Origin of the sequence: Seonamhaeicola sp. S2-3 (assembly GCF_001971785.1) — a bacterium.
Lineage (GTDB): Bacteria > Bacteroidota > Bacteroidia > Flavobacteriales > Flavobacteriaceae > Seonamhaeicola.
The window spans coordinates 3,076,251-3,133,921 of sequence record NZ_CP019389.1 but is presented as its reverse complement, the minus strand read 5'-3'; the positions used below and the strand labels follow the sequence as shown (position 1 = coordinate 3,133,921).

General features: G+C 32.4%; 63 protein-coding genes (1 of these 63 only partly in view). 35 read left to right on the top strand and 28 right to left on the bottom strand.

Annotated elements, in window-relative coordinates:
* The 7 genes from BWZ22_RS13705 to BWZ22_RS13680 form a co-directional block, all read left to right on the top strand.
* Window positions 1-293, top strand: the 3' portion of a protein-coding gene (locus BWZ22_RS13705; RefSeq protein WP_157607980.1) for a hypothetical protein. The gene continues 1 nt to the left of window position 1, outside the view; the window shows 293 of its 294 coding nt (coding positions 2-294); only part of the start codon is in view: it crosses the left edge, with 2 bases visible at window positions 1-2; its stop codon occupies window positions 291-293.
* Window positions 294-325: 32 nt separating this feature from the next.
* The gene (locus BWZ22_RS13700) at window positions 326-2,056 is read left to right on the top strand and encodes an OmpA family protein (protein WP_198027622.1); all 1,731 of its coding nucleotides are present in this window, start codon (window positions 326-328) and stop codon (window positions 2,054-2,056) included.
* Between the two features lie 26 nt (window positions 2,057-2,082).
* Window positions 2,083-2,790, top strand: coding sequence for a hypothetical protein (locus tag BWZ22_RS13695; protein WP_076702527.1), 708 nt, complete (start codon window positions 2,083-2,085; stop codon window positions 2,788-2,790).
* Between the two features lie 44 nt (window positions 2,791-2,834).
* Complete coding sequence (locus tag BWZ22_RS13690; protein ID WP_076700892.1) at window positions 2,835-3,494, top strand: hypothetical protein; 660 nt, start codon at window positions 2,835-2,837, stop codon at window positions 3,492-3,494.
* A gap of 23 nt (window positions 3,495-3,517) precedes the next feature.
* Window positions 3,518-4,075 carry a hypothetical protein gene (locus BWZ22_RS13685; protein WP_157607979.1) on the top strand — a complete coding sequence of 186 codons (558 nt, stop codon included), beginning with the start codon at window positions 3,518-3,520 and terminating at the stop codon, window positions 4,073-4,075.
* A 642-nt stretch (window positions 4,076-4,717) separates the two neighbouring features.
* Window positions 4,718-4,858 carry a hypothetical protein gene (locus BWZ22_RS16690; protein ID WP_157607978.1) on the top strand — a complete coding sequence of 47 codons (141 nt, stop codon included), beginning with the start codon at window positions 4,718-4,720 and terminating at the stop codon, window positions 4,856-4,858.
* A gap of 472 nt (window positions 4,859-5,330) precedes the next feature.
* The gene (locus BWZ22_RS13680) at window positions 5,331-5,930 is read left to right on the top strand and encodes a hypothetical protein (protein WP_157607977.1); all 600 of its coding nucleotides are present in this window, start codon (window positions 5,331-5,333) and stop codon (window positions 5,928-5,930) included.
* A gap of 222 nt (window positions 5,931-6,152) precedes the next feature.
* Here the strand turns inward: BWZ22_RS13680 and glyA are convergent, their stop codons facing one another.
* Window positions 6,153-7,427 (bottom strand): serine hydroxymethyltransferase, encoded by a 1,275-nt coding sequence (gene glyA / locus BWZ22_RS13675; RefSeq protein WP_076700884.1) that lies wholly within the window; start codon window positions 7,425-7,427, stop codon window positions 6,153-6,155.
* 214 nt (window positions 7,428-7,641) lie between these two features.
* Here glyA and fahA point away from each other — a divergent pair, with 214 nt between their 5' ends.
* Window positions 7,642-8,922, top strand: a complete 1,281-nt coding sequence (gene fahA / locus BWZ22_RS13670; RefSeq protein WP_076700881.1) for a fumarylacetoacetase — start codon at window positions 7,642-7,644, stop codon at window positions 8,920-8,922.
* A gap of 98 nt (window positions 8,923-9,020) precedes the next feature.
* Entirely contained in the window at window positions 9,021-10,199 is a 1,179-nt protein-coding gene (locus tag BWZ22_RS13665; protein ID WP_076700878.1) for a hypothetical protein, read from the top strand.
* An 84-nt stretch (window positions 10,200-10,283) separates the two neighbouring features.
* Here BWZ22_RS13665 and BWZ22_RS13660 read toward each other — a convergent pair whose 3' ends face one another.
* The 4 genes from BWZ22_RS13660 to ytxJ form a co-directional block, all read right to left on the bottom strand.
* Window positions 10,284-10,907: a bifunctional 2-polyprenyl-6-hydroxyphenol methylase/3-demethylubiquinol 3-O-methyltransferase UbiG gene (locus tag BWZ22_RS13660; RefSeq protein ID WP_076700876.1), complete on the bottom strand. Its 624-nt coding sequence runs from the start codon at window positions 10,905-10,907 to the stop codon at window positions 10,284-10,286.
* Between the two features lie 143 nt (window positions 10,908-11,050).
* Entirely contained in the window at window positions 11,051-12,739 is a 1,689-nt protein-coding gene (locus BWZ22_RS13655) for an RluA family pseudouridine synthase (protein ID WP_076700873.1), read from the bottom strand.
* Complete coding sequence (locus BWZ22_RS13650; RefSeq protein WP_083692364.1) at window positions 12,726-13,076, bottom strand: gamma-glutamylcyclotransferase; 351 nt, start codon at window positions 13,074-13,076, stop codon at window positions 12,726-12,728. The genes BWZ22_RS13655 and BWZ22_RS13650 overlap by 14 nt, the downstream gene beginning before the upstream one ends.
* Window positions 13,077-13,134: 58 nt before the next feature.
* Complete coding sequence (gene ytxJ / locus BWZ22_RS13645) at window positions 13,135-13,524, bottom strand: bacillithiol system redox-active protein YtxJ (protein WP_076700868.1); 390 nt, start codon at window positions 13,522-13,524, stop codon at window positions 13,135-13,137.
* A gap of 157 nt (window positions 13,525-13,681) precedes the next feature.
* Between ytxJ and clpB the strand changes: the two genes are divergently transcribed.
* The 4 genes from clpB (at window position 13,682) to deoD (ending at window position 18,868) form a co-directional block, all read left to right on the top strand.
* The gene (gene clpB / locus BWZ22_RS13640) at window positions 13,682-16,288 is read left to right on the top strand and encodes an ATP-dependent chaperone ClpB (protein ID WP_076702524.1); all 2,607 of its coding nucleotides are present in this window, start codon (window positions 13,682-13,684) and stop codon (window positions 16,286-16,288) included.
* A 400-nt stretch (window positions 16,289-16,688) separates the two neighbouring features.
* Window positions 16,689-17,333, top strand: coding sequence for a deoxyribose-phosphate aldolase (gene deoC / locus BWZ22_RS13635; protein ID WP_076700865.1), 645 nt, complete (start codon window positions 16,689-16,691; stop codon window positions 17,331-17,333).
* Window positions 17,334-17,494: 161 nt separating this feature from the next.
* Entirely contained in the window at window positions 17,495-18,166 is a 672-nt protein-coding gene (gene deoC / locus BWZ22_RS13630) for a deoxyribose-phosphate aldolase (RefSeq protein ID WP_076700863.1), read from the top strand.
* A gap of 3 nt (window positions 18,167-18,169) precedes the next feature.
* The gene (gene deoD / locus BWZ22_RS13625; RefSeq protein WP_076700860.1) at window positions 18,170-18,868 is read left to right on the top strand and encodes a purine-nucleoside phosphorylase; all 699 of its coding nucleotides are present in this window, start codon (window positions 18,170-18,172) and stop codon (window positions 18,866-18,868) included.
* On the opposite strand, the gene BWZ22_RS13620 is transcribed toward deoD, so the two are convergent.
* The 5 genes from BWZ22_RS13620 to BWZ22_RS13600 form a co-directional block, all read right to left on the bottom strand.
* Entirely contained in the window at window positions 18,865-19,710 is an 846-nt protein-coding gene (locus tag BWZ22_RS13620) for a biotin-dependent carboxyltransferase family protein (RefSeq protein ID WP_076700858.1), read from the bottom strand. The two genes, deoD and BWZ22_RS13620, sit on opposite strands and share 4 nt — an antisense overlap.
* On the bottom strand, window positions 19,703-20,434 hold the full coding sequence (gene pxpB / locus BWZ22_RS13615; protein ID WP_076700855.1) for a 5-oxoprolinase subunit PxpB: 732 nt from the start codon (window positions 20,432-20,434) through the stop codon (window positions 19,703-19,705). The genes BWZ22_RS13620 and pxpB overlap by 8 nt, the downstream gene beginning before the upstream one ends.
* Before the next feature lie 5 nt (window positions 20,435-20,439).
* A complete protein-coding gene (gene pxpA / locus BWZ22_RS13610) occupies window positions 20,440-21,180 on the bottom strand; it encodes a 5-oxoprolinase subunit PxpA (RefSeq protein WP_076700853.1) in 741 nt (246 codons plus the stop codon).
* A 93-nt stretch (window positions 21,181-21,273) separates the two neighbouring features.
* Complete coding sequence (locus BWZ22_RS13605) at window positions 21,274-24,513, bottom strand: S41 family peptidase (protein ID WP_076700850.1); 3,240 nt, start codon at window positions 24,511-24,513, stop codon at window positions 21,274-21,276.
* Window positions 24,514-24,600: 87 nt separating this feature from the next.
* The gene (locus tag BWZ22_RS13600; protein ID WP_076700848.1) at window positions 24,601-25,713 is read right to left on the bottom strand and encodes a DUF2891 domain-containing protein; all 1,113 of its coding nucleotides are present in this window, start codon (window positions 25,711-25,713) and stop codon (window positions 24,601-24,603) included.
* A 118-nt stretch (window positions 25,714-25,831) separates the two neighbouring features.
* On the opposite strand from BWZ22_RS13600, the gene BWZ22_RS13595 reads away from it, so the two are divergent.
* On the top strand, window positions 25,832-26,353 hold the full coding sequence (locus tag BWZ22_RS13595) for a DUF5004 domain-containing protein (RefSeq protein ID WP_076700845.1): 522 nt from the start codon (window positions 25,832-25,834) through the stop codon (window positions 26,351-26,353).
* A 74-nt stretch (window positions 26,354-26,427) separates the two neighbouring features.
* On the opposite strand, the gene BWZ22_RS13590 is transcribed toward BWZ22_RS13595, so the two are convergent.
* Window positions 26,428-27,966, bottom strand: a complete 1,539-nt coding sequence (locus BWZ22_RS13590) for a YifB family Mg chelatase-like AAA ATPase (RefSeq protein ID WP_076700843.1) — start codon at window positions 27,964-27,966, stop codon at window positions 26,428-26,430.
* Between the two features lie 57 nt (window positions 27,967-28,023).
* On the opposite strand from BWZ22_RS13590, the gene BWZ22_RS13585 reads away from it, so the two are divergent.
* Window positions 28,024-28,188: a LytTR family DNA-binding domain-containing protein gene (locus BWZ22_RS13585; protein WP_083692362.1), complete on the top strand. Its 165-nt coding sequence runs from the start codon at window positions 28,024-28,026 to the stop codon at window positions 28,186-28,188.
* A 358-nt stretch (window positions 28,189-28,546) separates the two neighbouring features.
* Here BWZ22_RS13585 and BWZ22_RS13580 read toward each other — a convergent pair whose 3' ends face one another.
* The 9 genes from BWZ22_RS13580 to BWZ22_RS13540 form a co-directional block, all read right to left on the bottom strand.
* Window positions 28,547-30,481: an OmpA family protein gene (locus BWZ22_RS13580; protein ID WP_076700840.1), complete on the bottom strand. Its 1,935-nt coding sequence runs from the start codon at window positions 30,479-30,481 to the stop codon at window positions 28,547-28,549.
* 41 nt (window positions 30,482-30,522) lie between these two features.
* Window positions 30,523-31,452, bottom strand: coding sequence for a type IX secretion system membrane protein PorP/SprF (locus BWZ22_RS13575; protein ID WP_076700838.1), 930 nt, complete (start codon window positions 31,450-31,452; stop codon window positions 30,523-30,525).
* Between the two features lie 13 nt (window positions 31,453-31,465).
* Entirely contained in the window at window positions 31,466-32,704 is a 1,239-nt protein-coding gene (locus tag BWZ22_RS13570) for a gliding motility-associated C-terminal domain-containing protein (protein ID WP_076700835.1), read from the bottom strand.
* A gap of 2 nt (window positions 32,705-32,706) precedes the next feature.
* Window positions 32,707-33,117, bottom strand: a complete 411-nt coding sequence (locus BWZ22_RS13565; RefSeq protein ID WP_076700833.1) for a hypothetical protein — start codon at window positions 33,115-33,117, stop codon at window positions 32,707-32,709.
* 96 nt (window positions 33,118-33,213) lie between these two features.
* Entirely contained in the window at window positions 33,214-35,280 is a 2,067-nt protein-coding gene (locus tag BWZ22_RS13560) for a choice-of-anchor L domain-containing protein (protein WP_083692361.1), read from the bottom strand.
* A 7-nt stretch (window positions 35,281-35,287) separates the two neighbouring features.
* On the bottom strand, window positions 35,288-35,695 hold the full coding sequence (locus tag BWZ22_RS13555) for a hypothetical protein (RefSeq protein WP_076700828.1): 408 nt from the start codon (window positions 35,693-35,695) through the stop codon (window positions 35,288-35,290).
* 234 nt (window positions 35,696-35,929) lie between these two features.
* Complete coding sequence (locus BWZ22_RS13550) at window positions 35,930-40,852, bottom strand: hypothetical protein (protein WP_076700826.1); 4,923 nt, start codon at window positions 40,850-40,852, stop codon at window positions 35,930-35,932.
* Between the two features lie 1,170 nt (window positions 40,853-42,022).
* Window positions 42,023-43,498: a hypothetical protein gene (locus BWZ22_RS13545; RefSeq protein WP_076700824.1), complete on the bottom strand. Its 1,476-nt coding sequence runs from the start codon at window positions 43,496-43,498 to the stop codon at window positions 42,023-42,025.
* 383 nt (window positions 43,499-43,881) lie between these two features.
* Window positions 43,882-44,262, bottom strand: a complete 381-nt coding sequence (locus BWZ22_RS13540) for a hypothetical protein (protein WP_076700821.1) — start codon at window positions 44,260-44,262, stop codon at window positions 43,882-43,884.
* A 92-nt stretch (window positions 44,263-44,354) separates the two neighbouring features.
* Here BWZ22_RS13540 and xerA point away from each other — a divergent pair, with 92 nt between their 5' ends.
* The gene (xerA, locus tag BWZ22_RS13535; RefSeq protein ID WP_076702521.1) at window positions 44,355-45,485 is read left to right on the top strand and encodes a site-specific tyrosine recombinase/integron integrase; all 1,131 of its coding nucleotides are present in this window, start codon (window positions 44,355-44,357) and stop codon (window positions 45,483-45,485) included.
* 97 nt (window positions 45,486-45,582) lie between these two features.
* A complete protein-coding gene (locus BWZ22_RS13530; RefSeq protein WP_076700819.1) occupies window positions 45,583-45,945 on the top strand; it encodes a hypothetical protein in 363 nt (120 codons plus the stop codon).
* A 411-nt stretch (window positions 45,946-46,356) separates the two neighbouring features.
* Here BWZ22_RS13530 and BWZ22_RS16685 read toward each other — a convergent pair whose 3' ends face one another.
* Window positions 46,357-46,602, bottom strand: coding sequence for a hypothetical protein (locus tag BWZ22_RS16685; protein ID WP_157607976.1), 246 nt, complete (start codon window positions 46,600-46,602; stop codon window positions 46,357-46,359).
* Between the two features lie 41 nt (window positions 46,603-46,643).
* Here BWZ22_RS16685 and BWZ22_RS16680 point away from each other — a divergent pair, with 41 nt between their 5' ends.
* Both BWZ22_RS16680 and BWZ22_RS13520 read left to right on the top strand, forming a co-directional pair.
* Window positions 46,644-46,820, top strand: coding sequence for a hypothetical protein (locus BWZ22_RS16680; RefSeq protein ID WP_157607975.1), 177 nt, complete (start codon window positions 46,644-46,646; stop codon window positions 46,818-46,820).
* A gap of 316 nt (window positions 46,821-47,136) precedes the next feature.
* Window positions 47,137-47,412, top strand: coding sequence for a hypothetical protein (locus BWZ22_RS13520; RefSeq protein WP_076700809.1), 276 nt, complete (start codon window positions 47,137-47,139; stop codon window positions 47,410-47,412).
* Here BWZ22_RS13520 and BWZ22_RS13515 read toward each other — a convergent pair.
* Window positions 47,409-47,600, bottom strand: coding sequence for a hypothetical protein (locus BWZ22_RS13515; RefSeq protein ID WP_076700806.1), 192 nt, complete (start codon window positions 47,598-47,600; stop codon window positions 47,409-47,411). The two genes, BWZ22_RS13520 and BWZ22_RS13515, sit on opposite strands and share 4 nt — an antisense overlap.
* 35 nt (window positions 47,601-47,635) lie before the next feature.
* Between BWZ22_RS13515 and BWZ22_RS13510 the strand changes: the two genes are divergently transcribed.
* Both BWZ22_RS13510 and BWZ22_RS13505 read left to right on the top strand, forming a co-directional pair.
* Complete coding sequence (locus BWZ22_RS13510) at window positions 47,636-47,839, top strand: hypothetical protein (RefSeq protein ID WP_076700803.1); 204 nt, start codon at window positions 47,636-47,638, stop codon at window positions 47,837-47,839.
* 345 nt (window positions 47,840-48,184) lie between these two features.
* Window positions 48,185-48,490 carry a hypothetical protein gene (locus tag BWZ22_RS13505; protein ID WP_076700814.1) on the top strand — a complete coding sequence of 102 codons (306 nt, stop codon included), beginning with the start codon at window positions 48,185-48,187 and terminating at the stop codon, window positions 48,488-48,490.
* Here BWZ22_RS13505 and BWZ22_RS13500 read toward each other — a convergent pair.
* Complete coding sequence (locus tag BWZ22_RS13500; RefSeq protein ID WP_076700811.1) at window positions 48,487-48,678, bottom strand: hypothetical protein; 192 nt, start codon at window positions 48,676-48,678, stop codon at window positions 48,487-48,489. The two genes, BWZ22_RS13505 and BWZ22_RS13500, sit on opposite strands and share 4 nt — an antisense overlap.
* A gap of 41 nt (window positions 48,679-48,719) precedes the next feature.
* Here BWZ22_RS13500 and BWZ22_RS13495 point away from each other — a divergent pair, with 41 nt between their 5' ends.
* A complete protein-coding gene (locus BWZ22_RS13495) occupies window positions 48,720-48,950 on the top strand; it encodes a hypothetical protein (RefSeq protein WP_076700786.1) in 231 nt (76 codons plus the stop codon).
* On the opposite strand, the gene BWZ22_RS13490 is transcribed toward BWZ22_RS13495, so the two are convergent.
* A complete protein-coding gene (locus tag BWZ22_RS13490; protein WP_076700783.1) occupies window positions 48,934-49,122 on the bottom strand; it encodes a hypothetical protein in 189 nt (62 codons plus the stop codon). The genes BWZ22_RS13495 and BWZ22_RS13490 overlap by 17 nt on opposite strands.
* Before the next feature lie 170 nt (window positions 49,123-49,292).
* Here BWZ22_RS13490 and BWZ22_RS13485 point away from each other — a divergent pair, with 170 nt between their 5' ends.
* Window positions 49,293-49,568, top strand: a complete 276-nt coding sequence (locus tag BWZ22_RS13485) for a hypothetical protein (RefSeq protein WP_076700809.1) — start codon at window positions 49,293-49,295, stop codon at window positions 49,566-49,568.
* On the opposite strand, the gene BWZ22_RS13480 is transcribed toward BWZ22_RS13485, so the two are convergent.
* Complete coding sequence (locus tag BWZ22_RS13480; protein WP_076700806.1) at window positions 49,565-49,756, bottom strand: hypothetical protein; 192 nt, start codon at window positions 49,754-49,756, stop codon at window positions 49,565-49,567. The two genes, BWZ22_RS13485 and BWZ22_RS13480, sit on opposite strands and share 4 nt — an antisense overlap.
* A 35-nt stretch (window positions 49,757-49,791) precedes the next feature.
* Between BWZ22_RS13480 and BWZ22_RS13475 the strand changes: the two genes are divergently transcribed.
* Both BWZ22_RS13475 and BWZ22_RS13470 read left to right on the top strand, forming a co-directional pair.
* Window positions 49,792-49,995, top strand: coding sequence for a hypothetical protein (locus BWZ22_RS13475; RefSeq protein WP_076700803.1), 204 nt, complete (start codon window positions 49,792-49,794; stop codon window positions 49,993-49,995).
* 345 nt (window positions 49,996-50,340) lie between these two features.
* Window positions 50,341-50,616 carry a hypothetical protein gene (locus tag BWZ22_RS13470; RefSeq protein ID WP_076700809.1) on the top strand — a complete coding sequence of 92 codons (276 nt, stop codon included), beginning with the start codon at window positions 50,341-50,343 and terminating at the stop codon, window positions 50,614-50,616.
* Here BWZ22_RS13470 and BWZ22_RS13465 read toward each other — a convergent pair.
* On the bottom strand, window positions 50,613-50,804 hold the full coding sequence (locus tag BWZ22_RS13465) for a hypothetical protein (protein ID WP_076700806.1): 192 nt from the start codon (window positions 50,802-50,804) through the stop codon (window positions 50,613-50,615). The genes BWZ22_RS13470 and BWZ22_RS13465 overlap by 4 nt on opposite strands.
* A gap of 35 nt (window positions 50,805-50,839) precedes the next feature.
* Between BWZ22_RS13465 and BWZ22_RS13460 the strand changes: the two genes are divergently transcribed.
* From BWZ22_RS13460 to BWZ22_RS13430, 8 genes are all read left to right on the top strand, one after another.
* Complete coding sequence (locus BWZ22_RS13460; protein WP_076700803.1) at window positions 50,840-51,043, top strand: hypothetical protein; 204 nt, start codon at window positions 50,840-50,842, stop codon at window positions 51,041-51,043.
* Window positions 51,044-51,441: 398 nt separating this feature from the next.
* Entirely contained in the window at window positions 51,442-51,729 is a 288-nt protein-coding gene (locus tag BWZ22_RS13455) for a hypothetical protein (RefSeq protein ID WP_076700801.1), read from the top strand.
* 120 nt (window positions 51,730-51,849) lie between these two features.
* The gene (locus BWZ22_RS13450) at window positions 51,850-52,788 is read left to right on the top strand and encodes a TIGR02281 family clan AA aspartic protease (RefSeq protein WP_076700798.1); all 939 of its coding nucleotides are present in this window, start codon (window positions 51,850-51,852) and stop codon (window positions 52,786-52,788) included.
* 170 nt (window positions 52,789-52,958) lie between these two features.
* Window positions 52,959-53,378, top strand: coding sequence for a hypothetical protein (locus BWZ22_RS13445; protein WP_076700796.1), 420 nt, complete (start codon window positions 52,959-52,961; stop codon window positions 53,376-53,378).
* Between the two features lie 83 nt (window positions 53,379-53,461).
* Window positions 53,462-53,638 carry a hypothetical protein gene (locus BWZ22_RS16675; protein WP_157607975.1) on the top strand — a complete coding sequence of 59 codons (177 nt, stop codon included), beginning with the start codon at window positions 53,462-53,464 and terminating at the stop codon, window positions 53,636-53,638.
* A 295-nt stretch (window positions 53,639-53,933) separates the two neighbouring features.
* Complete coding sequence (locus BWZ22_RS13440; RefSeq protein ID WP_076700793.1) at window positions 53,934-55,073, top strand: erythromycin esterase family protein; 1,140 nt, start codon at window positions 53,934-53,936, stop codon at window positions 55,071-55,073.
* 244 nt (window positions 55,074-55,317) lie between these two features.
* Window positions 55,318-55,791 carry a hypothetical protein gene (locus tag BWZ22_RS13435; protein WP_076700780.1) on the top strand — a complete coding sequence of 158 codons (474 nt, stop codon included), beginning with the start codon at window positions 55,318-55,320 and terminating at the stop codon, window positions 55,789-55,791.
* 169 nt (window positions 55,792-55,960) lie between these two features.
* Window positions 55,961-56,239: a hypothetical protein gene (locus BWZ22_RS13430; RefSeq protein WP_076700791.1), complete on the top strand. Its 279-nt coding sequence runs from the start codon at window positions 55,961-55,963 to the stop codon at window positions 56,237-56,239.
* On the opposite strand, the gene BWZ22_RS13425 is transcribed toward BWZ22_RS13430, so the two are convergent.
* Window positions 56,236-56,424: a hypothetical protein gene (locus BWZ22_RS13425; protein ID WP_076700788.1), complete on the bottom strand. Its 189-nt coding sequence runs from the start codon at window positions 56,422-56,424 to the stop codon at window positions 56,236-56,238. The genes BWZ22_RS13430 and BWZ22_RS13425 overlap by 4 nt on opposite strands.
* Before the next feature lie 41 nt (window positions 56,425-56,465).
* Here BWZ22_RS13425 and BWZ22_RS13420 point away from each other — a divergent pair, with 41 nt between their 5' ends.
* Window positions 56,466-56,696 (top strand): hypothetical protein, encoded by a 231-nt coding sequence (locus BWZ22_RS13420; protein WP_076700786.1) that lies wholly within the window; start codon window positions 56,466-56,468, stop codon window positions 56,694-56,696.
* Here the strand turns inward: BWZ22_RS13420 and BWZ22_RS13415 are convergent.
* Window positions 56,680-56,868 carry a hypothetical protein gene (locus BWZ22_RS13415; protein ID WP_076700783.1) on the bottom strand — a complete coding sequence of 63 codons (189 nt, stop codon included), beginning with the start codon at window positions 56,866-56,868 and terminating at the stop codon, window positions 56,680-56,682. The genes BWZ22_RS13420 and BWZ22_RS13415 overlap by 17 nt on opposite strands.
* Window positions 56,869-57,051: 183 nt before the next feature.
* Between BWZ22_RS13415 and BWZ22_RS13410 the strand changes: the two genes are divergently transcribed.
* Window positions 57,052-57,525 carry a hypothetical protein gene (locus BWZ22_RS13410; protein ID WP_076700780.1) on the top strand — a complete coding sequence of 158 codons (474 nt, stop codon included), beginning with the start codon at window positions 57,052-57,054 and terminating at the stop codon, window positions 57,523-57,525.
* Window positions 57,526-57,671 lie beyond the last annotated feature (146 nt).

Sequence of the window (57,671 nt, the reverse complement as noted above, 5' to 3'; positions counted from 1 at the left end):
TGGGATCTTGGGAAGGTTGCGACGGACGCGTAATTACTTTCACCAAAGAAGACGATAAAGTAATAGGACGTTATACCAAACTGGGCGGGCTCGAAAAATACAAGTTCACCTTAAACGAAGTGGGCTATCGGCTTAAAGAGCAAAGTGTGGGCAATTACATTGGAACCGTTAAATGGCAAAACCTCTCAGGTAAAGAAACTTGGAAAAAAGTAATTGTCTCCATTGAAAACAACATTTATGCAGACAATCAATCTGATGCTTGCAGCAAAGAAATGAAACGGGTAGAATTATGAAAAAAACAACATATATAGCAATACTGTTTATCTTGATTTGCTTCTTTGCCTGTAAGTCGGATAAAGATAAAGCAGCTAATCAAACCATAGATGTAATAGCTTCTGATAACAATAAAAAAGAAGATATAAAAATATCGAACGATGGTGAACAGGTACAAAAGATGCTGGATCTATTGGGTGTTGACACAAATGATGCTAAAAATGTTGAAACCCTAAATGCATTGTTGGGCAACGGAGATGCTTCGGAGATAGCATACCAAATATTAGGCAAACATTCCGTTGAAAAAAACACCCTCACGCAGAGCAATCTCAATACCTTGGAAAAAATGCTGCAACAGTACCCTGAACTGGAAAGCAGTGGTGGCTTTGTAGTGAACGAAGCAACTGTTGATATAGATTTTTCAAAGCTTGCAGAACAGTTAAAAGAACTAGACAAAGAAGAACTTAGCCAATTATTGGCCGTATTACCAACAAGCGGCAGTAATGCTGGTAAAGAAAAAAACAAAAACCCATTTGAAGGTACCTTTATAGAAGAAAGCCTTGTTGGAACTTCCTTTACTTATTATGCCACTTCCAAAGGCCGGTCATTGTACGAGAAAATAAAACATGCTACGCCTGAAGAGGCTGAGCAGATGTTGGCTAAACATTATGGCGTAAAGCCCGAAGAAATAAAACTCTTAAAAAGGATTGAAAAGCAAACGAAAATCAAGCACGAAAAACAGGCAAAAAAACTCTTAAATCCTATTTATAAGAATGCCGTAGAAGAGGCTTTAAACAACCCCAGCACATCCAATCAGTTTAAATCGCTCATTAAAAAGCGAAAAACAAAACAGGAATTAAAAGCTAAACAGTTTATAAGGTATTCAGCTCGGGCAAGGGAAGCATTTTACAAACTTAATCCTGGATGGCATGCCGAAAAAAATGATGAAGTGGGCAACACCTATGTAGATTCCCGTAATCAATACATCTACCTGCCATTAGGTAAGCTGTCTTTTGCCGATGAGGTAGTTGAATTTGACCCCGGAAATGGAGGGCTGCACCCAAAAGGTTCACTTGGAGAGCCCAACATGCCAAACATAGACTTTACAGGTGGAGACCCCAAGGTATGTAACATAGGATTAGAAGGTGTCCTCACACTACAATTTACTAACAACGCCATAACCGATGTCAACGGTCCTGACTTATATGTGTTTGAAATGGGTAAAATTGAACCCACTATTCTCGAATTATCTAAAGACGGAAGCCAATGGATTAAAGTAGGTAAAATAGAAGGCGGTACAGCTATGGTAGATATAGCCGATTTTGTTAACAAAGGCGAAACCTTCACTTATGTCCGTTTAACCGACTTGAATACCAAAAGCGGTGTTCCCGGTGCCGATGTAGATGCCATAGCGGCCATTGGTGGTGCCATCCGGCTCAATCTTGATGCCGCGGTGCTCTTTGAATTTGGTAAATATGAACTCAAACCTGAGGCTGAGGCGGCACTTACCGAATTAATCCCAAAAATTGAAGAGATAGGCAAAGGCACCATTGTAGTAGAAGGTCATACCGACAATGTAGGCAATAATGCTGCAAACAAAACCCTATCTCAAAAACGTGCCGAAAGCGTTCAGCAATTATTAAAAACATTAATAAAAGACAAGGTTAACAATTTTAAATGGGAAAGTAAAGGTTATGGTGAAAGTCAGCCTGTAGTCCCCAATGATACAGACGAAAACCGGCAAAAAAACCGACGGGTAGAGATTTTGGTCTTACCTAGTTAATGTTAATTCACAAAACCACAATAATTATGAAAGCACATATTATAAACATTGTTCTCGTTTTTTTTGTCCTTATTGGATGCAAGGGCAATGCACAAAACAACAGTTCAAACTGCAGCAAGTATTATCCGTTTAATGAAGGTCACATTTCAGAATATGAAATGCGCAACAAGAAAGGAAAAACAGATGGTACCATGAAATATACTGTAAACAACGTGAGTAATTCTGGAGGTACAACAACTGCCACCATCCATTCAGAATTGTTCGATAAAAAAGGAAAACTGGTTTTAGATAGTGCGTTTGACATGAGCTGTAACGGCAGCACGGTAACCATGGACTTTAAATCACTCATGAACGCCGATATGATGAAACAATTTGACAACTTGGAAACCGAAATCACTGGCACCAATGTAGAACTTCCCAATACACTTACGGCAGGACAAATCCTGCCCGATGCCAACATTAATATCAAAATGAACATGGGGGGCATGAACATGAACATGACCACCCATATCACCAACCGCAAAGTAGTGGGCACTGAAACCATAACCACGCCTGCCGGTACTTTTGAATGTGTTGTTATAACCCAAACGAGCAGCGGTAAAATGATGGTGGCCAACTTTAACAGCAGCCAAAAAACCTGGTTAGCCGAAGGTGTGGGCATGGTAAAATACGAAGATTACAACAGCAATAGAAAACTGCAAAACACAACAGTGCTAACATCTTTTTCAAAATAAACATAAAACAGAAAATTTTCTGTCTCAACAAAAAATAAAACATCATGAAAACACTAAGCAAAATTCTCATACTGGCATTATGTTTGAGCCCTTTTTTAGGACAGGCGCAGTTTGTGCCCCAAAAAACTAAGATTGAAAAACCGACGAATATCTCGACCAAGGTCAACGTAAAAAGCAAAATACCAACGCTTAAGAAAGCTGATCTTAAAAAACTACAATCATCTAAATTAGACTTATCAAACGCTACACCTCTAAAAGTCAGCAAAGAACTTTTAACGCTTCCAAGCAGAAAAACATACCGCATCACACCAAAAAAACCATACGATAATGGTTTAAGCTTTGGTTTTTTCGGCAGTTATTCAATAGAAGCCTTTACGGTTAGCCCAAGACTTAGTGGCCAAACCAGTAATGCTTACTCACGAAATGAATATTATACTTACAGCGGATTTATAATGTTCAATGCCAGAGCAGGAAAAGAATACAGGGTTAAAATAGAACTTAAAGACGTTAGAGGCTCTGGTAAAATTACTATTGAGAATCAGACATCAAGTGTTAGCAGTTCTAACTCTACTATCAATTATATATTTAGAGCTGATTCTAATGGTCAATATGTTATTGCATTAAGTCCCTACGAACGCAACGGCGCTATCAACCCAGAGGATTTTAAGATAACATCCGTTCAAATTGATGAGATTGAAGGATAGAAACTTCATAAAAACCTTTAATAATGCGTATTTTCTTCTTGCTTCTTGCGTTAATGTTATTGCCTGTTATGGCGCAATCACAGATTTTGCCCAACCAGAAAACTCCTGTCAAGCGTCTAACCATAAAGGAGAAAACATTTACTTTAGCTGCGGTAAAAAATAACATCAGCAAAAAAAAGAATTGCTATGAAATGGCCGTTACGGTAAATTTTATAGAAAAGCCTCTAAACAGTAATTTTAAAAGTGGGCCCGAGTTGGGCTATGCCACAGCCCTGGTAAAGCAGGAAAGCAATTATCTTAGAAGCAATTTATTATTGTTGCGCTCTGGTCACGATTTTTCTGGAGCAAGAGGCAATAATTTTGAAATCATCCTACGCCCAAAATCTAATGGTGATTTTGACCCCAACCAAGTGAAAATTACCTGGCGTTTTCCCGATATTGGTCTCAAAGCTTTCATGCTTGAAAATGTGCATATTCAAACTGACAGCTATGGTGCCACGTTAACGGGTGATGCTGTGGTGGACGGTAAAAAACTGTTAGCTGTAAGCATTGCCATTGGCGAAATAAGGTGTATGTTATAATGAAAACCCTGTGCGGACTTACAACAAAAAATGGATGTTTAGTTAAGAGCCATGCACAACTACCTTTTCATTAAACATTTCTATTTCAAATTCTTTTATGGTTTTATACTCCAAATTGGAGTGTATTTTTTTAGAAAATAGGCTCCATATAAATTATAGGATATGGCTATTAAGCTGAAGCAATCTCTACATTATTAAGGCTACACATTCTTGAGACTGCGTCGTCGTGCCTCCTCGCAGTGACGCGTCTCGATACGATTATTCTGCTCTTTTTAGTTAAGCAGAATAATCTACTCGACATGACGAGCAAGAGCTAGTTAATAACATTCCTATACTCTATTAATAAATCCTGTACCCGCCAGTTCGAGTGAATAAAACCTATACCGTCAGTTCGCGTTTCGATACATTTTTGCTACTGCTACCGTGTAGCAAAAACACTCAACATGACGATTTGCGACGCAGGAGCAAATTGTATCGAGAACTCGACGTGACGGCTGGGTCATTGCTAACCTTTCGACAGGGCTCAAGACAAGCTGTAGTGAAGCAATCTCTTGCTGATAAATGAAGAGACTGCTTCGTCGCTGTGTTCCTCGCAGTGACGTATGGTAGGGAGATTACTTCGTCGCTGCGCTCCTCGTAATGATGATACCATTATGTTACACATTTTATAGCTTAAAAGCCCAAAACGTAAACATACCCGATACTAATTTTAAAAACTATTTAGTAGTAGAACCCACTATTAACCCCAACGCTGATGATGAAATTCAAGTCTGTGATGCATAGGTTTAAATTAATTATTTTTAACAATCTATAAACAGCACAACTAATTGATATAGAATATTTTATAAATTTAACGAAGTTAGTTTATTCTTATAACCAACTCTCTTCATAAGATCTTAGCAACAATACAAATTTGAAATATTTAGATTGCTACAATAACCAACTTACAGTTTTTAATGTTGTAAACAGAAACAATAATTGTGAAGTAGTAAAGCTTTGTTAATAATAATTTTTAAGATTGCTTTTCCTGAAGAAGATTAATTTTTCTACTAAAAATACTTAAACAAGAACTACATATAATTTATTTAGTTTAAAACTTGTTTATAAGTTAGGTACAAACACATATTTACTTTAGTAAGAAAATTCTATTTTAGTTTATCAACAGATATAAATCACTTGTACTGAACTTGTTTCAGTATTGAAACTGATTTATATCCTTAATGTTATGCTTAATAAAACCAAAATATGCATTGAAATGAATGAAATTCTTGAACTAATTAAAAGTACTGGAGTCATTATTGCTTCTGTTGTTGCTATTTGGGGAATAAACAGTTGGCGCAGAGAAACAAAATGGAAAAGGCAATATGAATTAGCTGAAGAAGTTTTGGCTAGCTTATACGAATCTCATCACGCTATAAAAGTTATTAGAAGTCCAATTGGATTTGGTAACGAAGGTTCTTCAAGACCTAAAAACGAAAATGAAACACCTCAAGAAACTGAGATTTACAATCAGGCATATGTCGCGAGAGAAAGATTTGAAAGAAATAAAAAACCTTTAGAAAAGTTACATACTTTAAAATATAGATTCATAGCTCTTCACGGTAAAGAATTTGAAGAACATTTCGACAAGTTTAGACAAACAATGAATAAAATATTTTTCGCATCAGACCAAATTGCGATGGTTAAACTCGGGCAATATGGAGAGGATAAAAAACTAATCAGGGATATATTAAAAGAAAGCAGATCAGATTTATATGCCCAAATACGAGGTGACGATAAAATTGAAAAAGAATTACAAAAAGCGATGGAAATTATTGAAGCTAAATGTCGATCTATTATTGGAAAAAATAACTAGGTACAACAATTTATAACCACAACTTCAAAACAAAACCTACCTTAAGAGTTTAAAAACAAGTTTGCAAATAAGTGCGTTAGGGATTGCAGCAAGTTACCGTGTAACGCGGAAAGCCCGACCCGATAGGGTAACGCCCAAAAACAAAAAAGCCTGAAAATAAATTTCAGGCTTGATGTTATATTGAAATGCTAAAAATAAATTCAGCATATCTTAAGTTTAAATTTATGCTACAAATAATGGTTTATCTGCCATCATAGCATTTACTTTGTCTTTTATAGTTTCTAAAACAGCTTCGTTTTGGTGGTTTGTAACAACCTCATCAATTAAATCTGCAATAGTAACCATATCTGCTTCCTTTAAACCACGCGTAGTAACGGCAGCTACTCCTAAACGGATACCAGAGGTTACAAATGGCGATTTATCATCAAACGGTACCATGTTTTTGTTTACGGTAATATCTGCTTTTACTAAAGCTTCTTCGGCTTCTTTACCAGATACGTCTTTATTACGTAAATCTATTAACATACAGTGGTTATCTGTTCCGCCAGAAATAATGTTATAATCTTTATTTACTAAAGCTTGTGCTAACGCAGCAGCATTCTTTTTAACTTGTAATTGGTAATGTAAAAACTCATCTGTTAAGGCTTCTCCAAATGCAATGGCTTTGGCTGCTATAATATGCTCTAATGGCCCTCCTTGGTTACCAGGAAAAACAGCAGAGTTTAATAAAGACGACATTTTACGTAGTTTTCCGTTTTTTAATTTTAAACCAAATGGATTATCAAAATCTTCACCCATCATAATCATACCGCCTCTTGGTCCGCGTAAAGTTTTATGAGTTGTTGTGGTTACAATATGACAGTGTGGAATAGGATCATTTAAAATACCTTTTGCAATTAATCCTGCAGGGTGTGATACATCTGCCATTAATATAGCGCCTACGCTATCGGCAATTTCTCTAAAACGTTTAAAATCAATATCACGAGAATAAGCTGAAGCTCCCGCAATAATTAATTTTGGTTGTTCTTTGGTTGCTATTTCTTGTATTTTATCATAATTTAAAACACCTGTTTCCTGCTCTACTCCGTAAAATACCGGACTGTATAATTTACCTGAAAAGTTAACTGGAGAACCGTGTGTTAAATGCCCACCGTGAGATAAATCGAATCCTAAAAATTTATCACCTGGTTTTAAACAAGCTGCAAAAACAGCTGTATTTGCCTGACTACCAGAGTGTGGTTGTACATTTACGTATGCCGCTCCAAACAATTCTTTAGCTCTATCTATAGCTATTTGCTCTACTTCATCTACAACTTCGCAACCACCGTAGTAACGTTTTCCTGGGTACCCTTCGGCATATTTGTTAGTTAAAACAGAACCTGCTGCTTCCATTACTTGGTTGCTCACAAAGTTTTCTGATGCTATTAGTTCTATACCGTGTAATTGACGCTCTTTTTCAGCTTCAATAAGTTCAAAAATTTGTTCGTCGCGTTGCATAAAATTAAATTATGGTTAATTATGCGGCAAAAATAGGAAATAGAATAGTTTTTAGCACCAAAAAATGTATAATTACAAATAAGTTTTAAACGGTTTTATTAACCATTTCAACAATTTTTAAATTTTATTGGTTTTAAGGTAATTTTTATATTAAAATCAAAAAAATTATGTAGGTTTGAAAAGAAATCAATAATCATAAAATAAGAAAAACGTTATGCCGTTATCAGCTAACAATCCAGATAGAAAATCGTGGTTACACGTAGATAAGCATTCAGATTTTCCCATTCAGAATATTCCTTTTGGTGTATTTTTAACCAGAGATGATATTATTACCATTGGTACACGTATTGGTGATACTGCCATAGATTTAGGTGCTTTACACCAATTAGGCTACTTTGATGGTATTCCTTTAACCGATGATATTTTTCTTCAAGACACGTTGAACGATTTTATTGCTGACGGAAGAAAAACATGGCGTGCCGTAAGAAACCGTATTGCCGAAATTTTTGATGCTGATAATGATACGCTTAAAAATAATTTAAAACACAAGGAAATTGTATTATTTCGTTTAGATGAAATAGAAATGCAATTACCTGTTGAAATTGGGGATTATACCGATTTTTATTCTAGTATGGAACATGCCACTAACGTAGGTACCATGTTTAGAGATCCAGATAACGCCTTATTACCTAATTGGCTACACATTCCTGTTGGGTATCATGGTAGAAGCTCATCTATAATCCCATCAGGTATTCCGGTACATAGACCACAAGGACAAACACTACCAAATGGTGCTAAAGAACCTGTTTTTGGCCCCAGTAAATTAGTAGATTTTGAACTTGAAATGGGTTTCATTACTACAGATGCTAATGATTTAGGGGAACCCATTCCTATAGATGAAGCTGAAGAATATATTTTTGGATTAGTATTACTAAACGATTGGAGTGCTCGCGATATTCAAAAGTGGGAATATGTACCATTAGGACCGTTTTTAGCTAAAAACTTTGCTACCTCTATTTCTCCATGGATTGTAACATTAGACGCTTTAGAACCTTACCGTGTTGAGGGGCCTAAACCTTTAAAAAAACAATTGCCTTATCTACAAAGCAAAGGCGCAAAAAGTTTCGATATTAATTTAGAAGTTTCTATTCAACCTAAGGGTGCTAAAGAAACCGTAGTTAGCAAGTCTAATTTTAAATATATGTATTGGAACATATCGCAACAATTAGCGCATCATACCATTAATGGCTGTCCTGTAAATTCTGGCGATTTAATGGGAAGTGGTACCATTTCTGGTCCTACCGAAGATAGCTACGGCTCTATGTTAGAGTTAACTTGGAAAGGTGAAAAACCTCTAAAAATGAAAGATGGCACTGAACGTAAGTTTATTAATGACCATGATACCGTAATAATGAGAGGTTATTGTGAAAATGATGGTACCCGAATTGGTTTTGGTGAAGTATCTACTAAATTACTACCAATTTACAAAAAATAAAACACTCATTATACATATACTTATAAACGTAATGCCAAATTTTTATAAATTTGGCATTACTATTGAAACACCCTCCCCATAACCTAAAATTTTAACCTATGAAAAAACTACTACTTTTTTCTACTATAATTACATTGGTATTTGCTTGTAGTGCTAAAAAGCAAGTAGAACAAGCCGTAAATACTGGTAATTATGACCAAGCCATTACTACTGCACTACAAAAGTTAAGCACTAACAAAAACAAAAAACGTAAAGCTGAATATGTAGTAATGCTTCAAGATGCATATCATAAATCTGTAGAACGCGATTTAAACACCATAAAGCATTTAAAAAAAGATAATAACCCAGAACTATTAAAAAATATTTTTGAGCTGTATTTAGATTTAAATGCTAGACAAGAAACTATAAAACCTATTTTACCACTGTATGTTAATGGTAAAAACGTTACATTTAATTTTAATGATTATAGTGATGATATAGCTAAAAGTAAAGCAAAACTATCTGATTATTTATATGAAAAAGGTATTAATTTATTAGAATCTGATGATAAATACACCATTAGAGAAGCTTATAATACTTTGCAGTATTTAGATGATATAAATCCTAATTTTGAAACCACTCGCCATTTATTAAACGAGGCTCATGCCAGAGGCACTCACTACGTTTTAGTATCAATAAACAACCAAACCCAGCAAGTAATTCCTCAGCGTTTAGAAGATGATTTATTGAATTTTAATACCTACGGATTAAATCAGTTTTGGACGGTATATCACGCCAACCCAAGTAAAGAGATTACTTATGATTTCTCAATGCAGTTGCAACTTAAACAAATAAACATTTCACCAGAACGTGTTAAGGAACGTGAATATATTAGAGAACGTGAAATTGTTGATGGGTTAAAATACAAAAAAGACGTCAATGGAAATGTTGTAAAAGATAGTTTGGGTAACGATATTAAAATTGACAACATTATTAAAGTAAAAGCCCGTATGTATGAAGTGATACAAACCAAAGAAACTCAAATTATTGCCGATGTTGTTTATACCGATTTAAAAACAAAACAACTTATTGACGAATTTAGTTTTGATAGTGGTTATGTATTTGAAAACGTTTATGCAAGATACCGTGGCGATAAACGTGCACTAGAAAAAGAAGACTTACTTTTACTTGATAACAGACGCATGCCCTTCCCTACCAACGAACAAATGGTATATGACACCGGCGGAGACCTAAAAGCTAAACTTAGAAATATTATTGCTAATCAACGGTTTAATTAAATATAAAAAACGCTCTTGGGCGTTTTTTTATTTGAATTACGTTAAAAAGTACTGATAATAGGCTATTACAATCACAATTAATTGTTATTTAATTTTAGTCTTTTTTCCAATAAATCGTATCACTTTACTTAACCCATTATGGTAATCACCTTCATTTAATTCTACTGCAACCTCTTCCAGTTTAATAATTTCAAATTCTGGAAAATCATTTTTAATAGATTCTATTGAAAAGAGCATTTCAATTTTATTAGGGCCTCCTAATCTCGGATTTTTATTTCGTAATGGTAAATGATTTTTACTAAATCCTTCAAGGATAATAATTCCCTCATCCACTATTAAGTCTGCAATTTTCCTATGATAACTTGTTGAAATTTCTGGTGGAAAATGAGCAAAAATCAAAGCAGCTACATCATATTTTTGATTAACAATATCTAAGTCAAATAAATTTCCAATGTCATATTTTATTTCTACATTTTGTTTTTTTGCAAGTTTTAAAGCCTTGTTCTTACCTTCAATACTTATATCAAACGCTGTAACATCAAGACCTTTTTTTGCAGCAAATACAGCATTTCTGCCTTCTCCTTCTGCAGGTAATAATATTTTGCCCTTAAACTGATATTTGTTTAATGTATCCTTAAAAAACGCATTAGGATTTATTCCATAAGCATAACTACTACTTGAATATCTTTTATCCCACATTTCAATCATTTTGTGCTTATTTTAATTTGATTACCAGCAAAATTGAGGTGTTTTTTTAAACAATACACAACATAATTGCATATTGATTAGTTGTGTAATTTAAACACCAAATTTAGCAAATACAAACCGATTATAGTAGTACTAAAATTTAACTAAAAAGGCGCTTTACAAACTATTTTAAGTTGTTTTTTAGTAACCGGATGTTCAAACTCCAGTTGTTCTGCATGTAAATATAAACGGTTGGCTTTAGTGCCGTATAAATCGTCACCTACAATAGGCATATTTAGTCCATTACTATGGGCAGCATGCACACGCAACTGATGCGTTCTACCTGTAATGGGATAAAAGTGAATTCTGGTTGTTCCGTTTTCTACAGCAACAACCTCAAACTTTGTTTTGGCGGGTTTTCCGTGTTCATAACACACCAACTGTTGTGGTCGGTTATCTAAATCTACTCGCAGAGGTAAATCTATAATGCCTTTTTTAGTTTTTAATTCGCCATCTAATACAGCTACGTAGCGTTTTTTAACCGTTCGGTTTATAAACTGTTTTTGCAGATTTTTATGCGTTTTTTCGTTTTTAGCCACCAATAAAATACCAGAAGTTGACATATCTAATCTATGTACCAAAACAGGCTTATTATTGGGTAAATACTGTTGCATTTTAGTTTGAACAGAATCTAATTGCGTTTTTCCAGGTACCGATAAAAATTCATGCGGTTTGTTTACCAACAACAAATAATTGTCTTCATATAAAATCTCTAAAGGTTTCTCGTGTTTTTTTACTTCTAAAATAGGGTTATTTTCTACATTTAGCCCCTGCATCATATGTCCTAAAATAGGCTCACACTTGCTACGGCAAGACGGATAAAACTGCTTATGTTTACGTACTTCAGATTTTGGTGAAGCCCCCCACCAAAACTCTGCCATTGCTATAGGTTTAAAGTTTTGTTGATAGGCATACTGAAACAACTTGGGCGCTGCACATTCACCGGCTCCTGCTGGCGGAATTCTAACAGTGGTGTTTTTAAAAATATCTAATAAATCTTTGCTTTCGCCTTTATAATTTAAAAATGAATACTGCTGATGTAATTGCTTTTGAAGTGCTGAAGATTGTACGCGGCGTTTTTCTTTTAAAGCATTTAAAGTAGACTCTATCTTATCAAAATGAGATTGGGCTTCTTCAATTTTAAGTTTCCAATCATTTTTTAAATCTTTTAATCTAAAATGATAGTAAATACTTTGTTTTTTAAGTTCTTCTAATAAATTTTGATAGGCTTCTACCGAAAGATTATTGACTTCAGATTCTCGTAATTTATTACGTGCTGTTTTCTTTTCTTTAATGGTTTGTTTTAACGCTTTTAATTCGGCATCATAAGTTTTTAAACAAGCTTCTAAATTGTTTTTTGCAGCATGATACGCTTCCGAATTTTCTAAAACTTCAATTGCTCTATTAATATCATTTAATTCCTGTTCACCAATTTTATAAAAACCTTCGGGATTTAACGTATCATAAACCGTAGGTACAAACCCTTTATGCTGATTACTTTCGGCTAGTTTTCCTGAAAAAGCAGCTAAATAACCCAAATTATCGGCTTCATCTTTAACCACCATCACACCAAACATTTTTCCTATTACTAAGCCTTCGGCATTGGGTTTTAATCCAAAATTATGATTAAAATTTGCTTCATTTTCAAGGTAATTTTGCAAATCTTTAGCTGCTAAAACACTTAACTCATGCGGTGTGTAATAAAACGGAAAGGTAAATTGTGCTGGTAAAGCTATCTCTTTTTTTAATTGAAGCGGATGAAAAAGGGTATCTGTAAATTTAGGATTGAGCATCTTTTAAAAAATCTCCGGAAACTATACGGTTTTGTTGGTTTACTTTTTGGTTGTAAAGATACACCCAAGCATTGTAAACATGATTATTATTTGCAAAAACTGTTACTTTTTTACGTATAAAGAGGCTTTCTTTGGGCTTATTAGCATTAAAACCTTCGTAATCATCTAATACATCAAATATAGTTTTAGTTGTATTAAGCTGTACCAAAGTACCGTAAACTTTATGAGTTTCATTGTTACTTAAAACGTCTCCTGGAAACCATGATATTTTATATAATTTGCCAATAAAGTAACCTTTTGAAATTACAGTTGCTTGGGCTCTTAAAAATGCAGACATGTTATTATTTACGTTTTGCAACAATGTGCCGTAAACAAAAAGATAATCTGTATTCAAATTAGATATAATTTTCTAATGATATTTCGTTAATAGCACCATGAGAAGCGTGTGCAACGGTTTGTCCGTTCTTTATAACCAATATTTGTGGTGACTCGTGCAATACCTGAAACTTATACCCAACCTCATTTGATACGTCTCTGTAGTTTAATAAATCTAGGTAATACAAATCTAAATCGGTTTCTGTTAAATTATAAGCATCAACAAACTGGTTCATTACCATACGGCTAATACCACAGCGTGTTGAATGTTTAAAAATAACTTGTGCTTTGGTTTTCGATTTTTCTTCAATATCATTTAACTGCTCTAAGTTCTTTAAAGCAATCCAAGGTAAAATTTTTTCTTCTTTTGGTTCACTTGAACCACCAAATATCTTGTTTAATAATCCCATTTTTTGTATTTTATAATGATAAGTCGAAACTAATAGCAAATCTTACAAACTGACTAAAAGTCAGTAAAACAAAGACTTTAAAAGACATTTTGTCTTACAAAAATCATTGGTAAGATTATTGACCTATAGAAGTTGTAAAGAAAATAAATTTAACGATATGAACTTTAATAATTATACAATAAAATCACAGGAAGCCATACAACAAGCGCAACAAATAGCGCAAGGTTATGGCCACCAACAAATAGAAAACGAACACATTTTTAAAGCCATTTTTGAGGTTGATGAAAACGTATTACCATTCATTTTAAAAAAACTGAATGTAAACATTTCTATATTACAACAAGCATTAAACAAACAACTAGAGAGTTTTTCTAAAGTTTCTGGTGGTGAAATAATGCTATCTAGAGAAGCTGGTAAATCGCTTAACGAAGCCTCTATAATTGCTAAAAAAATGAAAGACGACTTTGTGTCTATTGAGCATTTAATACTTGCTGTATTTAAATCTAACAGCAAAATAGCACAAATGTTAAAAGACCAAGGCGTAACCGAAAAAGGTTTAAAAGCAGCTATAGAAGAATTGAGAAAAGGCGAAAATGTAACATCTCAAAGTCAAGAAGACACCTACAACTCATTAAACAAATACGCTAAAAACTTAAATCAATTAGCTAAAGATGGTAAACTAGATCCTGTTATTGGACGCGATGAAGAAATACGAAGAATACTTCAAATTTTATCTCGTAGAACCAAAAACAACCCTATTTTAGTGGGCGAACCAGGAACTGGTAAAACCGCCATTGCCGAAGGTTTAGCACACCGAATTATTGATGGTGATATTCCCGAAAACTTAAAAGAAAAACAAATTTTCGCACTAGATATGGGCGCACTTATTGCTGGCGCTAAGTATAAAGGTGAGTTTGAAGAACGTTTAAAAGCCGTTATAAAAGAAGTTACTTCTAGTGATGGCGATATTGTATTGTTTATTGACGAGATTCATACTTTAGTTGGTGCAGGTGGCGGACAAGGTGCTATGGATGCCGCTAATATTTTAAAACCAGCATTAGCGCGTGGTGAATTAAGAGCTATTGGTGCTACAACCCTCGATGAATATCAAAAATATTTTGAAAAAGATAAAGCTCTAGAACGTCGTTTTCAAAAAGTTATGGTAGATGAACCAGATACCGAAAGTGCCATTTCTATACTTAGAGGTATTAAAGAAAAATACGAAACACACCATAAAGTACGCATTAAAGACGAAGCTATTATTGGAGCTGTTGAACTTTCAACACGCTACATTACAAACCGTTATTTGCCTGATAAAGCCATTGATTTAATGGATGAAGCTGCATCTAAATTGCGTATGGAAATAAATTCTAAACCAGAAGAACTTGATGTTTTAGATAGAAAAATAATGCAGTTAGAAATTGAAATTGAAGCCATTAAACGCGAAAAAGATGAAAGCAAATTAAAATCGTTACGTGCAGATTTAGCCAATTTAAAAGAAACTCGCAATGAAATTAATGCCAAATGGAAAAGCGAAAAAGAAGTAGTAGATAATATTCAAAACACCAAACAGAATATTGAAAACTTCAAATTAGAAGCTGAACGCGCCGAACGTGAAGGCGATTATGGTAAAGTAGCAGAGTTACGCTACGGAAAAATTAAAGAAGCTCAAGAACAGCTTGAAGCACTACAAAAACAGCTACAAGAACAAGCTGAGAATTCTTTGATAAAAGAAGAGGTAACTTATGATGATATTGCTGAAGTTGTAGCCAAATGGACAGGTATTCCTGTTACAAAAATGCTACAAAGCGAGCGCGAGAAATTACTAAAACTTGAAGATCAGTTACACAAACGTGTGGTAGGACAAGAAGAAGCTATTGAAGCAGTAAGTGATGCTGTTAGACGTAGTCGTGCTGGTTTACAAAATCCTAAAAAACCTATCGGAACCTTCTTATTCCTTGGTACTACAGGCGTTGGTAAAACCGAATTAGCAAAAGCTTTAGCAGAATATCTGTTTGATGATGAAAATGCCATGACCAGAATTGATATGAGCGAATACCAAGAACGTCATGCTGTAAGCCGTTTAGTTGGTGCACCTCCAGGATATGTTGGCTATGATGAAGGCGGACAGTTAACAGAAGCAGTGCGTAGAAAACCATATTCTGTAGTGCTTTTAGATGAAATTGAAAAAGCTCACCCAGATACCTTTAACATTTTACTACAAGTATTAGATGAAGGACATTTAACTGATAATAAAGGACGCGTTGCAGATTTTAAAAACACCATTATTATTATGACTTCTAATTTAGGAAGTAATGTAATACATGAGCGTTTTGAAGCCACAAAAGATATAGATTCTGCCATTGAAGCTGCAAAACTAGATGTGTTGGCGTTATTAAAACAAAGCGTTCGTCCAGAATTTTTAAACAGAATTGATGATACTATTATGTTTACTCCTTTAAGCAAAGAAAATATAATAGAAATTGTAGGGCTTCAACTTAAAAATGTAACAAAAATGCTAGCGCAACAAAACATTACATTTGATGCTACTCAAGAGGCTATTGATTATTTAGCTATAAAAGGTTACAATCCAGAATATGGTGCAAGACCCGTAAAAAGAGTTATTCAAAAAGAAGTACTTAACGCTTTAAGCAAAGAAATATTAGCAGGAAAAGTAACTACAGATAGTATCATTTTATTAGATGCCTTCAATGAAAAATTAGTATTTAGAAACCAAAATAATTTGGTTACTGAAAAACTATAAAAACAAAATAAACTGTTGTAACAATTAATAAGTACAACAGTCTATTAGTTGGTTGGTTAGTTAAAAAAGCAATCTGAATCAATTTTGACGATGATTGCTTTTTTTTTTGGTTAAAACCTATCAGATTAACCAGTAACATTAACCCCTCCTATAGATTAAAACATCTAAAATACCGTTTAAAATCATAAAAAATAGTTAAAATACAATATTTTGAAAATAAACTAGTTAAAAATTAAAGATTGTAATTCATCGAAAATGTTTCTATAATCCAATATTTCATAATAATAATTTATAACTTAGTGTAAAATATTTAGTCCCCAAACTCTATATTTTATTAATAATTAATAGCACCTATTTTATCTCTTATTTAGTAAAATAGACAAAAAACCTACTTATAAAAATGAATATTTTTGAACACATTGAATTAACTCAATTAAATCCTAGTACCACAGAACGTGATATTATAGACCTCTGCCTAGAAGCAAAAGAACGGCAAGTTTATTCTATTTGTATCAATAGTTCATATGTTGCCCTAAGTAAAGAACTTCTAAACAACAGTAAAGTAAAAATTTGCTCTGTTGTTGGTTTTCCTTTTGGAAACGTTGACACAAAATCTAAAATACACGAAGCCAAAACTGCTATAAAAAATGGTGCCGAAGAAATTGATATGGTTATCAACTTAGGTCTATTAAAAAGTAAAAACTACGTTTCTGTGCTAAAAGATATTACTGATGTTAAACTTGCAATTGGAGAGGTTCCTCTTAAAGTCATTCTAGAAGTATCAGAATTAAATAAAAATGAAATCTTAAAAGCCTGCCAAATATGTATGGATGCTAAAGTAGATTTTATAAAAACCTCTACTGGATTTTCTAAAGGTGGCGCTACTTTAACTGTGGTAAAAATTATTAAAAAAACCATTAAAGGTGCTATTAAAATTTGTGCATTTCATGGTATTGATAATGAAGAAACCGCCATTAAATACTTTGACACAGGCGTTCATAGAATAGGCGTTACACCAGATTTTAAAACCTCTGAAGTGGTTTAGATAAAAAGAAAAGAATTAAAAAAGGCTATATTGAAAAATATAGCCTTTTTTAATTCTCAAAACTGATTTTAATCATAGTTTATAACACATAAAAAGAAGCAAATTTGTATCTTTAAAGCTAATACTTATTTCTATAAAATAACTTTAAATTTATTACTGTTTTGAAACTTCTAAACACCTACATAGACCACACACTACTTAAACCCACCGCTACTAAAAACGACATTATTAAACTTTGCGATGAAGCTAAACAATATCGATTTTTTTCGGTATGTGTAAACAGTTGCTACGTAGCGTTAGCTAAAAAACAATTAAAAGGTACCGATGTAAAAGTATGCAGTGTAATTGGGTTTCCGTTAGGAGCCATGTCTACCGAAGCTAAAGTAGCAGAAACTAAAGCAGCCTTAAATGATGGCGCCGATGAAATTGATATGGTTATTAATGTTGGTCTTTTAAAAAGTAAAGATTTTGATGCCGTTTGGAAAGACATTGAGTCTGTAAAATCTAGTATGCCCAATAACGTTTTAAAAGTTATATTAGAAACCTGTTACCTAGAAGAATTAGAAATTATAAAAGCCAGCGAATTAGCCATACAAAGTGGTGCCGATTTTATAAAAACATCTACTGGATTTGGAACTGGTGGAGCCACAATTGATGATGTAAAACTTATGAAAAGTGTTTGTAAAACATGTGTTAAAATTAAAGCCTCTGGCGGTATTAGAGACACAAAAACAGCTTTAGAATACATTAACTTAGGTGTTGATAGAATAGGAACCTCTTCTGGAATTGCTATTGTTGAAGGCTCTTCAAATTCATCAAATTCAAATTATTAAATTATGAGCGTACACATTGAAGCTAAAAAAGGGGATATAGCAGAAACCATTTTATTACCTGGAGATCCGTTACGTGCTAAATGGATTGCTGAAACTTTTTTTGATAATCCAGTTTGCTTTAATAAAGTTAGAGGTATGTTGGGTTATACAGGCACCTATAATGGTAAAAAAATATCAGTAATGGGTACTGGCATGGGGGTACCTTCTATCTCAATTTATGCTCATGAATTAATAACCGAATACAACGTTAAAAACCTTATTAGAGTTGGTAGTGCAGGGTCTTATCAAAAACATATTAAAGTAAGAGATGTTGTTTTAGCTATGGCAGCCTCTTCTAATTCTGGTGTAAACGAATTACGCTTTGGAGGTGCAGACTATGCGCCTACTGCTAATTTTGAATTATTTCAAAAAGCTGTTGAAGCAGCAAAAAGCAAAAACATTCCTATTAAAGCTGGTAATGTTTTTACATCAGATGAGTTTTATGCTGATGATTTTGAATCTTATAAAAAATGGTCAAAATTCGGAGTATTATGTGTAGAAATGGAAACAGCAGGATTATATACTGTGGCTGCTAAACACAATGTAAATGCACTGACCATTTTAACAATTTCTGACTCTTTAGTTACTGGCGACAGATTATCTAGCAAAGACAGAGAAACTACTTTTAAAGATATGATAGAAATTGCCTTAGAATTAGCTTAAACCAATTGAAATAAAACAGCTTGATTAGTATATTTTTGTGCTAATAAATTAATAGCACTTTCTTTTAATTGCAACACTCTAGGATACCCGCCTGTAGTTTGGCAATCTCTCATTAAAACAATAAGATTACCCGATGGAGTTAATTGCACCGTTCCCGGCAATACAGGCGAAGTTATAATAGGCTTTAAATTATTTTCTAGGAGCTCATTGAATTGATATGCCATTCTATTATTATTTTTTGAAATGGTAAACTCTGTATTTAATAATTGATTTTTTTGCTTTTTAGAAAGCATATCAAACTCAGGACCTTTAAAAACTTCCAATGTTTTTAAATTGAAATAATCAAAGTTAATTTTAATAGAAGCATTGTAGTTTCTTAATAAATTATTTGCAGTTGAAATTTTTAAAACATCGCCTTTTTCTAGTTTCTTTTTTTTAGTAATTCCAGAATACATACTATAACTGTGCATCACTTGTTCTGTTTGGAATCCGTCTTTAACTGCTACATATGCCCTAATTCCTTGTTTTAAACTTCCAAAAGAAAGAATATCGCCAGATTTTACCATCATGGGTTTATTATTAGAAAAAAGACTATTGTTTAATTTAGCCGATAAATTAGCTCCAGTAACACAAATGGTAGTAGTACATTGAAACTGCAATTTGGGTCCTTGCATTGTAATTTCTAAAACTGGTAAATCTGGAGAATTTCCTAAAATAGCATTAGCCAAAGTTGCTGCTTTCCTATCCATAACTCCTGAATATGGCACTCCATACTCTTGAAAACCAATTCTACCAAAATCTTGTATTGTAGAATAAATTCCCGGTGCTAAAACGTTAATCATTAACCACCTCACTTTCTAATTGATAAACACCAGCATCAACCAATATTTTAATATCTTGATGTTCTTTTAAAGAAATAGGATAAAATTGAATTACATCTCCTGCACTAGCAAAACAGGGAATTTTATTTTTTATATTAAAAAAGTTAATGGGAGAATTACCAATAATATTCCACCCTCCCGGGCTTTCATTAGGGTAAACTCCTGTTTGATTTCCGCCTATAGCAACAGCTCCTTTTTCAACCTTTAATCTTGGTGTATCTTTTCTTGGAGTATATAAAACCTCGTTTAAACCACCTAAATATAAAAACCCAGGTAAAAACCCTATAAAATATACTGTATATAAAGCTTGTGAATGCAGTTTAATCACCTCATTAACCGACAAGCCTTTAGCTTCTGCAAGCGTTTTTAAATCTATACCAAAACTAAAATCATAACACACGGGTATTTTCCATAATTTATAGTGGGTCTTAGTTTCTTTAGAATCTTTATTATAAATACTTTTTAAAGCTTCAACTTCTTTATCAAAATCAATTACAGACTCCTTAAAACTAACTAACATAGAACAATAAGCATGCGTTATTTCTAGTACACTATCATGTTTAATTTCAAGTATTTTATGTTTGAAATTTAAAACATCATAAAGAATGTCTTTGCTAATTTTTTGTGGCCATTCAATTAAAATAGCAAACGCTCCATATAGCCTATAAGTAAGTTGATAAGACATAAATACTACTGAATTTTTATATGGTTTTTAACCAAAAACTTATGTAGTTTTTCAACCAATTTTATGGCATTTTCATTATCTCCATGTACACAAATGGTATTTACTAAAATAGATTGCTCTTTACCTGTTACAGTGGTAACCTTTTTATTTGTAACCATTTTTAGAACATGTTCTTTCATTACTTCATCATCAGTTATTAAAGCATTGGGGGTTTTTCTAGAAACTAAACTTAAATCGTCATTATAATTTCTATCAGCAAAAGCTTCATAGGTAATAGAAATATCATTTTCTAGAGCCAGTGCCGCAATTACCGATTTATAAGGCACATACAATTGCACCGGATACTGCATACTCTTAATTAGCTCAATAACTACACCGGCTACTTTTTTACTAACAGCAGCCAAGTTATACAATGCTCCGTGAGGTTTTATATGGTGTAAAGTAGCATTTTCAGAATGCAACACCTCTAACAAATTTGATAATTGATGTTTTAAAGAAGTATATAACGCGGCACATGATATGTCCATTTTCACACGACCAAAGTTTTCTTTATCAGGAAACGATGGATGTGCGCCAATTTTAACCTTATGAGCCTTAGCTAACTTTACTACCTTACGCATAGTATCTTCATTACCTGCATGACCTCCGCAAGCAATATTGCAAGAAGATAGATAAGGCAGTAATTTAGACTCGTTACCTATACCCTCACCTACATCGGCATTTATATCTACTGAATAAAGATACATAACAGCGAATTTAATTAATGCTTTAACGCTAATAAAAGTACATTAATTATAAAAATTACAGCCCAAAAACATTATTTAAATTGCTGTTTTCAACTATTTTAATTGACTTAACAATTCATCAACCGCTTTTTTAAGTTGCATATCTTTATTTTTAGCTTTATCATCTGGACTGTTATATACCACAATATCTGGTACAGCAGGTCCTAATTCCATATTAGATTTTGTTGCTTTAACATACCAACCTCTAAAAGGCATTCTTACAAAAGAACCATCTATTAAACGGGTAGCACCTGTTGAAATAACCGCTCCAAAAGTAGGCACTCCAACTAAAGTACCAATTCCCAAAGTTTTATAAGCATGCGAAAAAATTTCGGCATTAGAGTAGCTATTCTGGTTACATAACGCTATAGAAGGCTTTGTCCATGCTGCTAATGGTAATCGTTCACTATAAGGATAATGATTAATGAATTTTGTTTGTTCTTTTTCTAAATTTTTGGCTGCACCTCTAGGTACGGTGTAAGCGTGTTGTTTTACGTTTAATACTGCCATTAAATAATCTGTTGTCCATCCGCCACCGTTAAATCTCACATCTATAACAATACCTTCTTTTCCTAATCCTGCAGCTGTAAGTTCACGCTCAAATCGTTCAAAACTAGTCCAATTCATACCTTGAATATGAATATACCCCAACCTACCATTAGAATATTTTTCGGTTAAGCGTTTACGTTCCTTAACCCAAGCATTATAATTTTGGGTACGGTTACTACTAGTTGGTCTAATTACAATTTCTTTTGTTGTACCACCTCTATTGACTTCTAAATAAATTTTTTCATTAGTAGTTCCTTCTAAAAGGCTATAAACATTTACGTTTTTATCTAAACTATACCCATTTACAGAAGTAATAACATCTCCTAACAACAACTTGCTAAAACTTCTGTCACTAGGCATTGCAGGAACAATTGCAACTACTTTTAAATGCCCGTTGGTTGTTGGTTCAAACTCTACGCCTAATAAACCTGTACGCTCATAATCTAAATCTTCTCTGGTTTCTACACGGTAAAGCCCCATATGGCTAGCATTAATTTGCCCTAGCATTTTATTGAAGATAGATTGAAAATCATGACGTGTAGAGGCATTTAAAGCTAAAGGCTCGTAAGTTTTTCTTAATTGTTCCCAATTTTGACCATGAAAATTAGGGTCATAAAATCCATCATTAATAGCTTTCCAAGCTTCATTAAATATTTGCTGTGATTCTATGTTGTAATCTATATCTAATTTTGCAGTAAATGATAAGGTTTCACTTTTAGAACTCCCCATATTGATACTAGATAAACTACCACCTCTTTTAGTTAAGTAAATTTTAGAAAGTTTTTTATCTGTAGTAATATTTGATGGTCTGGTATTGTTAGAAGTGATTCCTTTTTTGTCTTTTCCATTCCATTTTATTTTAAATAAATCAGATTCAACCTCGGCATTTCCCCTACCACCATTACCAGTGGTATAGTAAATGGTTTTAGAATCTTTTGAAAATAACCTACCAAACTCTCCACCTACAAAAGAAGTTACTTGTACTTGACGCTCATGTATATCATCAAAATCAATAATTACATCGGCTACTTTAGAAGATTCACTTTTTTTGTTTTTACTATCCTTTTTAGCTTCATTTTTAGTTTTAGCTTTTTGGTTTTCATCAACTTCTTCTTCCCAATCTTGTGTTGTTTTCTCCCAATCGGCTTTTGTTAACCAGGTAAACCATACATCATAATCGTTATTATTTCTATTTGAAGAAAACATCAATTTCTTTCCGTCAGGACTCCACACTGGGCCTCTATCTTGCTTGGGGTGCATAGAAACATTTACCGGTTTCATACTATTATCGGCTTTATGAATATAGATTTCAGAATTAAAATCTAAATCGCTTAAACTATACGCCAACCATTTTGAATCTGGAGACCAAGCCACTCCACTTGCTGAAGCCCACCCATCTAAAAGAGTTGTTTTTTTAGAAAGTTTTCCAGTGCTATCAATATTTGCGACAACCAATTTACCTCGCCCTAAGGTATAGGCTAAAAGTTTACCGTTAGGAGATAAAGTTAACCCACTTTCGTCATCATCAGTTTTAGTTATGCGTTCAATTTTGTGTTTTAGTGTTTTAAATAAATCTGATTCGTTTTCGTTATTAGATGTCACCTTATAAATATCTTTCTGTCCATCTCTATCAGACACAAAAAGCAACGTACTATCATTCAACCAAGTGGCATTGGTATCTCTATAAGATGATTTGGTAAGGTTTACAGTTCGTTTTTTATCTTTATTTGTTTCTCTAATAAAAATTTCACCGCGTATATTAATGGCTGCATATTTACCATTAGGAGAAATAGCAATATCATCAACATTATTAAAATAAGTTTTGTGTACAACAGGATTAAACCTATAATCTGAGGCTATGTTGATATTCACTTGTTTTTTAGCCTTTGTTTTGGCATTAACAATATAAACTTCATTGCCTTTTACAACAACCAATTCCTTTCCATTTCGGCTTATTTGAAATGAAAAAATGCCCATATCTTTAAAATTGGTGACTTGTGAAATAGCTCCTGCTTTGTTGCCATTATCATCAATACTTATTTGATGCACATTATATTTTCCGCTTTGTGAAGATTGAAAATAAATGGTGTGATTATCTCCCCATTGCGGGTAAAAATCGTTACCATCATAATTGGTTAGTTTGGTATAACTGTCGGTTTTAATATTGTATAACCAAACGTCTCTGTTAGCGGGTCCTTGATAAGCCTCTCTTTCAATTCTACAGCTTCCTTTTACAAATACAATAAATTTTCCGTTAGGTGATAGTGCTGCATCAAAACCTGTAGCATTTAAATAGCGCTTAGGTGTTCCACCTTTATCACTAACTATGTGCGTTTCGTATTCACTCTCTACTTGAGCAAAGTTTCTGCGTGTTGAAAATATTATAGAACCGTTTAAAGTATAATCTGTTATTATATCTGAAGCTGAATGATACGTAATACGTTTGGGAGTTCCTCCCTGTGCAGGCATTACAAACACGTCATTATTACCAAAACGCTCACTTATAAAGGCTATAGATTTACCATCTGCACTCCAAATGGGTTTGGTATCGTAAGCTTCATGTACTGTAAGTCTCTTAGGGTTTGAACCATCTACATTTGATGTCCAAATATCACCTTGATAATTAAAAGCTAAGGTTTGCCCATCTGGACTTATAGCTGGAAAATTAATTAATGGATTTTGGGCAATGCTAATGCTTGTAATAACATAAGCTACTAAAGAAAAAAGCTTTAATGGTAATTTCATTTTGAAAGGTTATTTTAGTTTTGCTCTAAAAATAAAGCTACTAAACCACAAAAGTGTAAAAATTAAAATATGTTTAACACTATTTATTTACAATTTGGAAGTGTTTAAAGCATAAATAGCAAAACTACCTAACCAGTGTCCGCCCATATAATCATCACCAAAAATACTAGGTAAAGAATGGTTTATATGCTGGTTTGCAATGTTTTTTAAGTGATTATATTCTGGCATTCCCTTAGAAATCTCGTATAAATTCCATGCGCGAGAAAAATTTAAACCATCTAAATGTACTAAATGACCATCGGTTCTATCTGAAACTATTCCAGGTTCTAAACTGTAATTTTTATCTTTTAATTGTGGCAAAAAAGTTTCTAACCAAGATTTATAATTTTCTGCTGGCAGCAAACGTTTCATTAATGCAGCTTCTTCTAAACAAGGCGATAAAAAATCACTTCCACTCGGCTCCCAACTCATTGGGCAGTTTTCATCATTTAAAAAGAAAAATAAGGCTTTGTCTTTAATTGCCGCTTTTAGCGCTTCATGATTGGTAGTTTTAGCATAATCATAAGCAAACGATAAACCAAAAGCTGTATTGCTATGTGTTCCTACTCTAAGGGCATAGTTAAGTTTTGGTAAATACTCTATGTATTTTTCACAAATGAGATCTGCTAAAGGTTGTAAGTTACGTTCTAAAACTCTGGCAGTTTCATCATCCCAAGTATGCAATTCTTCGGCTAACTTTAATAACCATGTCCATCCATAAGTACGCTCATAATTTTTATTATGTTTCCCTTTAAAATAGGCAACTTCGGCTTCTATATTTTCTTTTGAAATACTTTTAAGTAAACGTTCTTTAATTTCATCTGCCTTATCAAGCTTAGGAAATTGTTTTAATAAACTCACCAAACTCCAGTGCCCATGAACCGATGAATGCCAATCAAAACACCCATAAAACGCAGGATGCAGCACTGTTGGGGCTTTTAAATCTTCATCACTACCTAAGGTTTGAGACAAACGGTTGGGGTATTCTACATTTATACAATTTAGGGGCAATTCTGCCAACTTATTAGCTTGCTCTAAATTTAATATTGGTGCTTTAACAACAGTTATTGGTTCTTCTAATGCTATATCTACTTTCTCATCCTTAGTATTATTGCAATTAAAAATTGTAAAAACTGTACATAGTAGTATTAATTTTTTCATAAAAAATCTCTTTTGTTTGTAAATGAAGAAGTAAAATTACAGAAAATAAAATCACTTTCTTAACGCAACTATTTTATTAGATTCTCATCTAATTATTGAATTAAAAAAATATTGAATTATGAAAAAACCTATTTTATTTATTAAAAGTTTAATTTTTGCTAGTGTTTTATTTGTTGGTTGTGACAGTTCTGACGACATTGAATGCCCTGAAGCATTAACTGGTGAATTATCTGAAAAAGAAACCAGTTTTACAGGAACTTGGTCGCTTATAAGTGTTGTTACAGAAGATGAAATTGATTTAACCGATGATGACACCGATAACCCAACTACAGATTTATACAGTCAATTATCCGATTGTGAAAATGACATGGTTTACACTTTTGAAAACGATAGAACTTACACGCAATATTTAGGGAAAAATGCAGAAGATTGTGACTACCAACAAGAAATTACAGGTACATGGCAACTTACAGAGAACAATAATTTAGTATTTGTTACTAATTGTACTAGCGGAGGATATTCAATTGAATTTAATGAAGAAGAAACCGAATTTTCTTTTGAAAGTACTTATGACTTTACCGATGTTGATGGATATACTATTACCTCCAAAACAACATTTACTTACGGTAAGTCTATTTAAGTTTTCCTCTACATATAATAAAGAAAACGAAGCTTATGGCTTCGTTTTTTTGTTTAAAACATTTAGCATTTCATTTACCCCAACCAACCATCTCTATCTAAACTTCTGTATTGAATAGCTTCGCTAATATGAGCACCATTTATATGTTCAGAACCTTCTAAATCGGCAATAGTACGGGCTACTTTTAAAATTCTATCATAAGCTCTGGCTGATAAATTTAAACGCTCCATAGCCGTTTTTAAAAGTTGTTTAGAATCATCATTTAACACACAGTATTTTCTAATTTGCTTAGTATTCATCTGTGCATTGTAATGCACGCTTTCATTTTTTGCAAATCGTTTACTTTGAATATCTCTGGCAGCCGTAACGCGCTTTCTTATATCTACTGAAGATTCTCCTTTTCTGTCGTCACTCAACTTATCAAAAGGTACAGGTGTTACTTCAATATGAATATCAATTCTATCTAACAACGGACCAGAAATTTTACTTAAATACCGCTGCATTTCTGCGGGACTTGAAGTAACTGGAGCATCGGGGTCATTAAAATAGCCACTAGGACTAGGGTTCATACTAGCTACTAACATAAAAGACGACGGATAGGTTACGGTAAATTTTGCTCTAGAAATAGTAACTTCTCTATCTTCTAGTGGTTGACGCATTACCTCTAAAACACTGCGTTTAAACTCGGGTAATTCATCTAAAAATAAAACCCCGTTATGAGACAACGAAATTTCTCCAGGTTGCGGATATGCCCCTCCGCCTACGAGTGCAACATCACTTATAGTGTGATGAGGGCTACGAAACGGACGTTGCGCCATAAGCCCAGTGTTTTCCTTTACTCTACCAACTACAGAATGTATTTTGGTGGTTTCTAAAGCTTCTTGTAAAGTCATAGGTGGTAAAATACTTGGTAAGCGTTTTGCTAACATGGTTTTACCTGCTCCTGGAGGTCCTATTAAAATTATGTTATGTCCGCCAGCTGCTGCAATTTCCATGCACCGTTTTATACCTTCTTGTCCTTTTACATCGGCAAAATCGTGCTCTGGAAATTCTAGGTTTTTATAAAATTCTTTACGGGTATCAATAATGGTTTGTTCTAAGGCTTCGCCTTTATCAAAATAATTAATTACTTGTTTTATATTATCTACTCCGTAAACCTCTAAATCATTTACAATAGCGGCTTCTTTTGCGTTTTGCCTAGGAAGAATAAAGCCTTTAAAGCCCTCTTCTCTAGCTTTAATAGCAATGGGTAATGCACCTTTAATGGGTTGCAAACTTCCGTCTAAAGACAGTTCACCCATGATTAAATATTTATCTAAATTTTCTGCCTTAATTTGGTTAGAAGCTGCTAATATTCCAACAGCAAGGGTTAAATCGTATGCGCTTCCCTCCTTTCTTAAATCGGCTGGAGCCATGTTAATGGTTATCTTTTTACCTGGAATTTTATAACCATTGTTTTGAAGTGCTGCGGCAATACGGTAATTACTTTCTTTTATGGCATTATCGGGCAACCCTACTAAATGATAGCCCACACCTTTATTTACATTAACTTCAACGGTAATGGTTGTAGCTTCTACACCAAAAACGGCGCTACCAAATACTTTTTTAAGCATACCTAATTATATTTCCTGCTTAAATGTAAGAAAAGTATTTTTTATTAAAAACAATTAATGAATTCAAGATTTTTTAGAGTTCACAATTCCTATTTGGTTAACCTAAATCACATAAAAAAATATACAAAAGGAAAAGGAGGCTATATTACATTAACAAACAATGAAAACATTGATGTTTCTCATAGAAGAAAAGATATGTTTTTAAAAATCATAAATCAATAAAACCTACAAAAAAAAGTTGAATACCCACCCCAATAAAAATACATAGGAATAAAATTTAAAATTAATCAAAAAAATAACTTTACACACTTGGTGAGCTATTGCTACCTCTGGAGTAGATTTAATAAAAACAATAAATCCCCACTATTGCTAGTGAGGATTTTGGTGATTGTAATAAATCCTAACCAATTATGAAAGTCTAACTAACTCTATGAACTTTATCTACAATCACTAAAATTATAAGAAATTATGTTTATTATTAAACGTCCTTCAAATATGTAAAAGATTAATCATACATTTTCTATTTATTAATTATTAAAAGGTATAACATGTTACTTTTATTATAATTTCAACATAAGCTTTACTCAACTACTATAAACTCACTACGTCTGTTAGCTTGATGCTCTGCTTTTGTACATGGTACACCATTGCTACAACCGTTTACCAATTCTGTCTCTCCTAAACCTTCTGATTGTAATCTATTTCTACTAATACCTTTAGACACTAAATAGTTTAGAGTTGAGGCTGCACGTTTTTCAGATAATATTGCATTGTAAGAATCGCTTCCTCTACTATCTGTATGAGATCTAATATTAATTCGTAACTCTGGATATTCGTTTAAAACAGCTAACACTTTCTCTAATTCTACTGCAGCATCTGGACGGATATCAGACTTATCAAAATCAAAGTAAATGATTGGTATATTTAAAACCTTTGCCAAATCGGTTCCTTCTACAAGTTCTACTCTGTTCTTCTGTAATTGGAAATCTATTCTTTGAGATTCATAACCTGCTTCTGATATTTTCTCATCGGTATCATACATATCGTGAGTTGCGCGAATGGTATAAGTTTGGTATTTATTGGTATTTACTGAAAAATATCCTGATTTGTCTGTACTAAGCTCCTTATAGATATTTCCTTCAGAATCTCTAAACGTTATAGTAGCTTCTGATATTGGCTCGCCAGTTTGTTTATCAGTAACATAGCCTTCTATCAAGGCTTTGTACACATCTTTTATAGGTGCAGTCTCTACAAATGTATATATATTATCACGTACAAAATGACCTTCGGTATCGGTACGGTTAGAACTAATAAAGCCTCGTTTTGTGTCACTATCTATCCCAAAAGCAAAATCGTCTGCATAGGTATTTATAGGACGCCCTACATTCAAAAGATTACCATAACCCCCATCTTCTATCTTTACATAAAACACATCCAATCCGCCTAAACCAAAGTGACCATCTGAAGAAAAATACAGCTCATTGGATTTTGAAACAAATGGAAAAGTTTCTTTTCCTGATGTATTAATCTTTGCCCCTAAGTTTTTGGGCGCTCCTATTGTACCATCTGGAGCTATACTTGCTACGTAAAGATCTGACTCTCCATACCCTCCTGGGCGATTTGAGGAAAAATATAACTTGGTCTCATCTGGACTTAAAGCTGGGTGCGCACAAGAATAGTGATCGCTATTAAAATGTAATTCTTTGGGTTCTTGCCACTTACCATCCTTCTTAACTGAACGATAAATCTTTAAATTTTGATCGTTATTCTTATCTTCATAAGTTAGATTACTGCGGGTAAGATACATTGTTGTTCTGTCCTTAGTATAAACTGCCGATGACTCATGGTACTTACTGTTAAGCACACCTCTTATTTTTCGTGGTTTGCTTGTTGTATTTCCTACTGAATCTATCTCTACCTCGTACAACGAAAGAAAGCTTAATCCATCCCAACCACTTTTTTTGTTTAATACCGTATTTATATCTTCTGTTGAAGAATATACCAACGTATCGCCTACCTGAGTATGACCAAAAGTGATGTGATTTTCATTATAAATTGCCTCTATAGTACGCAACTGATATCTACCTGAGTTTTCTTCTATTAAAGATAAATAATCTATAGCTTGCCTTAACTGTGGGTCATTGCCCCTCTTTTCTACATAAGCGTTATAGTATTTTTTGGAACTTGACGATTTACCAATTGCCCTAAGCGATTGAGAGTAACGTAACAAAATATTTGCTTCCTGATCTGGGTTTAATTTAAACAAACGACCGTACCATTTTGCTGCTTCATCATACTTAGCATTAAAATAATAGGTGTTTCCTAGCTTGGTAAAAAGCTCTTCTGACTCATAACCTTTTTCTGCTACTGATAAGTATATCTTTTGAGCTTCCACATAGTCCATTTGAGAATATTTCTCTGTGGCTTTGTTTAGTTTTTTATCTTGGGCGGGTAGTAACCAAAACGTCCCAAAGAGTATAATTGAAAAGATGGTAATGCTGATATTGTTTTTCATCTGTAGTAATTTTGGTTTTTCATGACTTGCTTACATGAACATTAGAAAAATCTTGGGTTAACCTTAGCCTTAAATCTAGTTCCTAATTCAAATCGCAAGAAAATCTCGTGAGAACCATTGTTATAATTCCCTAATTCTGTTGTATCATAATCATAGGCATAACCAATCATTATGTTGTCATTTATTTGAAAACCAGCCAATGCACTTACAGCAGCATCAAACCTATAGGCTAATCCTAAAGTTAATTGGTCATAAAATAACATATTTGCAGATACATCAATTGCTAATGGAGCACCTGTTACAGCCTTTACCATTAATGCTGGCTTAAATTTTATAATAGGGCTCATTGTAAATATGTAGCCCCCTGTAAAGTATAGATGGCTCTTCTCTGATGCTGTAGAAACTTGTATATCATCATAATACTCTGTCTCTAATAAATTAGGAGAAGATACTCCTAAGTACCAATCTTCTGAATGAAGAAAAAATCCAAGACCTATAATAGGCGAACTAGAACTATTAAACTCTAAATTGTAATCGTTTGGATTGTATATTAAAAGCTTATTTGGATTTATATCCATAAGCGAAATTCCTCCCTTAATCCCAAAAGACAGCTGTATCTTTTCTGAGAAATTAATAGTATATGAAAAATCTGCTGAAACAATACTCTCTGATGAAGGCCCTATCTTATCACTTGTAAAGCCAATTCCTAAACCTACACCACGAACACCTATTGGCGAATGTGCTGTGAAATTCATTGTTTCTGGAGCACCATCTAAACCTACCCACTGGTTTCTATAAAGCCCTAAAAGACTTAAAGACCCCCTATTTCCTGCATAGGCTGGGTTAATGCTTACCGTATTATACATATATTGAGTAAACTGAGATTCCTGTTGAGCTTGTAATGTTGTTGTTAACATTACAAAGCTTAACAACAGGAGCATAAACATATTATATGTTTTGTTTTTCTTCATTGTTATTATAATATTAATTTCCACTTAAGTATAGGAATCCTGCTTGTTTATGACTATTATTTTCTGAAGGCTCTCCATATTTGTAATCTAATATGTAATAATAAGTACCTGTTGGCAATTGGTTACTATCATTTATGGTCATTCGGCCGTTTGAATATCCATCAAAAACATCTCCATCAACTCCGTAGTTATGAGACTCAAATACTTTAACTCCCCAACGATTAAAGATTTGAACGTGCAAATTGCTAGCACACTCATTGTTTGATGTATCTATTAAAAAGTAATCGTTAATGCCATCTTTGTTTGGGGTAACTGCAGTATAAACAACTATATTACAAGGAAGTACTTTTGAACTGTTAACAATACCGAAAGTAAAAACACCATACCCGTTTACCGCTGTTGTTACGGTTTGTGAATCTAAATCTATGGCGCCTCCTTCATCTACCCACATATTAGTTGACTCGTCCCATCTAACTATGGTTAGGTTTCCTTGTTGAGCTGCAGATATTATAGAAGCTGGTGTTGTTTCTTCTCGCCAAGATAAAGTCAACAATACATCTTCTTCTAGTGTAGAGGCCTTTTCTATTGTCCAATATTCTTGATTATCTATCAATTCAATCACTCCTGCACGTAAATTGTGGGAATACAATGGGTCACTATTTTCAAAATAATATTTCCCTTCAAACGTAACAGAAGGGTTTTCTGACACTGAGATACCTGCAAATCGATAATATCCGCCATCGCCTATTGGAAATATGAAATCGTTATCCCCTATTCTTTGTACCGAACCATCAACATGACTAAAATCTGATGTGTTGATGTGATTAGCTTCGGCATCAAATGTAATGGTACCACCAAAATTATCATTATCTAAGATACCGTTGTAAAAATTAGACTCTCCTCCTACATTTATTATTCCTGACAACTCAAAAGGCACGGCACTACTTATATTATCAAAATACAGATTATAAAAATAGCTTTCTTTTGAACCGCTAATACTTTGTGTTGACTCGCCTATAAACTGTGTGAGACCACCTTGATAATAATCTACAATACCATTGTTATTGAAATGACTGTAAATATAGGCGTTACCGTCGTTAAAAAATTCACCTGTTTCTAAGTTATCAAACTGTTCTACAGTTGAGAACTCAGTACCTTCACTTACGTATAACAAACCTTCATTAGTAGTTTGAGCAAGAATTGTGATATTAATGAATATTAATGTGCTTATATTTAGAATGTAACTTTTCATTTCTAATTATTTTTTACTCTCTGATAAATATTAGGATTTGTAATTAATAGAGTACGGCTTTTAAGTAATGTAAAGGTGTAATCTGATTTAGCCGCATCATAATTAGGATCACTAGGATTTAACGGACTGGGATCTACTGAATATTCCGTTTCAAAAGTATCTCCCGTTGATGATTCCCCTGTGACAAAAGCTTGATTATACACGCCTCCATTATTTATATCAGACTGTGTAATGGTATAAGACACTACATATTCCCATACTTCATCAATATTTAAGACCCCATCATTGCGGTAATTTCCATAAAAATAGAATTCTCCATCGTTGAGTACCTGCCCCGTGCTTTGATTTTCAAAATCAAAATAGGAAGATACCTCTGTGTTATCTCGAACTGATAACTGGCCTTCGTTACTCATATAAGGCTGCATCTGAACTTGCAATGGCCAGCTAAGTACGCCTACGGCTAGTATGGAATAATATCCTTTCATATTCTTCAATTTTCAATTTTATTATTAATTTCTTGCCCTACCTCTCGAGCGAAGCATTGGATTGGTAATAATTATTGAAGGTTTTGGACATTCTATCACCAATGGTGTTGCTGGCATCGGACAAAGAGATCCTAACCTTGTTAGTGTGAGGTTATCAATATAATAATTGTTTCCAGTGTTTGAATTTAAATCGTTACGAAATTCCATCACCAAATCACCAATACCACACGGAGCTTCAGCCACGGTAGGAACACTAAAATATAACTCTACATTAATCCATTTACCTTGGGTATTCCCCGAATTAGGGAAAGTATCTGAGGAAAACGTCCCCATCAATTTACCTGTATCTTTTTCTTTAATATCTATTGCTATTCTTGCTGGTCCTTCAACCAAATACATCCAAAAACCAGCACGATATGTTTCGCCTTGTAATACATTAATATCTCTTTCATAAAAGACATCAAGTGAAGTATCGGCATTTATTGCCATTACAGCACCTTCTTGTGTACCCGAGATATCTGTTATAGCACCCGCCTCAGGGCCATTTTCTCCATAAAAAGCTGGTGTCCAGAAATAACTGGTTAGATTTGCTGGATTCCACCCATTTTTAATATAACCAGGAGAGACAACAGCATAGTGGTTGTTATCTATTGATGTTTGTACATCACTTGTAGAGGTTGGATGAGCATTCGCAAAAGCAAAACTGTTTGCAGGCATATAGGCAGACGTTGTTCTTCCACCATTAATGCTGCTATTGCTCTGCCCAAAATCATCATAAAAAACCAATTCTTCATAGCAAATTGGGTTGGGTGTCACTATTGCTGTGTTGTTGCTATAATCTGGGTCTGGTTCATCTGACAATATAGTAGCTACATTGGTATAATTACCTGTATTGTTGACTGTGGCTCTAATTTTGAGTTCAACTTCTTCAAAAATTGCTTGGATATCACCGATAGACCATTCACCTGTTGTAGGGTTATATGTACCTTTGTCGGCAGTATGGCTCACATAAGTATACCCGTTGGGCAATACATCTTGCACCACTGTTCCTACTGCATCATAAGGACCAAGGTTTGAAGCAGTTAGTGTAAACTCTATTTCGTCTCCGTAGGCTGGATCTATCATATCGATTACTTTCTCAATTTTTACATCAGCACCTGTTGTACCTTGTACTCTTTTAAGCATAACTCCTGAATCATACTGAGTATCACCTGCATCAGCGATGGCTATTTTGAATTCATAAGTCCCCCCTGGTGTAAGGTCTTTGAGGTCGTAAGTAATCAACTTAGTCAATCCATTATATTCAATAAAGACAGGAAAAGGACCCGGGTTAGTATTAGAGTTTAGTCTTCCGTTTGAATTTACTGTTGTTGTATGTCCATTGACCATGTAATGTTCTGATTGAGTTAAATCTAATCCTGAATAGGTAGCTGATCCTGCGCTACCCGCATAACCATAATTTACTGTATTGATAGAAATAGGATTATTACTATTTGGTAAACGCGCCATATTGATGACTGATGCACCACCTGGCAAGGTTGCCCCAGCACTAATTGGGCGAACAAAAAAGCCAAAGGCATCATTAAAGTATGAACCAACATAATTAGGGTATTCTTCTGAACCAAACTGAAAAACAGCACGAATAGCCGTGGTATTACTATCTAAAGTAACTTTGAACTTATAAATAACTACGTCGTTTATTGCTTGACTAAAAATACCTGTTAAGTCACTGTCTGTATAAGTAGTGCTCTGTGCTTGGAATGATTTTGCTACATTATTATTTCTGCTAGCTAAATCATCTGAAGCCCTACCTGTGGTAAAAAGAATACCTTCATCCATACCGAAACCTGCATTTAACCCATTGCTAAACGTAGCTATTTGCTCACTACGCGTCCCGCTAACAAGCCCATCACCTGTATCTAAATACAAGGTCATGCCAGTACCGTTGAAAGCCGATAAAATTTGAGCGTCAGTTAGATTGGTATTTTCTATAGTTGCTTGCACAGGTGTTTGAGCACACGTACTAATCGTGGTAAAGACCAACAGAAATACCAACAAACATCTACTAATATTATTTATTATTGGATTCATAACTAAACTATTCTTCGGTTATCATTAAATTTAGCTCTTGGAGCAAAGCTGAGTTATTCAAAATTTTTTCATTGAATATCTCTGCACTTGTTACTTCAGTTATTTCATCAATATTCTCTTCTCCTGGATGACGATTGATAGGCTGACCATATCTGATGATATCTTCTAAATCACCAAGAACAATTTTTCTTTTATGGTTGATTCTTATTCCATCTTCAAAGTCAGCATTTTTCTGCAACAAAATGTCTCTCAGGTACTCTTTTTGTATTGGTGAAATTGAAATTTGATTTTCAATCAATGCCAACTCATTGTTTACAACTGTTATTTGAGCTTTAGTCCAAGAAGCGTTTTGAGCATATGTATTCCCAAAGCAAATAATGCTTAACAGAAAAACTATATTGAATATTTTTTTCATAATCAATTGATTTTATTTTTAACAAAACGTTATGTAAACAAGCAACTTATTTACATTTTTTATAATGAAGAAGCAAAATTTAATGTAAAACACCTATTTCTACTTACATCTGTATTACTAAATCTTAAAAAAAGCCTCATTCGTTCTTTCTTTAATGACAAAGAACGAATGAATGAGACCATAGCTATATTGTAATTTTTATGTTAATTATCGAAAATATTAAAGAACTGGTACTTATTTTACTTCAAAAACTATGTTCATAAATGATCCTATAGTAATATCTGCTCCACTTGCGATGGTATAGGTCATGATTCCACTTGCATTAATCGTTACATTTTCGAACACAGTATCATCATACCATACAATATGGTAGTGCAACTCATTGGCTGGCAATGTAGGTATACTTGCGTTAGTTTCGCTAGAAGCCATCGGAGTACTAAACTGATTAGTGTAATTGGTGTGTAAGTTGATAGTATATACACCTCCGCTTTCACTTGCACCTACCATACCTGGTACCTGATCTGGTGCCGTTGGCATAATCACTGACGGCATATAAAAGAACTTAGGCATTGCTGCTTTTATCTGTCTTAAAGTTCCGTCATTTTGAGCTACTACCAATTGGTCATTTATACTTCCAGTTTGTAACCCTGCAACAGCCAAAGTATTTGTAACATCAGTAGTAATTGTTGTAGGTTCTATTAAAGTTCCTCCTAATTTGATATCTAAACCGTCTTTATTTAATCCGTTTTTAGCTTCTAAAATTTCTCCAACTTCAGATTGGTCTACCCAAGAAACGTCCCCTTGATCGTTAGTTACCATAACTTGATTATTACTTCCAGGAGCTATTTTAGTTGTTGTTATTCCTTTGTCTGCAATTTGTATTCCTGTATCTGATAAAAGTTTATCAACTCCATCTGCTCCTCCTGTAAACTCTAATCCTCCATTTACAGTTAAATCTCCTTTATTGTTATCTATTGATGTAGCCAACTCATCAATCGCATCTTGTACATTATCTGAGGTTAAACTACTTGTGCCATTGTTATATGTTACATTGTTTGAAGAGATATTTTGGTAAACTACTGTCCCATCCGATTGTACTACCCCTACTTTCCCTACATCTACTGGGGCTGCACCTAAATCTTCTGCTTTTACTTCTCCATCTGCTATCTTATCTGTAGTTACTGCATTATCTTCTATTTTGGCTGTAGTAATTCCGCCTTCTGCAACTTTAATGTTTGAATCTACTAAAGTAGCTCCTGAACCATCAGTTACTACTATTGAGCCATCGGCTGCTGTAAGGTCTTTTCCTGATACCACTAAACTAACTAAACTTATTGACTGTGTCTGACCTTGAGAATTCACATAAACTAACTCTTGGGTAGCAGAATTATAACTAAGACTTGTATTATTTAATTGAATCTCATTAGTATTCCCTAATTCATCCTTGTAACTAAGTTTGTTATCTGTTTCATTGTAAGTGAGAGAGGTTAAGGTTTCTAAATCTTTTACGAAATCTTCTTGATTCACCCAAGTTACATCGCCATTAGTATTTGTAACAAGAACCTCTCCTGCATTACCACTAACTATCTTATCTGTAGTTACTGCATCATCTGCTATCTTATCTGTAGTTACTGCATTATCTGCTATTTTGGCTGTAGTAATTCCGCCATCAGCTATTTGTATTCTGGCATCTGATAAAAGTTTATCAACTCCATCTGTCCCTCCTGTAAATTCTAATCCTCCATTTACAGTTAAATCTCCTTTTTGGTTAGCTAATTCATCCAATGCCCCTTGTACATTTGTAGCCAACAATCCTGAAGCTGTATTATCATAAGCTACGTTATCAGCATTCATATCAATGCTACCTATTACATTTCCTTCTGAATCTTTAAACTCATATTCATTAGTAGTTGTATTTAAAGAAACATCTACTGTATTTACATCAAATGATATATCTGTTCCATCTCCATTGGTAAAAGTGTATGCTCCATTTCCTGAATCTGTTAAATCTGATTTGGTAACAGTACTTATTACTGTGCCATTACTTGCTACCAAGCTAAAGCTGCCATCTGTATTATCAACTAAATTTACACCCGCTCCTACACTTATAGTACCTAATAATTCTTCTATGGCATCTTGTACATTAGTAGATGTTAAACTGCTGGTTGAATTATCAAAACCTAGGGCATCGGCATTGGTATCTATTGTAGTGATTACATGGCCTTTACCATCGGTAAAAGTGTAAACGCCATTTTCAACATTAACACTTGTCGTGTTTGCATCGAAAGTTACTTCTGTGCCATTAACTGCGGTGTGTGTAAATGTTCCGTCTCCATGATCTACTAAGGCATCAGTTGTATTGGCTAAGTCGTTTGCTAATTCATCTAATGCCCCTTGTACATTTGTAGCCAACAATCCTGAAGCTGTATTATCATAAGCTACGTTATCAGCATTCATATCAATGCTACCTATTACATTTCCTTCTGAATCTTTAAACTCATATTCATTAGTAGTTGTATTTAAAGAAACATCTACTGTATTTACATCAAATGATATATCTGTTCCATCTCCATTGGTAAAAGTGTATGCTCCATTTCCTGAATCTGTTAAATCTGATTTGGTAACAGTACTTATTACTGTGCCATTACTTGCTACCAAGCTAAAGCTGCCATCTGTATTATCAACTAAATTTACACCCGCTCCTACACTTATAGTACCTAATAATTCTTCTATGGCATCTTGTACATTAGTTGATGTTAAACTGCTGGTTGAATTATCAAAACCTAGGGCATCGGCATTGGTATCTATTGTAGTGATTACATGGCCTTTACCATCGGTAAAAGTGTAAACGCCATTTTCAACATCAACACTTGTCGTATTCGCATCGAAAGTTACTTCTGTGCCATTAACTGCGGTGTGTGTAAATGTTCCGTCTCCATGATCTACTAAGGCATCAGTTGTATTGGCTAAGTCGTTTGCTAATTCATCTAATGCATCTTGTACGTTTGTAGAAGCTAAACCACTATTCGTATTATCATACGAACTCGTGTTGGCATTGGTATCCACTACGATACTATTACCATTGGCGTTAGTTAAAGTGTAAGTACCATTGCCATTGTCTGTCATTGAGGTGGTATTCGCATCGAAAGTTACTTCTGTGCCATCTACTGCGGTGTGTGTGAAGGTGCCATCGCCATTATCTACTAAGGCATCGGTTGTATTGGCTAAGTTGCCTGCTAATTCATCTAATGCGTCTTGTACGTTTGTAGAAGCTAAACCACTATTCGTATTATCATAGGTACTCGTGTTGGCATTGGTATCGACTACGATACTATTACCATTGGCGTTAGTCAAGGTGTAAGTACCATTGCCATTGTCTACCATTGAAGTTGTGTTTGCATCGAAAGTTACTTCTGTGCCATTAACTGCGGTGTGTGTGAAGGTGCCATCACCATTATCTACTAAGGCATCGGTTGTATTGGCTAAGTCGTTGGCTAATTCATCTAATGCGTCTTGTACGTTTGTAGAAGCTAAACCACTATTCGTATTATCATAGGTACTTGTGTTGGCATTAGTATCGACTACGATACTATTACCATTGGCGTTGGTTAAGGTGTAAGTACCATTGCCATTGTCTGTCATTGATGTGGTGTTCGCATCGAAAGTTACTTCTGTACCATCTACTGCGGTGTGTGTAAATGTTCCATTACCATTATCTACTAAGGCATCAGTTGTATTGGCTAAGTCGTTGGCTAATTCATCTAATGCATCTTGTACGTTTGTAGAGGCTAAACCACTATTCGTATTATCATACGAACTCGTGTTGGCATTGGTATCCACTACGATACTGTCGCCATTGGCGTTAGTTAAGGTGTAAGTGCCATCACCATTATCTGCCATTGATGTGGTGTTCGCATCGAAGGTTACTACTGTGCCATCTACTGCGGTGTGTGTAAATGTTCCATTACCATTATCTACTAAGGCATCAGTTGTATTGGCTAAGTCGTTGGCTAATTCATCTAATGCATCTTGTACGTTTGTAGAAGCTAAACCACTATTCGTATTATCATAGGTACTTGTGTTGGCATTGGTATTGACTACGATACTGTCGCCATTGGCGTTAGTTAAGGTGTAAGTCCCATCGCCATTGTCTGCCATTGAAGTAGTGTTCGCATCGAAAGTTACTACTGTACCATCTACTGCGGTGTGAGTGAAGGTTCCATCGCCATTATCTACTAAGGCATCAGTTGTATTGGCTAAGTCGTTGGCTAATTCATCTAATGCATCTTGTACGTTTGTAGAGGCTAAACCACTATTCGTATTATCATACGAACTCGTGTTGGCATTGGTATCCACTACGATACTGTCGCCATTGGCGTTAGTTAAGGTGTAAGTGCCATCACCATTATCTACCATTGATGTCGTGTTGGCATCGAAAGTTACTACGGTTCCATCTACTGCAGTGTGAGTGAAGGTTCCATCGCCATTATCTACTAAGGCATCAGTTGTATTGGCTAAGTCGTTTGCTAATTCATCTAATGCCCCTTGTACATTTGTAGAGGTTAAACCACTGTTGCTATTGTCATAGGCACTTGTGTTGGCATTAGTATCCACTACGATACTGTCACCATTGGCGTTAGTTAAGGTGTAAGTCCCATCGCCATTGTCTGCCATTGAAGTAGTGTTCGCATCGAAAGTTACATCATTACCATCTTCATCTGTATAAGTGAAAGTGCCATCGCCATTGTCTGTTAAAACAGTTAAAGTCTCTAAATCTGAGATATTAATAATTTGAGTATTACCATACTCATCTACATATGTAAATTGATTATTTACAACATCCCAGTATACTATATTGTCTGGTAAATCAGATTCATTAGTTAATCTATGCCAGCTTCCTTGATACCAATAATAATAACCAGGTGAAAGCGTTGCATTGGTACTAGTATTATAGACTAATAAACTTTCTACGTTACCCGCACTTATAGTTGTTTGGTCTGTAGCACTTGTTAGTGGTACTTGAGGCATCAAAACTCCTCTGTTTGAAGATTTTACCTCTAATTGCGTTGAAGGATTAGGCATATCTGTGCCAATTCCTACTTGAGCGTAGATAAAATTCCCTGCGATTAACGTTATTAACAGTAATAGTTTTTTCATAATGAAACGTGTAGTGTTTATTAAATGAGTTGTTTTAATTATATTTATAATTCTATTTATTAATAAATTGCTAGTCGATAAAAATTCACATATCAACTTATACAGAAATGAAAACCGTTTGCCAACTAAATTGTACAAACCTCTCTTTTTCTTAATGACTTTTTAAAATTGATTTTAAATTTGTGATTTCCCTCTGATTTCCCTCTTAGCTAGATGCTTTTTAGGCACCATTATTTATTCATAATTTTGGGCAACAAAAATGTAAAAAAGTAAGATTTTTTCACAAAAACAGCCTATCACAAACATTTCACATTTGTGTAAAATCAATACTTATCGATAAAAAAACATAAATATGGATAGAATACAGTGTTTATTTTAGAATAGAATTCTTATCTAACGTTCTTTATATTGAAATAAAATGATGTTGCCCTGAAGGATTTATTCAAGGCTTTTGATAAGATTTGTAAAATGAAGTAATTACTTTTAATCTGCTTGTGTAAAAGTTGTTGTTACATCTTTTATAGAACGTGTAAGTAGGAAGTATTTCTCCTTAAGTTTTAAGAAGAAATACAAAGAAAATTCTGGAAAAAGTAGGGATCATGACCAAAAGTTGTGTGAATTAAGATAGTTTTAGTTTTGAAGTTTTAAAATTATTGTATAGGAACTTACCTTAGATTTATTAAAACTGTTTTTACCTGAATTCTTAATTGACAACTTTGATTTAGTGAAACACACTAAAACTAATGAAATTCTTCATTTGTATGGATTATGACCAATTTTTGCCTAAACACAACAATTGGTTATGATCTGGGAAAATTTAATAATTTTATTCATAGGTAAGGCATAGGATATCCATAGGACATCCATAGGATATCTATAGGGCATCTATAGGAGTGAGAAGTGAATGGTGAATGGTGAGTGGTATGACCCGTTCTAAAATAGCTATACAGGTTAATAAATAAATCCTGATATAATTATACAAACTTTAATGGGGCTAATGCAAGTTTCAATACGTTGTCTTTTTTAAGAGAACCATTTAACTATTTATTCAATCTACTCACAACTTTTGGTCATGATCCAAAAGTAGAGGTATATAAAAAACTATATAATTTACAACAAACTTAACTACAGCAATTCATTATAGCACTACTTAACATAATATGTAGTAATTTAAATACTCGTTAATTGTTGATACCAAAAATTAAAATCAACATCTGAAGGAATACCGTATTTTTTTCTAAGTCTATTTTTTCTAATTTGAATTGCACGAACTGTAACGTTTAATATTTGAGAAATTTGCTTAGTAGAAAAATTTAAATATGATAGTGCCAAAAAAGAAATTTCGGATGCAGTGACATCAGGGTTAATTAATTTTATTTTTTTTACAACATCTGGATACAATTCTTCAAATAATATTATGAAATCTGGACTGTTTTTTTGGGCTAATTTCATCATATCCTTAAACCTTGAATCTTTAAGTTGTTCTTCTAATTGATTTATAGTATTACTTTTATCTATAGTTTCTGTTGTTTTTATTTTTATTTTGTTCTTATACTTTCTTCTTTTTTTCTCTAAATGTATTAGAGCTAAAGACGAAACTAAACCTAATCCAAGAACAATATATTTATAGCTGTTATTTTCTTTTTTATTTAATAAACGCTGTTCTTTAATAATATTTACGTAGATATCATCTAATATATGAGAGTTAATTTTATTTAATGAATCATTAATCTTATTGTATCTAATCAAATATTCTTTTCCTGCATTTATATCTTTTTTTATATCTATTAAGAAATCTGAAATTACTTTGTAATAAACTTTAGCAGCGTCCATATCCTTTAATTTCAACGCATTAAGAAGTGCTAATTTGTAATATTTTAGTGCCTCTTCTTCATCTCCTATAGCTTTTTCATAATCTCCATACCTTTGATAAACTTTAAATAAATATCTTGAATTGTATTTTTTTAAAATCTGAAAGGATTTATCTATATAAATTCTTGCCTCCTCATATTTATCTTGTGTCAAAAAATTATCAGCTATTAACCCATATGTCTCACTAATACCATAAAAATTCTGAGATTCATCTAGTTTATTTTGAGATAGCAATTGTAGGTTTAAATATTTATTTATTGAATCTACTTGTTTTGTTTTAACATATATAAAATTTAAATTTTGATAAGACCAAAATAAAGACATATTCTTCTGTTCCTCATTCTCTATTTTAGAAGAATTTAAAAGTTGTTTTTTAAACTCTTCCTCTGCTTTAACATTCATATTAAGCATGCCATATATTCTTCCTTTCAACCTATAAGACTCTACTTGCATATTGATATATTCTGAAAAAAAAGATTCTTGTTCTGCCTTATTTATGTAATAAAGCGCCTTCTTGTAATCTCCCAACTCTAAAAAAGCTTTTGCTAAATACAACGAAGCAATTGTTATTCCTTTAGAGTACCCTAAGCCCTCTGATGATTTTAGTGCTTCATCTGCATATTTTATAGATTCGAAAAATTCTAACTTAATAAATGCTTGTTTAGATTTTTCATTCTTTAAATCTATCAACTTATTAACAGGAATATCTGCTATTACCATATTGGTAATCATAAAAAAAATACTAAAAAGATATACGCCTTTTATTTTAGTCATTACGCTTAAATCATTTACCTTAAAACTCCAACTCCATGCAAGATTTTACATTATACATTTTGTTTAGAATATATATTTTGTGTACGAATAGAGAATACTGTTTTTTTGTGACACAATTATTATAAAATGTCACTTTTTTTTAACATTTTTTTTCTTTCTTAATACTTGATATTTTTCTTATATAAAATATTCAATTCAAAAAATGATAATAAAATTATCCTCAATTTAAAAAGACAGAACATCACATAAAACATCAACTTTTTTCACCAATTAAAGTATCCTGTTTTATAAATATTTAGCAATTAATATATTATGAAATAACAGAGCCTATTTTGACCTGGATGGGAACTAGGCTAAAAAAACACTTAAAGGCTTTTCAGAATTTATGTATCCATATAATCTTGCCACTGTACAAGCACATACTTGTCTCTTCCCTTTTCAGTCTTTTTTAAAAATCCGTATTCATAAACAAAAAAGTACACATCTCCTCTACCATTCTTCCAATAATGAGTAAAAAACTTAGGGCTAAAGCCTTGACTTAACAAAACAGTTGCCCTAACCGTTGTTTTACCAGCCTTATTAAATGATTTTAGAATACGCCTATTCAATTTCAACTGTTTATCTACCCTATTATAGAACGTTGGTTTACCTTCTAATGAGCGCTTGTAATGATAAGAACTTTTGCAATGAACATCACAATAAATTTTATCAGATCTTCCTTGAAGTTCTTTACCACAAAACTTACACATTTTTCTATCTCTCATTGTTTATACACTTATAACAGTAAATTATACGAATATTATACGTTTAACGTACGGTTATGTTTTCTGTTTCTTTTAATTTTAAGAAAAATGATATGAAAACAAACAAAAATATAACTTTAAAACATTTATTAATAAACCAAAAAAAGTACATTGGTTTGCAATTTCAATCTGATAAAGTTTTAAATAGCCTTATAAAAGAACTTCAAGATATTAGATGGAATTCTGAATTTGGCATGTATTGTTTACCTAATAATAAAGCAAACCTTAGTAATATTTTCAACTTATTTAGAGGCGTTGCCTGGGTAAATACAAATTATTTTTTTTCTAAATCTAACTCTAAAGCATTAAACGAAGTTTTTGATGTACAATGGTTTAGAAACAGGAAGAAACCTGAAAATTACAGATGTTGTCCAGATTCTTATCTAGATAAGTTAGAATTAAAGCAATATGCCAATAATACTGCAAAAACCTATATTTCTTGCTTTGAAAGATTTATTAATCATTTTCCTCATAAAGACATAGATCTTATAGATGAATTAGATGTTAGAAACTATTTAATATATTTAACCCAAAACAACTGGTCTACCTCATATATTAACCAAAGTATAAACAGCATTAAGTTTTACTATGAAGTTGTGTTGGGGCTTCCTAACAGATTTTACCAAATAGAACGCCCTAGAAAGCAAAAAAAGCTGCCCGTTGTGTTATCAAAAACAGAGATACAACAACTAATAAACGCCACCAATAACATAAAACACAGATGCATTTTATCTTTACTATATTCTGCAGGCTTAAGGCGCAGCGAACTTATTAATCTGAAAATAGAAGACATAGATAGTAGTCGTATGCTCATTAAAGTTAACAATGCAAAAGGAAACAAAGACAGATACACTTTACTATCTCATACCGTATTAAAAGATTTAAGAAAATACTATCTACAATACAAACCAAACAAATATTTATTTGAAGGTCAAAAAAAAGAAAAGTATAGTGCAACTAGCATATCTAACATCCTTTCTGCAGCTGCTAATAAAATTAAATTAAAAAAACACGTTACACCACATACATTAAGACATAGTTTTGCTACTCATTTATTAGAAGACGGAACAGACATAAGGTACATTCAACTTTTATTGGGGCACAATTCGACCAAAACTACAGAAATCTATACCCATGTAGCAAAAAGCAGTTTTAATTTTATAAAAAACCCATTAGATTTGTAAGAAAAATAATTATATTTACCGAAATAAATATAATGTAGATAAACACAATTGTGTTTATTCAACTGTTGTAGCAAATTTAAGAAAAAATACGGACAATATGAATATAAAAGACATTGAATTTAATGATATTGCTTTCTTTGAACAGCAAGGACGAAAAGCAGTAATTCTATATGGAAAAGATAAAAAAAGAGCTGAAAATTTACATAAAGCAATAATGGAAAAAGGTTTTAATTTGAAAAGCAAACCTGAATCAAATGGTTGCTACACAATTGGACTTGATGTTATCAGTTGTGGATTGACTTTGATACTTGAAACCAAACTAAAAAAAGAAACATACCCTCAATTGTTGTGGCTTGAAAACTCAACTGTGAATGATTTACTCATTGCTTACAAGGACGGAAAGAATACTGAACTAATCCAACCGTCTTTTCCTTTGAACTCTTGGATAAATCCGAATTAATTGAATAGAATTTATTGCCAGAACCTAAAGTTGGAGAAGAATATAATTGACCTTTATTTAAAGAATAAACAAACATTAGACTGAATTAAAAACTTGCTACAACATTGTATAAAATTAATTGCTCGGTACTCGCCTACTTACGAAAATCCTCGCGGATTTTCTACTAGGTTTGTACTTGTTAAATTGCGTTCTTAACCAACGCAACTAACCTTATACGTAGCCGTTGGCAAACATTTAAAAAGACCATTCTATGACAAAAGTTTATAAATTTAGTAAAATGTCTGACTGTATGAATGACTGCTTTATTGAAAAAATAGCAATAATCAAAGAACAATACACAGACATATTAAAAAAACAAAACTTAGAGTTTGACAAAATTTACAGAATATATGTAGACGCATATGAAATACGTTACGGTTTTACTGAATTATTTGACAAACTAGATTCTGACTCTCGAAAAGATATTGAATTATCTTTTAAAGAAGCGTTGAATGGCTGTTTTGACAAATGCTCTGAATGAAATTGAACCGCATCCCAAATACTTCCAATACTCAAATAATGTGTTTTTCTTGTTGAATAATCGTTATTCTCAATACGAGAAACACCAACCATATTGGAATTGGAACTAAACTCTATTTCATGCTTTATATCTGACATAAATAACTAAATAATTTTAACTCACACATAAACTTAATAATATGACCCTTGACAACGAAACCGCAGAAAAACTAATTAAAGCATTAAACGGATTTTCAAAAAGCATAAACGAGTTTAATAACATCCATTCTGAAGGATTAAGATTAGACCCAAATGCTTTTGACACTATAAGGACTTTAAATTATAACCTTAAGAACTTTAATTCGGAAAATGAGTAGAATAAATATCTTCTACTTCCTTCAAAACATCTTCAAGTTTTGTTTTATTATCGATTTCATTTAGAAATATGGATAATATTGAATCTGAATCTGAATTTGTGTTTTTCCTGAATGTTTGAGAAACCCTCATATAACTGATTTTAAATTAAAAACGATTTGCCAACATTGTATAAAATTAATTGCTTGGTACTCGCCTACTTACGAAAATCCTATCGGATTTTCTAATAGGTTTGTACTTGTTAAATTGCGTTTATAACCAACGCAACTAATATTATACGTAGCCGTTGTAAAACATATAAAAACGAAATCGAATAAAATGAATTACTCAAAATCAAAAGCAGAAAAACTTGTTACAGAGTTTGACTACTTGAAATCCAAACCATATTTCCCATACGGAAAAGAGGGTAAGGAGTTTAAAATAACTGAACTTAAAGCAGTTCCTAAATTAGGTGCTGAATCATTTGCAGAACCCCCAATACCTGAAAACGAAATCATCTGGCACGTTTTAGTATTGATGACTCATAACAATGAAACAATAAGCAAAGACCTAAAAGATGTTTTAAAAACACTAAAAATTGACAATGATAATTAATAATTATCAAGTCTGTTTTTTTTGTATTTTTCAAATAAAGAATCATTTATTTTTAACTCGTTGTTAAAAGCTATATTGTTAACTGTACTTAAAGACTCTTCAAGGATTAAACGACATCTTCTTAAAGATTTACCTTCTAGTGTTTTAAGTAAATCAACAACATCAATAATTAATTCTTTTTCCGACATATCTACTATTTTAAAAATACTTGTAAAACATAATTATGAAAACAAAATTTATAACCTATCTTACCGAAGACGGAAATAAAACTTTTAATGTATCAAATGTCGCTTTAATAGAAAACAAAAATGGGAAAACCCAAATAACGTTAAATATAAAGCAAGAATCTGATACGAATGTTTCATTTTCAATAAACCAATCATGGGACAAAGTTGCTAGTGAGATTGAATCCCTAACACTTGACTAAACTTAACGAATGAATTAGAACTCATATCTTGTCTTACTCTGTTAAGTATATAATTTGACTGATTAACAGACAAACCATCTAATTGTTTTCCTATTTGTATTGCCTTTTGATTTAATTCATTAAGTGACAATTCTTTAATTTCTATTGTTTTTGACATATAAACTTAACTAAAATTAAAAATACGTTTTACAACATTGTATAAAATTAATTGCTTGGTACTCTCCTACTTACGAAAATCCTATCGGATTTTCTACTAGGTTTGTACTTGTTAAATTGCGTTTATAACCAACGCAACTAATCTTATACGTACACGTTGTAAAACATATAAAAACGAAATCGAATAAAATGAATTACTCAAAATCAAAAGCAGAAAAACTTGTTACAGAGTTTGACTACTTGAAATCCAAACCATATTTCCCATACGGAAAAGAGGGTAAGGAGTTTAAAATAACTTCTTTAGAAACTATTAATAAACTTGGAGCTGAAAGATACGCTAAATCGGACAGCAAGAAACAATATAAAGAACCTATAAAAGAAAACTATCACGTTCTTGTTGTAATTTCAGATGGAGAAACCGAAATAAGGAAAGACCTTGTTGACGTGCTTTCCAGACTAAAAATACAACATGATATAGATAATGTTCCTAACTAACTTTTAATGTATTCGTTTTCAGCCCAATCGTCATATTCTTTATTGGACACATCTAAAACATTAGACAAAGCAAATTCTTTATATTCTTTTATAGCCGATTTTAATATTTGCAGACAATCTCTGACTGGACGACCATTTAACAATCTAAAGACTTCGACTTTTGACTTATGTAATTCCTTTTCCGACATATCTACTATTTTAAAAATACTTGTAAAACATAAAAAATATTATGAAACTAAAAGAACTATCAAATTACACAGACAGAGAGCTATTAGAAATCACATTAGTAAATCAAGCTAAAATTGAAAAGAATATTTACAAAATATATTCATTTCTAAGCCACAAGTACGGTAACGATTTTATAAAAAACAACATTCATTTAGACGAAGCCCTACAAAATATAGTGGATGATTTCGACGAGCTAAACAGACAAATAAGGGATTCTAAATCATACGACTAAATTCTATTTTAACAGAAAAAAAATACTCGTAATCCTTACTTGATTCTTTACCAATGCTGATTAAATCTCTTTTTATCTTCGTTACTAAACCTTGTTTTTTTGCCTGTCTTAACAATGGATGTAATTCTGATAATACATTTTCAACTTTTAATTTTAATTCTAAATCTGTCATAAAAATACGTTTTACAACATTGTATAAAATTAATTGCTTGGTACTCTCCTACTTACGAAAATCCTATCGGATTTTCTACTAGGTTTGTACTTGTTAAATTGCGTTTATAACCAACGCAACTAATCTTATACGTACACGTTGTAAAACATATAAAAACGAAATCGAATAAAATGAATTACTCAAAATCAAAAGCAGAAAAACTTGTTACAGAGTTTGACTACTTGAAATCCAAACCATATTTCCCATACGGAAAAGAGGGTAAGGAGTTTAAAATAACTGAACTTAAAGCAGTTCCTAAATTAGGTGCTGAATCATTTGCAGAACCCCCAATACCTGAAAACGAAATCATCTGGCACGTTTTAGTATTGATGACTCATAACAATGAAACAATAAGCAAAGACCTAAAAGATGTTTTAAAAACACTAAAAATTGACAATGATAATTAATAATTATCAAGTCTGTTTTTTTTGTATTTTTCAAATAAAGAATCATTTATTTTTAACTCGTTGTTAAAAGCTATATTGTTAACTGTACTTAAAGACTCTTCAAGGATTAAACGACATCTTCTTAAAGATTTACCTTCTAGTGTTTTAAGTAAATCAACAACATCAATAATTAATTCTTTTTCCGACATATCTACTATTTTAAAAATACTTGTAAAACATAATTATGAAAACAAAATTTATAACCTATCTTACCGAAGACGGAAATAAAACTTTTAATGTATCAAATGTCGCTTTAATAGAAAACAAAAATGGGAAAACCCAAATAACGTTAAATATAAAGCAAGAATCTGATACGAATGTTTCATTTTCAATAAACCAATCATGGGACAAAGTTGCTAGTGAGATTGAATCCCTAACACTTGACTAAACTTAACGAATGAATTAGAACTCATATCTTGTCTTACTCTGTTAAGTATATAATTTGACTGATTAACAGACAAACCATCTAATTGTTTTCCTATTTGTATTGCCTTTTGATTTAATTCATTAAGTGACAATTCTTTAATTTCTATTGTTTTTGACATATAAACTTAACTAAAATTAAAAATACGTTTTACAACATTGTATAAAATTAATTGCTTGGTACTCTCCTACTTACGAAAATCCTATCGGATTTTCTACTAGGTTTGTACTTGTTAAATTGCGTTTATAACCAACGCAACTAATCTTATACGTAGCCGTTGTAAAACATATAAAAACGAAATCGAATAAAATGAATTACTCAAAATCAAAAGCAGAAAAACTTGTTACAGAGTTTGACTACTTGAAATCCAAACCATATTTCCCATACGGAAAAGAGGGTAAGGAGTTTAAAATAACTGAACTTAAAGCAGTTCCTAAATTAGGTGCTGAATCATTTGCAGAACCCCCAATACCTGAAAACGAAATCATCTGGCACGTTTTAGTATTGATGACTCATAACAATGAAACAATAAGCAAAGACCTAAAAGATGTTTTAAAAACACTAAAAATTGACAATGATAATTAATAATTATCAAGTCTGTTTTTTTTGTATTTTTCAAATAAAGAATCATTTATTTTTAACTCGTTGTTAAAAGCTATATTGTTAACTGTACTTAAAGACTCTTCAAGGATTAAACGACATCTTCTTAAAGATTTACCTTCTAGTGTTTTAAGTAAATCAACAACATCAATAATTAATTCTTTTTCCGACATATCTACTATTTTAAAAATACTTGTAAAACATAATTATGAAAACAAAATTTATAACCTATCTTACCGAAGACGGAAATAAAACTTTTAATGTATCAAATGTCGCTTTAATAGAAAACAAAAATGGGAAAACCCAAATAACGTTAAATATAAAGCAAGAATCTGATACGAATGTTTCATTTTCAATAAACCAATCATGGGACAAAGTTGCTAGTGAGATTGAATCCCTAACACTTGACTAAACTTAACGAATGAATTAGAACTCATATCTTGTCTTACTCTGTTAAGTATATAATTTGACTGATTAACAGACAAACCATCTAATTGTTTTCCTATTTGTATTGCCTTTTGATTTAATTCATTAAGTGACAATTCTTTAATTTCTATTGTTTTTGACATATAAACTTAACTAAAATTAAAAATACGTTTTACAACATTGTATAAAATTAATTGCTTGGTACTCTCCTACTTACGAAAATCCTATCGGATTTTCTACTAGGTTTGTACTTGTTAAATTGCGTTTATAACCAACGCAACTAATCTTATACGTAGCCGTTGTGCCTCATTGCGGTTGACCGAGCAAAAACCAGAGACACATCATTAAACAAAGGACTTATTAAAGTTTGATTCGAAGAAAAACATGAAAACCTATAATTACAAACTGACTGAAAGGGGAAATTTTACAAAGCAAGATTTTGACGATAAAATTGAAAACGCTTTTACAGAATTGACCAAAATTCTAAAACCAAAAGACAAAACACTAAGTTTTGAAGAAGTTAGACACTCAACCAATCAAGGATACTCCGTTGATTTAGAAGACTTCGGTGGAACTTTTATTGTATATAACATTTATAGTTTGGAAGAACATTTAGGAGAATTGAATTGTTTTTTTGATGAAAAAAAGGGTTTTATTGAAATTAGTTCCTAATAATCTTGGGCAAAGTTAAATCTATCTGTTTTTTTAAAATTAAAATTTATGTATAAATTCATTTTATTTATATTCTTCTTTATCTCCTTTCTAAACGCATTTTCTCAAACAAAAATAGATATGGAGAAAATCAATGGTGTTTATTTTTTGCCCTGTAAAGTCAATAATCTTCCCTTAAAATTTATTTTAGACACAGGAGCTTCAAGAGTTTCCATTTCAGAAACAGAAGCCCTATTTATGATAAAAAATGGCTATCTGAACAAAGAAGATATGGGGGAGACTGAATATTATAGTCTTGCTAATGGTGCTGTGACTGAAGGTCTAACAGTTAACTTAAAGACTATTGAAATTGGTGGAATAATACTAAATGACATAAAAGCTTCTATTGTGCTTGAACAAAAAGCACCCTTGCTTTTAGGACAAACAGTTCTTGAGAAATTAGGGGCTTACAAGATTATTGGAAATCAACTTGTTCTAGAAAATTATGATGATAATTCAAATGATAAGCTATTTCTTTTAGATGAAAAAAACGGATTTAAATCAATAAAAATCGGCTCTCATGCGTCAGAATTTAAGAATTACGAAAGTCAATGTTTTCAGAATGACGAAGAATTTGTTTGTAATATTATCAACGCTCCTGATGAACTATTAACAATATTTGATAAAAAAATGAATGCTCTCGTTCTAGTTTTTGACATAAAAACGAAACTTTTAAAAGAAATAAAAGTAGTTAAAGTTTATAATGTTGCCGTTAAAACAGAAACAGATGCCAAAAATTCAAGCACAGAGGCTATTAATGATTATACATATTTGAGTGCAATGTATTCAAGTGTTTTAGAAAAGAAACCCGAATTATTAAATAATGAGATATTTGATTTAGCAGGAAAAGTTGGTTCTATGTCTTATTGGGATAGTAAAAATATATCACTAAGTGTTCTTTTTGAATTGGCTGATACAAGTATAAATGAAACTGGGAATTTAGAAATGCAATATACTCTAACGGTTTCCTATAAAAAAAATGTAAAAACAACTAAAACCGATTTATTAAAGAAATTTTAAAATAATAAAACAACGAAGGCACAACAATGGCTATAAGTAATTGCTTGTTCTCGCCTACTTCTGAAAATCCTCGCGGATTTTCAGTTTGGTGTGTACTTGTAAAGTTAAGTGCTAATCCACGCAACTACTCATAGCCGAGACCGTTGGCAAACATTTAAAAAGACCATTCTATGACAGAAAATGAATTTGAACAATCTTTCCAAAAAGCAATAAAAATTAGGTTCATTAAGACCGATAATTACGATATAGAACCACCAGTTATTGCAATAATATTTTCAAACGACAAGGACGGAATAGAATCCTATAAATTTCTGCAAAACAAACTTACAAGAGACGAAATAAATATTGTATTCCGACCAACTAAAAATGAAAAAATGAACTTATCAATCGTAGATAACAAAAACTCAAAAGTATTTAATATCTATGATTTGGATTACTCAAAATCCGAATTGACTGATTTCAGACAAAATGGAAAATTTGGTAAATATTGTGTTTTTTGCATAGCGCAAATAATTAATAATCAACTTATATTATCGTCAGTCGTTCGAGAAAAACCTTTATTGGTTTCGGAATTGGTGTTTTCCGAATAAAGCACAAACTTGACTTCTGACTTTTCATCATTAGACCAAACAAACCGACCATTTAATTTTAACTCACACATAAACTTAATAATATGACCCTTGACAACGAAACCGCAGAAAAACTAATTAAAGCATTAAACGGATTTTCAAAAAGCATAAACGAGTTTAATAACATCCATTCTGAAGGATTAAGATTAGACCCAAATGCTTTTGACACTATAAGGACTTTAAATTATAACCTTAAGAACTTTAATTCGGAAAATGAGTAGAATAAATATCTTCTACTTCCTTCAAAACATCTTCAAGTTTTGTTTTATTATCGATTTCATTTAGAAATATGGATAATATTGAATCTGAATCTGAATTTGTGTTTTTCCTGAATGTTTGAGAAACCCTCATATAACTGATTTTAAATTAAAAACGATTTGCCAACATTGTATAAAATTAATTGCTTGGTACTCGCCTACTTACGAAAATCCTATCGGATTTTCTAATAGGTTTGTACTTGTTAAATTGCGTTTATAACCAACGCAACTAATATTATACGTAGCCGTTGGCAACAATATGAAAAAAACGACAGTAATACTTTTTATAGTTTTTGGTCTAAATTCTATTTTAGCTCAAATAGAGAAGAATATTCACGAATTGAACTCAATGGAAAATTTGCTAACAAAAGAGGTCAAAGAAATTTTAAACAAGAATTTAACAAACAAAAAAGTTGTTTTCTTGGGAGAAGCGGAACATCATATTGGGTCAGACTTTTTAGCCAAAACTGAATTTGTTAAATACTTAGTATTAGAGAAAGGATATAAAGACATTGCTTTTGAAGGCGACTTCTTCGGACTATACTTTGACCATAACAAGATAAACTTGTACTCATTTTGGTCGCGTTCACTTCAATGTAAAAACCTATTTGAATTTTTAAAGGAACATAATGTGACCATTTGGGGATTTGACAATCAAATGGGTTCAGGATATACTTGGAATAATTTCACAATAAAACTAACTGAATTTTTAAATGAAAACTCAATAAGCATCGACGAAAAATTTATCGATTTAACTGAAAAATATATTAAAAACAGAAAAAAAGCAAACAAGGTAATAGGGAAATCAAAACTTGCAAAATTAGTTAGTTATGTGGACGAGTTATTAGTAAATGACAAAGTACAAAAAGACAAGCTTTGGACTCAATTCTTAAAAAGCTATAAGAGCGATATTCTTATAAATTCAACACATAAAAGTAATAAAAAAGGTATTACAATTAGAGACAGCCAAATGGCAAAAAATTTAGATTTTTTAGTAAAATCAATGCCTGAAAAGAAATTCATTGTATGGTTGGCAAATGCACATATGGCAAAATATGAATACGAATTTATGAAAGGTCAAACTATGGGAGGACAATTCGTAAATATGAACCCTAATATTTCTTATCATATTGCAATTTCATCAATACATATGCCATATCGAAAAGAGAAATGGATAGAGAAATCAAAGAAAGATGATGAAAATTTACTACACTTTTTACCAACAACTAAAAAGAATTATTTTATCGACTCAAAACAATTAATTATTGAGAATCCAGAATATTCGGAAAAGGAATTTCAAGGGATGTTTAATCTTGAGGAAAATAAAACTAACTGGTTTAAACATTTTGACGCATTAGTTTTTATTTCAAAAGGAGAAAAAGTTAAATATGCGAAATAAAATACTGTTGCCAACAACGTGTATAGCTCATTGATAATCAGTTGCTTAATCGAAGTTAAGGCGTATTTGGAAAGTCGCCAAATTTTTAAATTTGACGATTTCCAAAAAGTAAGATAAATAGTAAAATTTAAAAATTTGGCTTGTGCCTAAACCGAAAAATAATCGCTAATTTGCACGCAACGAGCCATACACAAGACCGTTGGCAACCATTTGAGAAATGACTAAACGAGAAAAATATAGAATAATGGATTTGTTGCTTGTGAAATACCAAGACGAAATGATTACTTCTAAAATATCTCAAGAAATTAAAATTGATTTTCATATTGTGCATTCTTTAGCAAAGGATTTAGTTGAACAAGGTTTATTGTCAGATTATCATAAAATTGCTATTAAGGATATTAAATATCATGGCGACTTTATAGCTAGAACATCTCAAAAAGGTTTATTTTTTTTAAATGTTGAAGGCGGTTTTAAAAACAAATACAAACAATATATACTTAATAAAAGTTGGACTGTAGCTAAGATTATAGCTGCTGTAGCCAATGCTGTAATTATTATTTGTATATCTATTTGGGCTATTATTGAGTCCAAAAAATCAACCGAAATTGAAAATAGAATTATAAATTTAGAAAAAATACATTTAAAAAATCCGGTTAACCAAAAGACTGATAAAAATTTAAAAACTGATTCCATAATTGATAATATTAAAAATGATTAATAAAAAACGGTTGCCAACACCGTATAAAAAAAATTGCTATTTTGGCTTAATCTAATGGTCGTTGCTTGTTTGCTTGCTTCCGATTTTCCTTCGGAAAATCCTCGCTCACAAACACGCAACTTTCTTTATACAAACCGTTGTAAAACATATAAAAACGAAATCGAATAAAATGAATTACTCAAAATCAAAAGCAGAAAAACTTGTTACAGAGTTTGACTACTTGAAATCCAAACCATATTTCCCATACGGAAAAGAGGGTAAGGAGTTTAAAATAACGGAACTTAAAGCAGTTCCTAAATTAGGTGCTGAATCATTTGCAGAACCCCCAATACCTGAAAACGAAATCATCTGGTACGTTTTAGTATTGATAACTCATAACAATGAAACAATAAGCAAAGACCTAAAAGATGTTTTAAAAACACTAAAAATTGACAATGATATTTATTAATTATCAAGTCTGTTTTTTTTGTATTTTTCAAATAAAGAATCATTTATTTTTAACTCGTTGTTAAAAGCTATATTGTTAACTGTACTTAAAGACTCTTCAAGGATTAAACGACATCTTCTTAAAGATTTACCTTCTAGTGTTTTAAGTAAATCAACAACATCAATAATTAATTCTTTTTCCGACATATCTACTATTTTAAAAATACTTGTAAAACATAAAAAATATTATGAAACTAAAAGAACTATCAAATTACACAGACAGAGAGCTATTAGAAATCACATTAGTAAATCAAGCTAAAATTGAAAAGAATATTTACAAAATATATTCATTTCTAAGCCACAAGTACGGTAACGATTTTATAAAAAACAACATTCATTTAGACGAAGCCCTACAAAATATAGTGGATGATTTCGACGAGCTAAACAGACAAATAAGGGATTCTAAATCATACGACTAAATTCTATTTTAACAGAAAAAAAATACTCGTAATCCTTACTTGATTCTTTACCAATGCTGATTAAATCTCTTTTTATCTTCGTTACTAAACCTTGTTTTTTTGCCTGTCTTAACAATGGATGTAATTCTGATAATACATTTTCAACTTTTAATTTTAATTCTAAATCTGTCATAAAAATACGTTTTACAACATTGTATAAAATTAATTGCTTGGTACTCTCCTACTTACGAAAATCCTATCGGATTTTCTACTAGGTTTGTACTTGTTAAATTGCGTTTATAACCAACGCAACTAATCTTATACGTAGCCGTTGGCAACCATTTGAGAAATGACTAAACGAGAAAAATATAGAATAATGGATTTGTTGCTTGTGAAATACCAAGACGAAATGATTACTTCTAAAATATCTCAAGAAATTAAAATTGATTTTCATATTGTGCATTCTTTAGCAAAGGATTTAGTTGAACAAGGTTTATTGTCAGATTATCATAAAATTGCTATTAAGGATATTAAATATCATGGCGACTTTATAGCTAGAACATCTCAAAAAGGTTTATTTTTTTTAAATGTTGAAGGCGGTTTTAAAAACAAATACAAACAATATATACTTAATAAAAGTTGGACTGTAGCTAAGATTATAGCTGCTGTAGCCAATGCTGTAATTATTATTTGTATATCTATTTGGGCTATTATTGAGTCCAAAAAATCAACCGAAATTGAAAATAGAATTATAAATTTAGAAAAAATACATTTAAAAAATCCGGTTAACCAAAAGACTGATAAAAATTTAAAAACTGATTCCATAATTGATAATATTAAAAATGATTAATAAAAAACGGTTGCCAACACCGTATAAAAAAAATTGCTATTTTGGCTTAATCTAATGGTCGTTGCTTGTTTGCTTGCTTCCGATTTTCCTTCGGAAAATCCTCGCTCACAAACACGCAACTTTCTTTATACAAACCGTTGTACCCA

Coding starts and splice junctions, on each gene's coding strand:
- BWZ22_RS13695 (WP_076702527.1), top strand. CDS start 2,083: ATGAAAGCACATATTATAAACATTGTTCTCGTTTTTTTTGTCCTTATT.
- BWZ22_RS13690 (WP_076700892.1), top strand. CDS start 2,835: ATGAAAACACTAAGCAAAATTCTCATACTGGCATTATGTTTGAGCCCT.
- BWZ22_RS13685 (WP_157607979.1), top strand. CDS start 3,518: ATGCGTATTTTCTTCTTGCTTCTTGCGTTAATGTTATTGCCTGTTATG.
- BWZ22_RS16690 (WP_157607978.1), top strand. CDS start 4,718: ATGATACCATTATGTTACACATTTTATAGCTTAAAAGCCCAAAACGTA.
- BWZ22_RS13680 (WP_157607977.1), top strand. CDS start 5,331: ATGAATGAAATTCTTGAACTAATTAAAAGTACTGGAGTCATTATTGCT.
- glyA (WP_076700884.1), bottom strand. CDS start 7,427: ATGCAACGCGACGAACAAATTTTTGAACTTATTGAAGCTGAAAAAGAG.
- fahA (WP_076700881.1), top strand. CDS start 7,642: ATGCCGTTATCAGCTAACAATCCAGATAGAAAATCGTGGTTACACGTA.
- BWZ22_RS13665 (WP_076700878.1), top strand. CDS start 9,021: ATGAAAAAACTACTACTTTTTTCTACTATAATTACATTGGTATTTGCT.
- BWZ22_RS13660 (WP_076700876.1), bottom strand. CDS start 10,907: ATGATTGAAATGTGGGATAAAAGATATTCAAGTAGTAGTTATGCTTAT.
- BWZ22_RS13655 (WP_076700873.1), bottom strand. CDS start 12,739: ATGCTCAATCCTAAATTTACAGATACCCTTTTTCATCCGCTTCAATTA.
- BWZ22_RS13650 (WP_083692364.1), bottom strand. CDS start 13,076: ATGTCTGCATTTTTAAGAGCCCAAGCAACTGTAATTTCAAAAGGTTAC.
- ytxJ (WP_076700868.1), bottom strand. CDS start 13,524: ATGGGATTATTAAACAAGATATTTGGTGGTTCAAGTGAACCAAAAGAA.
- clpB (WP_076702524.1), top strand. CDS start 13,682: ATGAACTTTAATAATTATACAATAAAATCACAGGAAGCCATACAACAA.
- deoC (WP_076700865.1), top strand. CDS start 16,689: ATGAATATTTTTGAACACATTGAATTAACTCAATTAAATCCTAGTACC.
- deoD (WP_076700860.1), top strand. CDS start 18,170: ATGAGCGTACACATTGAAGCTAAAAAAGGGGATATAGCAGAAACCATT.
- BWZ22_RS13620 (WP_076700858.1), bottom strand. CDS start 19,710: ATGATTAACGTTTTAGCACCGGGAATTTATTCTACAATACAAGATTTT.
- pxpB (WP_076700855.1), bottom strand. CDS start 20,434: ATGTCTTATCAACTTACTTATAGGCTATATGGAGCGTTTGCTATTTTA.
- pxpA (WP_076700853.1), bottom strand. CDS start 21,180: ATGTATCTTTATTCAGTAGATATAAATGCCGATGTAGGTGAGGGTATA.
- BWZ22_RS13605 (WP_076700850.1), bottom strand. CDS start 24,513: ATGAAATTACCATTAAAGCTTTTTTCTTTAGTAGCTTATGTTATTACA.
- BWZ22_RS13600 (WP_076700848.1), bottom strand. CDS start 25,713: ATGAAAAAATTAATACTACTATGTACAGTTTTTACAATTTTTAATTGC.
- BWZ22_RS13595 (WP_076700845.1), top strand. CDS start 25,832: ATGAAAAAACCTATTTTATTTATTAAAAGTTTAATTTTTGCTAGTGTT.
- BWZ22_RS13590 (WP_076700843.1), bottom strand. CDS start 27,966: ATGCTTAAAAAAGTATTTGGTAGCGCCGTTTTTGGTGTAGAAGCTACA.
- BWZ22_RS13585 (WP_083692362.1), top strand. CDS start 28,024: ATGAATTCAAGATTTTTTAGAGTTCACAATTCCTATTTGGTTAACCTA.
- BWZ22_RS13580 (WP_076700840.1), bottom strand. CDS start 30,481: ATGAAAAACAATATCAGCATTACCATCTTTTCAATTATACTCTTTGGG.
- BWZ22_RS13575 (WP_076700838.1), bottom strand. CDS start 31,452: ATGAAGAAAAACAAAACATATAATATGTTTATGCTCCTGTTGTTAAGC.
- BWZ22_RS13570 (WP_076700835.1), bottom strand. CDS start 32,704: ATGAAAAGTTACATTCTAAATATAAGCACATTAATATTCATTAATATC.
- BWZ22_RS13565 (WP_076700833.1), bottom strand. CDS start 33,117: ATGAGTAACGAAGGCCAGTTATCAGTTCGAGATAACACAGAGGTATCT.
- BWZ22_RS13560 (WP_083692361.1), bottom strand. CDS start 35,280: ATGAATCCAATAATAAATAATATTAGTAGATGTTTGTTGGTATTTCTG.
- BWZ22_RS13555 (WP_076700828.1), bottom strand. CDS start 35,695: ATGAAAAAAATATTCAATATAGTTTTTCTGTTAAGCATTATTTGCTTT.
- BWZ22_RS13550 (WP_076700826.1), bottom strand. CDS start 40,852: ATGAAAAAACTATTACTGTTAATAACGTTAATCGCAGGGAATTTTATC.
- BWZ22_RS13545 (WP_076700824.1), bottom strand. CDS start 43,498: ATGACTAAAATAAAAGGCGTATATCTTTTTAGTATTTTTTTTATGATT.
- BWZ22_RS13540 (WP_076700821.1), bottom strand. CDS start 44,262: ATGAGAGATAGAAAAATGTGTAAGTTTTGTGGTAAAGAACTTCAAGGA.
- xerA (WP_076702521.1), top strand. CDS start 44,355: ATGAAAACAAACAAAAATATAACTTTAAAACATTTATTAATAAACCAA.
- BWZ22_RS13530 (WP_076700819.1), top strand. CDS start 45,583: ATGAATATAAAAGACATTGAATTTAATGATATTGCTTTCTTTGAACAG.
- BWZ22_RS16685 (WP_157607976.1), bottom strand. CDS start 46,602: ATGTCAGATATAAAGCATGAAATAGAGTTTAGTTCCAATTCCAATATG.
- BWZ22_RS16680 (WP_157607975.1), top strand. CDS start 46,644: ATGACCCTTGACAACGAAACCGCAGAAAAACTAATTAAAGCATTAAAC.
- BWZ22_RS13520 (WP_076700809.1), top strand. CDS start 47,137: ATGAATTACTCAAAATCAAAAGCAGAAAAACTTGTTACAGAGTTTGAC.
- BWZ22_RS13515 (WP_076700806.1), bottom strand. CDS start 47,600: ATGTCGGAAAAAGAATTAATTATTGATGTTGTTGATTTACTTAAAACA.
- BWZ22_RS13510 (WP_076700803.1), top strand. CDS start 47,636: ATGAAAACAAAATTTATAACCTATCTTACCGAAGACGGAAATAAAACT.
- BWZ22_RS13505 (WP_076700814.1), top strand. CDS start 48,185: ATGAATTACTCAAAATCAAAAGCAGAAAAACTTGTTACAGAGTTTGAC.
- BWZ22_RS13500 (WP_076700811.1), bottom strand. CDS start 48,678: ATGTCGGAAAAGGAATTACATAAGTCAAAAGTCGAAGTCTTTAGATTG.
- BWZ22_RS13495 (WP_076700786.1), top strand. CDS start 48,720: ATGAAACTAAAAGAACTATCAAATTACACAGACAGAGAGCTATTAGAA.
- BWZ22_RS13490 (WP_076700783.1), bottom strand. CDS start 49,122: ATGACAGATTTAGAATTAAAATTAAAAGTTGAAAATGTATTATCAGAA.
- BWZ22_RS13485 (WP_076700809.1), top strand. CDS start 49,293: ATGAATTACTCAAAATCAAAAGCAGAAAAACTTGTTACAGAGTTTGAC.
- BWZ22_RS13480 (WP_076700806.1), bottom strand. CDS start 49,756: ATGTCGGAAAAAGAATTAATTATTGATGTTGTTGATTTACTTAAAACA.
- BWZ22_RS13475 (WP_076700803.1), top strand. CDS start 49,792: ATGAAAACAAAATTTATAACCTATCTTACCGAAGACGGAAATAAAACT.
- BWZ22_RS13470 (WP_076700809.1), top strand. CDS start 50,341: ATGAATTACTCAAAATCAAAAGCAGAAAAACTTGTTACAGAGTTTGAC.
- BWZ22_RS13465 (WP_076700806.1), bottom strand. CDS start 50,804: ATGTCGGAAAAAGAATTAATTATTGATGTTGTTGATTTACTTAAAACA.
- BWZ22_RS13460 (WP_076700803.1), top strand. CDS start 50,840: ATGAAAACAAAATTTATAACCTATCTTACCGAAGACGGAAATAAAACT.
- BWZ22_RS13455 (WP_076700801.1), top strand. CDS start 51,442: ATGAAAACCTATAATTACAAACTGACTGAAAGGGGAAATTTTACAAAG.
- BWZ22_RS13450 (WP_076700798.1), top strand. CDS start 51,850: ATGGAGAAAATCAATGGTGTTTATTTTTTGCCCTGTAAAGTCAATAAT.
- BWZ22_RS13445 (WP_076700796.1), top strand. CDS start 52,959: ATGACAGAAAATGAATTTGAACAATCTTTCCAAAAAGCAATAAAAATT.
- BWZ22_RS16675 (WP_157607975.1), top strand. CDS start 53,462: ATGACCCTTGACAACGAAACCGCAGAAAAACTAATTAAAGCATTAAAC.
- BWZ22_RS13440 (WP_076700793.1), top strand. CDS start 53,934: ATGAAAAAAACGACAGTAATACTTTTTATAGTTTTTGGTCTAAATTCT.
- BWZ22_RS13435 (WP_076700780.1), top strand. CDS start 55,318: ATGGATTTGTTGCTTGTGAAATACCAAGACGAAATGATTACTTCTAAA.
- BWZ22_RS13430 (WP_076700791.1), top strand. CDS start 55,961: ATGAATTACTCAAAATCAAAAGCAGAAAAACTTGTTACAGAGTTTGAC.
- BWZ22_RS13425 (WP_076700788.1), bottom strand. CDS start 56,424: ATGTCGGAAAAAGAATTAATTATTGATGTTGTTGATTTACTTAAAACA.
- BWZ22_RS13420 (WP_076700786.1), top strand. CDS start 56,466: ATGAAACTAAAAGAACTATCAAATTACACAGACAGAGAGCTATTAGAA.
- BWZ22_RS13415 (WP_076700783.1), bottom strand. CDS start 56,868: ATGACAGATTTAGAATTAAAATTAAAAGTTGAAAATGTATTATCAGAA.
- BWZ22_RS13410 (WP_076700780.1), top strand. CDS start 57,052: ATGGATTTGTTGCTTGTGAAATACCAAGACGAAATGATTACTTCTAAA.